The organism is Cohnella phaseoli (assembly GCF_003386235.1).
Taxonomy (GTDB): Bacteria; Bacillota; Bacilli; order Paenibacillales; family Paenibacillaceae; genus Cohnella; species Cohnella phaseoli.
Genome location: NZ_QRDZ01000019.1, coordinates 1 through 57,671 on the forward strand (window position 1 = coordinate 1; position 57,671 = coordinate 57,671).

44 protein-coding genes and 1 pseudogene (1 of these 45 running past the window's edge) are annotated in these 57,671 nt (G+C 55.3%); 11 read left to right on the top strand and 34 right to left on the bottom strand.

Going from position 1 to position 57,671, the window contains the following annotated elements; all coding sequences use genetic code 11:
- Positions 1-120 precede the first annotated feature (120 nt).
- Entirely contained in the window at positions 121-1,881 is a 1,761-nt protein-coding gene (locus DFP98_RS22045; protein WP_116062782.1) for a methyl-accepting chemotaxis protein, read from the bottom strand.
- A gap of 230 nt (positions 1,882-2,111) precedes the next feature.
- Here DFP98_RS22045 and DFP98_RS22050 point away from each other — a divergent pair, with 230 nt between their 5' ends.
- Positions 2,112-3,764, top strand: coding sequence for an SWIM zinc finger family protein (locus DFP98_RS22050; protein WP_116062783.1), 1,653 nt, complete (start codon positions 2,112-2,114; stop codon positions 3,762-3,764).
- Positions 3,764-6,745 (top strand): DEAD/DEAH box helicase, encoded by a 2,982-nt coding sequence (locus DFP98_RS22055; protein WP_116062913.1) that lies wholly within the window; start codon positions 3,764-3,766, stop codon positions 6,743-6,745. The genes DFP98_RS22050 and DFP98_RS22055 overlap by 1 nt, the downstream gene beginning before the upstream one ends.
- Positions 6,746-6,756: 11 nt before the next feature.
- Here the strand turns inward: DFP98_RS22055 and DFP98_RS22060 are convergent, their stop codons facing one another.
- Positions 6,757-7,035, bottom strand: a complete 279-nt coding sequence (locus DFP98_RS22060; RefSeq protein WP_116062784.1) for a hypothetical protein — start codon at positions 7,033-7,035, stop codon at positions 6,757-6,759.
- Between the two features lie 91 nt (positions 7,036-7,126).
- Complete coding sequence (locus DFP98_RS22065; protein ID WP_116062785.1) at positions 7,127-7,483, bottom strand: LytTR family DNA-binding domain-containing protein; 357 nt, start codon at positions 7,481-7,483, stop codon at positions 7,127-7,129.
- A gap of 285 nt (positions 7,484-7,768) precedes the next feature.
- Here DFP98_RS22065 and DFP98_RS22070 point away from each other — a divergent pair, with 285 nt between their 5' ends.
- On the top strand, positions 7,769-8,074 hold the full coding sequence (locus DFP98_RS22070; protein WP_246016647.1) for a helix-turn-helix domain-containing protein: 306 nt from the start codon (positions 7,769-7,771) through the stop codon (positions 8,072-8,074).
- A gap of 88 nt (positions 8,075-8,162) precedes the next feature.
- Here the strand turns inward: DFP98_RS22070 and DFP98_RS22075 are convergent, their stop codons facing one another.
- From DFP98_RS22075 to DFP98_RS22120, 10 genes are all read right to left on the bottom strand, one after another.
- A complete protein-coding gene (locus tag DFP98_RS22075; RefSeq protein WP_116062787.1) occupies positions 8,163-8,780 on the bottom strand; it encodes a hypothetical protein in 618 nt (205 codons plus the stop codon).
- Positions 8,781-8,795: 15 nt separating this feature from the next.
- Positions 8,796-9,527, bottom strand: coding sequence for a ZIP family metal transporter (locus DFP98_RS22080; RefSeq protein WP_116062788.1), 732 nt, complete (start codon positions 9,525-9,527; stop codon positions 8,796-8,798).
- 175 nt (positions 9,528-9,702) lie between these two features.
- Positions 9,703-12,474, bottom strand: a complete 2,772-nt coding sequence (locus tag DFP98_RS22085) for an alpha-mannosidase (protein WP_116062789.1) — start codon at positions 12,472-12,474, stop codon at positions 9,703-9,705.
- 19 nt (positions 12,475-12,493) lie between these two features.
- Positions 12,494-15,595, bottom strand: coding sequence for an alpha-amylase family protein (locus tag DFP98_RS22090; RefSeq protein ID WP_116062790.1), 3,102 nt, complete (start codon positions 15,593-15,595; stop codon positions 12,494-12,496).
- The gene (locus DFP98_RS22095; RefSeq protein WP_116062791.1) at positions 15,588-16,913 is read right to left on the bottom strand and encodes a glycoside hydrolase family 125 protein; all 1,326 of its coding nucleotides are present in this window, start codon (positions 16,911-16,913) and stop codon (positions 15,588-15,590) included. The genes DFP98_RS22090 and DFP98_RS22095 overlap by 8 nt, the downstream gene beginning before the upstream one ends.
- Before the next feature lie 48 nt (positions 16,914-16,961).
- Positions 16,962-17,876 (bottom strand): carbohydrate ABC transporter permease, encoded by a 915-nt coding sequence (locus DFP98_RS22100; RefSeq protein ID WP_116062792.1) that lies wholly within the window; start codon positions 17,874-17,876, stop codon positions 16,962-16,964.
- Between the two features lie 24 nt (positions 17,877-17,900).
- Positions 17,901-18,836, bottom strand: coding sequence for an ABC transporter permease (locus DFP98_RS22105; RefSeq protein ID WP_116062793.1), 936 nt, complete (start codon positions 18,834-18,836; stop codon positions 17,901-17,903).
- Between the two features lie 90 nt (positions 18,837-18,926).
- Positions 18,927-20,411 carry an ABC transporter substrate-binding protein gene (locus DFP98_RS22110; protein ID WP_116062794.1) on the bottom strand — a complete coding sequence of 495 codons (1,485 nt, stop codon included), beginning with the start codon at positions 20,409-20,411 and terminating at the stop codon, positions 18,927-18,929.
- Positions 20,412-20,606: 195 nt separating this feature from the next.
- Positions 20,607-22,118: a response regulator transcription factor gene (locus DFP98_RS22115; protein ID WP_116062795.1), complete on the bottom strand. Its 1,512-nt coding sequence runs from the start codon at positions 22,116-22,118 to the stop codon at positions 20,607-20,609.
- Positions 22,111-23,934: a sensor histidine kinase gene (locus DFP98_RS22120; RefSeq protein ID WP_116062796.1), complete on the bottom strand. Its 1,824-nt coding sequence runs from the start codon at positions 23,932-23,934 to the stop codon at positions 22,111-22,113. The genes DFP98_RS22115 and DFP98_RS22120 overlap by 8 nt, the downstream gene beginning before the upstream one ends.
- Positions 23,935-24,165: 231 nt before the next feature.
- On the opposite strand from DFP98_RS22120, the gene DFP98_RS22125 reads away from it, so the two are divergent.
- The 4 genes and pseudogenes from DFP98_RS22125 (at position 24,166) to DFP98_RS22135 (ending at position 29,372) form a co-directional block, all read left to right on the top strand.
- Positions 24,166-25,293 carry a transglutaminase domain-containing protein gene (locus DFP98_RS22125; RefSeq protein ID WP_116062797.1) on the top strand — a complete coding sequence of 376 codons (1,128 nt, stop codon included), beginning with the start codon at positions 24,166-24,168 and terminating at the stop codon, positions 25,291-25,293.
- A gap of 983 nt (positions 25,294-26,276) precedes the next feature.
- Positions 26,277-26,438: pseudogene (locus tag DFP98_RS40305) on the top strand (transposase); the annotation flags it as partial.
- Positions 26,439-26,456: 18 nt separating this feature from the next.
- Positions 26,457-27,188: a hypothetical protein gene (locus DFP98_RS22130; protein WP_246016639.1), complete on the top strand. Its 732-nt coding sequence runs from the start codon at positions 26,457-26,459 to the stop codon at positions 27,186-27,188.
- Between the two features lie 258 nt (positions 27,189-27,446).
- A complete protein-coding gene (locus tag DFP98_RS22135; RefSeq protein WP_116062799.1) occupies positions 27,447-29,372 on the top strand; it encodes a beta-N-acetylhexosaminidase in 1,926 nt (641 codons plus the stop codon).
- A gap of 108 nt (positions 29,373-29,480) precedes the next feature.
- Here DFP98_RS22135 and DFP98_RS22140 read toward each other — a convergent pair whose 3' ends face one another.
- Entirely contained in the window at positions 29,481-29,801 is a 321-nt protein-coding gene (locus DFP98_RS22140; RefSeq protein ID WP_116062800.1) for a hypothetical protein, read from the bottom strand.
- 25 nt (positions 29,802-29,826) lie between these two features.
- Positions 29,827-30,138, bottom strand: a complete 312-nt coding sequence (locus DFP98_RS22145) for a helix-turn-helix domain-containing protein (protein ID WP_220377150.1) — start codon at positions 30,136-30,138, stop codon at positions 29,827-29,829.
- A gap of 246 nt (positions 30,139-30,384) precedes the next feature.
- Between DFP98_RS22145 and DFP98_RS22150 the strand changes: the two genes are divergently transcribed.
- Positions 30,385-33,255, top strand: coding sequence for an ATP-binding protein (locus tag DFP98_RS22150; RefSeq protein ID WP_181917858.1), 2,871 nt, complete (start codon positions 30,385-30,387; stop codon positions 33,253-33,255).
- Here the strand turns inward: DFP98_RS22150 and DFP98_RS22155 are convergent.
- From DFP98_RS22155 to DFP98_RS22190, 8 genes are all read right to left on the bottom strand, one after another.
- Positions 33,233-33,787 (bottom strand): hypothetical protein, encoded by a 555-nt coding sequence (locus DFP98_RS22155; RefSeq protein WP_116062802.1) that lies wholly within the window; start codon positions 33,785-33,787, stop codon positions 33,233-33,235. The genes DFP98_RS22150 and DFP98_RS22155 overlap by 23 nt on opposite strands.
- Positions 33,784-34,428 (bottom strand): SCO family protein, encoded by a 645-nt coding sequence (locus DFP98_RS22160; RefSeq protein ID WP_116062803.1) that lies wholly within the window; start codon positions 34,426-34,428, stop codon positions 33,784-33,786. The genes DFP98_RS22155 and DFP98_RS22160 overlap by 4 nt, the downstream gene beginning before the upstream one ends.
- 9 nt (positions 34,429-34,437) lie before the next feature.
- Positions 34,438-36,027 (bottom strand): cbb3-type cytochrome c oxidase subunit I, encoded by a 1,590-nt coding sequence (locus DFP98_RS22165; RefSeq protein ID WP_116062915.1) that lies wholly within the window; start codon positions 36,025-36,027, stop codon positions 34,438-34,440.
- 68 nt (positions 36,028-36,095) lie between these two features.
- Entirely contained in the window at positions 36,096-36,563 is a 468-nt protein-coding gene (locus DFP98_RS22170; RefSeq protein WP_116062804.1) for a cytochrome c oxidase subunit II, read from the bottom strand.
- An 18-nt stretch (positions 36,564-36,581) separates the two neighbouring features.
- Positions 36,582-36,734 carry a cytochrome c oxidase subunit 2A gene (locus tag DFP98_RS22175; protein WP_246016640.1) on the bottom strand — a complete coding sequence of 51 codons (153 nt, stop codon included), beginning with the start codon at positions 36,732-36,734 and terminating at the stop codon, positions 36,582-36,584.
- A 179-nt stretch (positions 36,735-36,913) separates the two neighbouring features.
- Positions 36,914-38,212, bottom strand: a complete 1,299-nt coding sequence (serS, locus tag DFP98_RS22180; protein ID WP_116062805.1) for a serine--tRNA ligase — start codon at positions 38,210-38,212, stop codon at positions 36,914-36,916.
- A gap of 13 nt (positions 38,213-38,225) precedes the next feature.
- A complete protein-coding gene (serC, locus tag DFP98_RS22185; protein WP_116062806.1) occupies positions 38,226-39,311 on the bottom strand; it encodes a 3-phosphoserine/phosphohydroxythreonine transaminase in 1,086 nt (361 codons plus the stop codon).
- 336 nt (positions 39,312-39,647) lie between these two features.
- Entirely contained in the window at positions 39,648-41,510 is a 1,863-nt protein-coding gene (locus DFP98_RS22190) for an SLC13 family permease (RefSeq protein WP_116062807.1), read from the bottom strand.
- A 180-nt stretch (positions 41,511-41,690) separates the two neighbouring features.
- Here DFP98_RS22190 and DFP98_RS22195 point away from each other — a divergent pair, with 180 nt between their 5' ends.
- Together DFP98_RS22195 and DFP98_RS22200 are read left to right on the top strand one after the other, a co-directional pair.
- The gene (locus DFP98_RS22195) at positions 41,691-42,272 is read left to right on the top strand and encodes a TetR/AcrR family transcriptional regulator (protein WP_181917859.1); all 582 of its coding nucleotides are present in this window, start codon (positions 41,691-41,693) and stop codon (positions 42,270-42,272) included.
- A gap of 54 nt (positions 42,273-42,326) precedes the next feature.
- A complete protein-coding gene (locus tag DFP98_RS22200; protein WP_116062808.1) occupies positions 42,327-44,162 on the top strand; it encodes an alpha/beta fold hydrolase in 1,836 nt (611 codons plus the stop codon).
- A 7-nt stretch (positions 44,163-44,169) separates the two neighbouring features.
- Here the strand turns inward: DFP98_RS22200 and DFP98_RS22205 are convergent, their stop codons facing one another.
- The 6 genes from DFP98_RS22205 to DFP98_RS22230 form a co-directional block, all read right to left on the bottom strand.
- Positions 44,170-45,177 carry a S1C family serine protease gene (locus tag DFP98_RS22205; RefSeq protein ID WP_116062809.1) on the bottom strand — a complete coding sequence of 336 codons (1,008 nt, stop codon included), beginning with the start codon at positions 45,175-45,177 and terminating at the stop codon, positions 44,170-44,172.
- 121 nt (positions 45,178-45,298) lie between these two features.
- A complete protein-coding gene (locus tag DFP98_RS22210) occupies positions 45,299-46,510 on the bottom strand; it encodes an MFS transporter (RefSeq protein WP_116062810.1) in 1,212 nt (403 codons plus the stop codon).
- A gap of 25 nt (positions 46,511-46,535) precedes the next feature.
- Complete coding sequence (locus tag DFP98_RS22215; protein WP_116062811.1) at positions 46,536-47,540, bottom strand: ROK family protein; 1,005 nt, start codon at positions 47,538-47,540, stop codon at positions 46,536-46,538.
- A gap of 16 nt (positions 47,541-47,556) precedes the next feature.
- Complete coding sequence (locus DFP98_RS22220; RefSeq protein ID WP_181917860.1) at positions 47,557-49,311, bottom strand: methyl-accepting chemotaxis protein; 1,755 nt, start codon at positions 49,309-49,311, stop codon at positions 47,557-47,559.
- Positions 49,312-49,480: 169 nt separating this feature from the next.
- A complete protein-coding gene (locus DFP98_RS22225) occupies positions 49,481-50,512 on the bottom strand; it encodes an ABC transporter substrate-binding protein (RefSeq protein ID WP_181917861.1) in 1,032 nt (343 codons plus the stop codon).
- A gap of 95 nt (positions 50,513-50,607) precedes the next feature.
- Positions 50,608-52,200: an AraC family transcriptional regulator gene (locus DFP98_RS22230; protein WP_116062814.1), complete on the bottom strand. Its 1,593-nt coding sequence runs from the start codon at positions 52,198-52,200 to the stop codon at positions 50,608-50,610.
- A gap of 141 nt (positions 52,201-52,341) precedes the next feature.
- On the opposite strand from DFP98_RS22230, the gene DFP98_RS22235 reads away from it, so the two are divergent.
- On the top strand, positions 52,342-52,803 hold the full coding sequence (locus DFP98_RS22235) for an ion transporter (protein ID WP_116062815.1): 462 nt from the start codon (positions 52,342-52,344) through the stop codon (positions 52,801-52,803).
- Positions 52,804-53,097: 294 nt separating this feature from the next.
- On the opposite strand, the gene DFP98_RS22245 is transcribed toward DFP98_RS22235, so the two are convergent.
- From DFP98_RS22245 to DFP98_RS22265, 5 genes are all read right to left on the bottom strand, one after another.
- Positions 53,098-53,322 (bottom strand): cold-shock protein, encoded by a 225-nt coding sequence (locus tag DFP98_RS22245; RefSeq protein ID WP_371822786.1) that lies wholly within the window; start codon positions 53,320-53,322, stop codon positions 53,098-53,100.
- A gap of 237 nt (positions 53,323-53,559) precedes the next feature.
- Positions 53,560-54,303, bottom strand: a complete 744-nt coding sequence (locus DFP98_RS22250) for an NAD-dependent protein deacylase (protein WP_116062817.1) — start codon at positions 54,301-54,303, stop codon at positions 53,560-53,562.
- Between the two features lie 24 nt (positions 54,304-54,327).
- Positions 54,328-55,644 (bottom strand): AAA family ATPase, encoded by a 1,317-nt coding sequence (locus DFP98_RS22255; protein WP_116062818.1) that lies wholly within the window; start codon positions 55,642-55,644, stop codon positions 54,328-54,330.
- Positions 55,645-55,651: 7 nt separating this feature from the next.
- Positions 55,652-57,082 (bottom strand): RtcB family protein, encoded by a 1,431-nt coding sequence (locus tag DFP98_RS22260; protein WP_116062819.1) that lies wholly within the window; start codon positions 57,080-57,082, stop codon positions 55,652-55,654.
- 361 nt (positions 57,083-57,443) lie between these two features.
- Positions 57,444-57,671, bottom strand: partial view of an RtcB family protein gene (locus DFP98_RS22265; RefSeq protein WP_116062820.1) — the 3' portion only. The gene runs 999 nt beyond the window's last position; 228 of the gene's 1,227 nt are visible here — the last part of the coding sequence; its start codon lies off the right edge, out of view; the stop codon is at positions 57,444-57,446.

A 57,671-nucleotide genomic window follows, 5' to 3' on the forward strand; every position in this document is an offset into this window, starting at 1 on the left:
TTCCAACAGCAACCGTAAGGAGATACATCCCCACAAAAACATTCATCGAGATAAAACAAAGGCTGCTCATAAGTCCACTTATGAGACAGCCCCATCCCCACCAATACCATCGGCTCAGCTTCAGCTGATTTTGAAACGGCTGGCGAGCTCCTTCATGTTCGTGGACATTTGGCTCAGCCGTTCGGCGGACGAAGCGATCTCGTCCATCGCCGCCAGTTGTTCCTCGTTCGCCGCCGTGATGGAGCCGGCTGTTTCGGCCGACTTGGCCGAGCCTCCCTCCATCTGCTGCAGCGATGCCGCAACCTCCTGGACGCTGGCGGACATTTGCTCGGCTGCGGCGGAAGCTTCTTCAGCCTGCTCGGCAACTCCGCGCGTCGCTTCGTAGATGCGTGCGAACGCCTCGCCCGTCTGACGGATCGAGGAGATGCCGTACTGCACTTCTCGTTCGCCCTTCGCCATGGAGTCGCCCGCCCTCTCAATGTCGCCGACGATCGCTTCAACCAGCTCCGTCACTTGAACGGCGGATTCGTCGGAGCGCTCAGCCAGTTTGCGGATTTCGCCCGCAACGACGGAGAAGCCTTTGCCGTGCTCGCCCGCGCGGGCCGCTTCGATGGAAGCGTTCAGCGCCAGCAGATTCGTCTGCGCCGATATTTCCCGGATCGCCCGGGAGATGTCGGCGATCTGCTGGGAGCGGTCCCCGAGCTGTCCGACGACTTGACCGATCTCGCCGACCGTATCGTGAATCGTCCCCATTCGCTCGGAGGATTGATCGAGCAGCGCTCGGCCTTCCTCCGCTTGCTTTAACGTCGCCGCGGAGGCTTCGAACGTCATCCCCGCCGAATTCGCGATTCGATCGATGCCGACCGTCATCTCTTCCATCGCGTCGGCCGTTTCTCCGACTCCCTTCGCCTGCGCTTCATTGGCTGCCGCCAATTCGACCAACGATTCGGATGTCCGATGCGCGGCTTTTACCGTATCGCCGATAACGCCCGACAGTTGTCTCGAGGAAGCCGCAAGCGCGTTCGCGCTGAGCAACTGATTGCCCGCCAGCTCTCTTAAGCTGTGCGACAACTGATTAAAAGCGCCGGCCAACCGGCCGATTTCGTCGCGATTGCGGACTGAGAGCCCCTCTTCGGTCAGATCGCCTTGCGACATCCGCTCGGCCAGCTTCGTGATCCGGATGATCGGACGGGAAATATGCTCGCTGAACAGGACGAGCGCCACCATGCCGCCGACCAGGCAGCTGATCAGCGTGATCGCAATGGCCCATAAAATCGCGCGCTGTCCCTCGTTATAGTCTCTCATATAAGAGCCGGCCGCGATGATCCAGCCCCAATTGGAATTGGCCTCGGCATAGACGATTTTGCGAGCTTCCTTGTCCGAATGAGGCAGCGGCCAATCGTAGAAGGTAAAGCCGCCGCCGCCGAGAGCGGAGGTTACGACATCGCGAATATAATAAACGCCGTCGGAGGTCATCTTATCCCAGATGTTTTCCCCTTCCTGGCTCGGATGGGCCAGAAGGGTTCCTTTGTCGTCCAGAACGTAGAAGTATCCGTTTTCGCCTAAATCTATCTTTGTATTGATCGGTCTCGTGTTGTCCGCTCGCTTCTCGCCCAGCAGCATGATCCGCAAGCTCTCTTCGGCTTCCTCGCGCGTAACCGATCCGCTCTTGACGGACTCGTCCAATGCGTTCAACATTTCGTTCGCCATTCTTACGTTGTTTTTCAAGCTTTTCTCGATCAAATCGTTCGTTTCCTCGGAGGCCACCCGGTAAGCGACAACGCCGAGTACGAGAATCGGTACAATCAGCAGAAAGAAACAAACCGCAAACAGCTTTTTTCTAATCGTGAGCATGCGTGAGTATTTAGCATTTTTCGACATATACAAGCCCCCCGACCCAATCTATTAGTTATTTTTACCTACGACACCCTTCAGAACATCATAGCAGAAGATTAGCCAAGCGATTTCTAGTTTCTGATCCGATTTCGGACAAATGTGTGAACGATTCAAAAACCGAACACATGTACGAAAACGAAGGGCATTTACTCCATCGAACGTGTTATACTTAAAGGATAGCTTTCTGATTTCAATGATTCGGGAGACCTTCAAATATGATACCGACCTATGAACTGGACGACGACCAATGGGATCAGCTCGTCCGCGACGTCGCCAAACATTTCGGCGAGGTCACGATCAGCAGAGGCTTCCAATACTTCAAACGAGGCAAAGTCGTGAAGCTGATCCTTCCCGCAGAACGCACGGTGAAAGCCGTCGTCGAGGGAGGCGATCTGCACCATGTCTCGATTAACTTGGACTCCCTCTCGTCAAGCCGCTGCGACTGCCCCGTCGGCTACAACTGCAAGCATATGTTTGCCTCGCTTCTTCGGTATGCCGACATGCACAATCGCCCGGTCCATTCGCTGATTAACGCTAAATCGATTACGGGAGCTTCAGCGCCGCAAGCCCAATCCCGGGCAGCTTCCTACAACGAGGCCAGGCAGCTCGCGGCCAAGAAGGCCGCGGAAGATCTCGCCCTGCTGCAGAAACAAGCCAAACGGATCGCCGAGCTGAGCGTGAAGGAATGGCACGAATGGTTCGAGCTGGCGACCGCGTCGCTCATGCAGAGCTCCCGCAATACGCAATTTATCAACGATGCCTTAGCCGCGATCTACCGGCATAAAACTTCCCTCCCTGCCGATGTCGACGCTTTTTTCCTGCTGCACGCCCATTTCTATGTGCTCGGGAAGCTGACCAAGCAGCCGCAGGACGTATCCGGCTATATGTATTCCTATTTGGCTTTTCACACGCACCATGCCGCTTCCGATCTGCAGGGCAAGATTGCCCAGCGCATCGTCCAGATGGCCAAGACAGCCGTAAGCCCCGGCAACGAATCCAGAGCGAGGCAGACGCTCGATTACTTGCGGCGCGAAATGCTCGCAGAGACGCACGACAGCCGCTACTACCTTCATCATTATCTGCAGGTGTGGAGGGGCTGGTTTCTTCCCTCAACAAATACCGCCGCATCCGCAAACGAGGAAGAAATCGCCCGCATCGACGAGACGGCGAACCAGCTTGAGTTGCCTTCTCCATCCCTTGCCCTGAACGTTGCCCAAGCCGCGCTAAAGACGTATCAAAGAAAAGATGAAGAAGCTTGGGAGCTGCTGCGGGCGGTCGACGAGCAGTCGAACATCCCCGAGGATTTTCTATTGGGTCTGCTTGAGCATCTTACGGAATCCGAAGATTGGCCGAGACTCCCCGACTGGCTGGCGGAAATCGCTCCGCTGCTCAATCTCCGCAGAGCGAACAGTGTGCGCGTATATTCGGAATACTGGGACTTGGCTATGCGTCATCTTCCCGAAGCCGGACCGCAAATGTGGGACAGTCTCGTCTCTCTGCTGCCTCTCACCCGCGAGCTGTACGAGAAGAAGCTAATGGAAACCGGCCAATGGCAGCGATGGATGGATTTCCAGCTCAGCCTGGGCAGCGATCCGCTGGAATTCCGAGTTACCGATCTGGCGCCTATCGACAAGGGCGCGCCGGAAGCGCTGCTTCCTTTTTACCACCAGGCGGTCGAACGCTATGTTCTGCTCAAAAATAGAGACGGCTACAAAACGGCGGTGAAGCTGCTCAAAAGATTGGCTAAGCTGTATAAGAGGCTGAAACGGGAATCGCGCTGGGAGGCCTTTTTCGATGCGTTCGTGGACAGGCACAGCCGCCTGCGCGCGCTTCAGGAGGAGCTTCGGAAAGGAAAGCTGCTGATATGATGCACAACCGGACGGAACGAAAAATATATGTACGCGGCCTGCTCGGAGAATATGGCGACGTGCTGCTCCACGGCTATTACGCAGCCCCCAACGGCTCCGTGTCCGGCATCGCCTTGAAGCACTCCTTATTTGCTTGGCACGAGGCCTCATTCTACGGAACGGAGCTGCTTTTCCATACTTTGGAGGACATCGAAGCTGTCGTTTTGCCATCCGAGATGGTGATCCCGTACTTTGCCGCGCCTAAATTGCTCAACCATATCGAGTGGGAATGGGAAGATGACGCTAAGCGGTTGCTTGAGCTGGCTCCCCTGTTGGCCCGACAAATCGAGGAGAAAAAATACCACCCGAGCTTCGAGGCCCATTTGGCAGACAAGCTGGAGTGGGTATGGGACGAAGATTCTCTATCTTCGGAGGAGCGAGCTTCCCTCGAAGCGGCTGCAACGGACAATGAATTCCTAGTCAAACTTCGCGCGGCATTCTCAGCGGGAGTGTTTAGCACACATTACGGTCTGCCGACGTCGGCGGGCGACCTTCGCCGAGAATACCCGCTGCTCTTCCCGAACAAAAACAAGCTCGACCACGCCGGAATGAGCGAGAACGACTGGCTCGTCTTCATCGGCTGGAAAGCGGACAACGCCCCTTTCCGTCCCGCCATGCAGCTGCTGGAGCCGGGCGAGCAGGAGGACGACTGGCGCATACGGCTCGTTCTTCAGGACAAAGCGGAGGAATCGGCGATCTTCCCGGCGCGTTTGGCCGCGACCGGCGAGCTGCTCGGCACATGGCCCGAGGGATGGTCGTCCTATATCTCCCAGCGTTCCGGGCAATGGCTGGAGCGATTGCTCGCCTTGCTGCCGGACGATCGCTTTAACGGCTCTCCTCGCGATCTATTTGCGGAACCGATGGACGACGAAGCCGCCTGGCGCTTCCTGACGACGGACAGCCAGCGGCTGCTGGCGGCCGGTTGGCAGGTGCTGCTGCCCGCCTGGTGGGAGACGGCCAGCCGCAAGAAGCCGCGCCTGCGCGCCCAAGTCGGCGCCGGCGAAGGAGGCCGCGCCGGCGGGTCGCTGTTCGGACTCGACTCGCTAATCGACTTCAACTGGAGAATCGCCATCGGCGATGTCGATCTGTCGGAGGCGGAATTCGCCGAGCTGGTCGCCAAAGGCGCCAGACTCGTTCGTTTTCGCGGCCAATGGATTCAGCTCGACCCGGCGCTGCTGGCGCAAATTCGCAAGGCGATGTCCTCCGTGGACAGACGCCAAGGTCTCTCGTTCCAGCAAATTCTTCAATTGCATCTGCTTGGCGGCGACGATGGCTGGGACGCGCAGCGAGAGGAGAACGAAGAGGAGCAGGACATTGACTGGGAGCAGCGCATCCGTCTGGAGATTGAGCTGAACGAGCATTTGACGGAGCTGATCGGCCAGCTGACGCAGCAATCGGAGCAGCCGAGACTTCCCGTGCCCCTGGGATTGCGGGCCGAGCTTCGCTCCTATCAGCAGGAAGGATACGCCTGGCTCTCGTTCCTTCGCCAGTTCGGGCTTGGCGCCTGCCTTGCGGACGATATGGGCCTCGGCAAGACGGTACAGCTTATCGCCTACCTGCTGCATATTCAAGAAAGTGCGGCCGGACCCGAACGTCCAATGCCGTCGCTGATCGTCTGCCCGACCTCCGTGCTCGGCAACTGGCAGAAGGAAATCAGCCGCTTCGCCCCTTCGTTGAAGGTGATGCTGCATTACGGAAGCAAACGTCTAAGCGGAGAAGAGTTTACTGAAGCGGCCCGACAGGCGGACATCGTGCTTACGTCGTACGCGACCTGTTCTCTCGATCAAGAGACGCTGCAGGAAGTGATTTGGACCTCGATCAGTCTCGACGAAGCGCAAAATATTAAAAATGCCCAAACGAAGCAATCGCTCGTCGTGAGAAGCCTGCAGGCCAGACATCGCATCGCGCTAACCGGAACGCCGATCGAGAATCGGTTGTCCGAGCTGTGGTCGCTGTACGATTTCATCAATCCCGGCTACCTGGGCAGCTCGCGCGAGTTCCAGCAACGCTTCGCGGTGGCGGTGGAGAAGGACAGGGACGAGCAAAGCACGGCCAGCCTGCAGAAGCTGATCAAGCCGTTTATGCTGCGGCGCAAGAAGAAGGACCCGGCTATTCAGCTGGATCTGCCGGACAAAAACGAAATGAAAACCTATGTTCATCTGACCGCGGAGCAAGGCGCTCTGTACGAGCAGACGGTGAACGAGCTGATGGAGAAAATGAAGATGCTGGAGGGGATCGAGCGCAAGGGAGCGATTCTGGCCGCACTGACCCGGCTCAAGCAGCTGTGCGATCATCCGCTGCTGCTGACGAAGGAAGCCGTGCCCGAAGCCCCTTCTTCCGAAGAGAAGCCGCTTGATATCGATGCGCTCGTCGGACGCTCCTCCAAGCTGGAACGGTTGCTGGCTATGGTCAAGGAGCTTCGCGAAGAGGGCGACCGCTGCCTGATTTTCACGCAATATATCGGCATGGGCAACATGCTGAGGCGGGTTTTGGAGCAGGAATTGGCAGAGCCCGTCCTCTACCTGAACGGCAGCACGCCCAAAACGACGAGAGACCGCATGATCGAGCAGTTCCAGTCGGCAGTCGCGGAACCTTCTTCTTCGGAAGAGAACCGCCCCGGCGTTTTCGTACTCTCGTTAAAGGCCGGCGGAGTAGGACTGAATCTAACGGCAGCGAACCACGTCTTCCATTTCGACAGATGGTGGAATCCCGCGGTCGAGAACCAGGCGACGGACCGCGCCTATCGGATGGGCCAGACGCGGGACGTGCAGGTGCACAAATTTATCGCGCTTGGCACGCTGGAGGAGAAAATCGACGAGATGCTGGAAAGCAAACAACAGCTCAGCGATAATGTCGTCTCCTCTTCCGAGGGATGGATCACCGAGCTGTCGACGGAGGAATTGCAGGATTTGTTTACTTTGCGGCGCGACCTCGTCGGATGACGGCGGACGATCTAGAGGTGCCGCTGCAGCTCCGCTTTCCGAATGAGCCTGCGCGCCACGACGCTGCCACCGATCATTAAGGAGGAACAACAAAACAGGCCTACGGCCGCCACCGTTCGTTCGTCGGCGCCGAGGCCGGCCGCCACGGAACCGCCGGTTACGCCGCACGCGATTCCCAGCACGGCCGACAGCACGCCCAGCGCTTTGCCCACTGGGGACAAAGCGCCGATGGCGAGCGTCGTTAAGCAAGCCAGAGAGGCCAACCCCGCCGATAACAGCAATAAGACCATACGATCACCCCGTCTAGTATATGAATTCCTTACTAGAATGGTCATGAATCGCACTCGCTAAACCGCCTATCGGCTCTTTCTCTCTTAAGGATTACTCCTCGTCCCTTTTCACTTCGTTCAAGCTTTTCAAATATTGTTTAATTTGCTTCTGGGCCTTGCCCGACACGGGCGTAATCACCTCTCCGTTTCTCGTGCGCAGCTTGACGATATTCAAAATCCCATCAAAAGCTTCTACGCGCTCCGGGTGAATCAGCGTTCCGCGATCCGTCCGTACGAACCCGGATTCCTCCAGCAAGTCGGACAATTCTTTAATCGTAGATATCATTTTATACTCGTCGTCATAGGAATAAATGGTCAGTTTTCCCTCTCCGTTCGTCTGTAAATAGACAATCTCCTTCACGTCCAGCAAGCGATGTTCCCCACTTGAGCTCAGCAACGGCAGCAGCATCCGTCTCCCCCCTTCCTGGCAGCTTGTTGCGCATAAGATTCTTCGGTACGGAGATGATACTCATTAATCGTATTAAATATGAAAAAAAGAACTGAATGTCTTGATTATAGCTTTAAATGCGATTTATGAATACTAATTTTATAATAACTGTATCTTTCTACCGATTCATTACCTCTCTCCTCTTTTCTACACTGATAAGGAATGAATGAGAGGTGTGAACGATTGGCGAACGAGATTCTTAAGCTAGTCGGCCAACGCATACGGAGCCTGCGCAAGGAACGGGGAATGTCGCAGGAGCAGCTTGGAGAAAAGGGCGGCTTCCATTACTCCTATATTGGACAAATCGAACGGGGCGAGAAAAATGTTGCTCTGCTGAATCTGGCTAAAATCTCCGCAGCGCTGGAGGTTAGCTTGTCGCAGTTGTTCACTTATGTGGACGGGGAAGAGAAACGCACCGACTCGGAAAACGATCTTCAGGAAATCTTGTCGGCGCTGCGCTACCAGAAGCCCGATCAGGTTCGGTTGGTTCGCAATGTCGTACGGGAAATTCTCGGCGAAGGCGACCGCTATACGACGAACAAGCCGAATTAGGATTGGCTTTGTGCCTTCATCCTGACTGCAGGCAACAATAAAAGGCTTTCACCGCCTTGCTTCAAGCGGTGAAAGCCTTTTTTATAAGTTAATCCGATTTGGCATAGCGCAATATCGCGACAGCAGCCCGTTCTCGTCGGTCGGGATTATCGCTGCGAAGCGCCGCCTTAAGCACCGCCAGCGCCTCCGCGATCGTCTCGCGATCGACTTGCGGCAAGTCGCCGTCAGACGGCTTATTTTCGAGCTGCGGGGCCAGCCATCGATCCAGCTGCGCTAACTGCGACGGATAAGCGAACAGCTTGAGCAGTCCGGGGGCATCCAGCGTGCCCTGCACGAGATCGTTCAGCTCCGAGCGGGGAATCCGACGCAGCCACGTCACTCCGCGGCGATGACAGGTTCCGTCCTCGCCGGTGTCGGACGACTCGACATAGAAGTAATCCCCGACATCGCCGATCATCACCGTGTCTCCATTTTCCAGCAACACATAATCGCCGTCCTGCACGCCGTTTACGAATAGATCGATTTCCGCCGCCTCGCGTCCCCGCTCCGCAAACCCGCCGTCAGCCAATCTTGTCTCTATTTCGTGCCGGTCCGCACCTTCCAAATCGCCGATCCCCGGGTATCCGATGCTGACATAGTTGTCCTCAAGAAATTGTTTAACCTTTCCCTCAAGAGCCGGAATCGGCCGCAAACTATAGATTTTCATTCGCCGCGTCTCCCCTTATCCGAACCACTGGCTAATATACAGCATGATCAGCAGCCCCAAAATAAACGAGTAGGTCGAAACCCTTTCATACCCGTGCCCATGGCTTTCCGGAATGAGTTCCTTATAGGAGATAAACAGCATCGCTCCTGCGGCGAAAGCCAGCCCGTAACCGATCATCCCCTGAATGCCGCTTGCCGTAAAATAACCGATAACCGCCGAGACGGCCTCCATCAAGCCGGTGAAAAAAACGATGGCGAACGATCGCAGCTTGCTGACTTTCGAGTTGATGAGAAATACGGCGAGGATAAGCCCTTCCGGCATGTTCTGAGCTCCGATCGAGATCGCCACCATCGGCCCTAGGCCATCGTTTTGACTGGCATAGCTAAAGCCCGTGCTCAGGCCTTCGGGAATGTTATGTATGAACAGCGCGATAATGACCAGCAGCGATTTCGAGTCGAAGGAGCTGACGCGGCTGTCGTTCTCGACGTCGATATGAGGGATGTTTTTCTCGATCAAATCGAGCACGACGACTCCGACCAACAGCCCGATCGTCAGTCCCAAAATGCCCGATTCCTTGATCGCCTGCGGCATAAGTCCGAACGCCGAGGCCGACACCATGATGCCTGCGGTAAACGCGATCAGAATATCCTTCCACTTCTCGGACAATCTGCGAATGAAAAAGATGGGAGCGGCCCCAACTACAGTAGCCATCGCCGAAATAAAGCTCCCCAGCAAAGCGGATTCCAAAACCGGATACACCCTTCCTGCCGATTACGTATGTGTCTTTTGATTCTAATTTGAAACGACCGGTATTGCAATGACCGCTTGCAGTTCCGAACCGCCGACCTATTCACGCACCTAAAAAACAGAGGGCCATCCCCCGGTCATCTCCTGACCGAAAGGGATAGCCCCCATAGCAAGCTTATTCAGATTGCGTAACGCCTAACGTGTAGATCTCGCATTTGCCGAGGCGAGCTTTCAGCGGCTCGTCGCGGTCGGCCGGCGTAACGTCCTCGCCTGCCTGTTCAAGCACATCGCTCTTATAGATGCGAGAGAAATCTCCTGTCATGTAGACGCTCAGCTCGCCTTCCGCCGGCTGCATGTTGTACCAGCGCAGCATCAGATCGCCGCTCTCCTCCGCAAGCTTCATCGATGAGAACGCGATGCCTTCGCCCTCCCAGTAAAGCGGCGCATTGATCGCAGCCAGCTTGCCGTCATGAATGTCGGTTTGGACAGCCGTCCACGGCACCTGGAACTGGTAGGCCAGCGCGAACGCTCCCGCGGCCGCCCCGTCGCCGGAATGCGTAATAATCGTCAGCTCGACCGTATGCTCGCCGAGACATTGCGCTTCCGGCGTCGGGAAGACGCCCCAGTCGCCAAGCTCGGACACCGAGCGCAGCAGCGTCACCGCAATCGTGTTGCGCCCGTCGCGCAGCACCTCGTACTCGTTCAGCCCGCGATTGGCGACCGTCAGGCCACGCGAGCCGTCGCTGACGTCGGCGAACGCTTGCTGATGCTGCGTGTTGCTCGGGTTTTGCCACTCCGCGGACGGCTCGCTGGCGCGCACCGCCACTTCGAAGATCGCATCCGCGCGATGCTCGTTGGCCTGCAGATCGGTCGGGAACAGCGCGCGCACGCGATGATCCTTCGCCTGATTGTTGAACGTCGCCCGCACTCCGACGCCTTTGCCGTCACGCTCCAAGCTGACGACTGTGCGAATAATCATCGGTACGGTATGCTCCACCCGCTGCGCCTTGCGCTCCGGATAGTAGACCGCCTCCCGCTTTTCCTGCTCGAACAGCTCGTCCGCCGAAGCCGGAACCGCCCAATCGTGCACGATTTCGATCGAAGCGCGATACGGCGTATTTTCCAGCACCGTAATTTCCGCCGCCAGTCCTTTGGTCGTCAGCGGAGTCTCGCCATTCGGCTGCTTGTACATGTACTCGTTGCCGATGTCGCCCGTATCCTCGTAGACGAGCAGGTCGCGGTACACGCCGCCTGTCGCCTTGTCCGTCAACGCCAGCGAGCCGTCATCCGCGATCTCGACGCGCAGATGCTCGTTCTCCAGCACGCGGCTTCCGGACACCAACGCCGAAGCCGTCGCAGCTTCCGGCGCAACGCCGGCCTGAGCAGCCGCAGAGCCGTCCGCCCAAGCATAGGCTTTATGCCCAAGCGCAGGGACGCGATCGGCTTCGAGCACCAGCTTCACCCGACGCGCCCAGTAAGGCTGACGGAACTTGTCGTTCGGCAGATCGTAGCCGAATTGCAGACCAAGATCCTCCATCGTATGCGCGATCGTGCGGCCTTCCGCATCGACAACGATGCGACCCGAAATATCCACCGCGTTCATGCGGCGGATCATCTCGTCCATCGCCACGCCGTCGCGGAAATAAATCCGTTCCGCGTCCAGCTCGATCTCTACCGTGCCGCCGCGCTCCCAGCCCGTCGTGTTGAACACGACGAACGGCACCGCACCGGCTCCATAGGCGGCAAACTCCGACGTATCGATCGCCTCGGCCAGCGCCTTCGCGCTCGCTTCCACAATCGTCTCGGCAATGTGCCGGCTCTTATCGAACCTCGTCACCATCTCGCGGTGAACCTCGTCCACGCTGCATCCGCAAATGCTGTCGTGCGGATGGTTTTGCATCAGCGTTTTCCACGCATAGGTGAACAGATGGTGCGGATAAGCCGCGCCAATCGCTGTAGCAGCGTAAGCGGCCAAAGGCTCGGCGACTTTCTCCAGCATCGCCTGCCCGAGCTGGTTCATCTGCTTCAAGTACACGCGCGCGGAAGCGGTGTTGACCAGCGTCGACCAGCCGTCCGTGCGCTGGCTGCGCAGCTCGCCCTTCACCACCGACAGCTCGGAGCTAAGCGCTCCCTCGACCGAAGCCAAATAATCCGCGAAGTTGGAGTGAACAAAGTCGGTGTTCGGGTACAGCTCGCGGGCAACGCGAATCGCCTCCGGCAGGTCGGTCTGAATCGGCTGGTGGTCGCAGCCGTTCATATACAGCAGCTCGCCGGTAGACGCATATTTGCCTGCGTCGGCCAGCTTGCGTTCCCAGTAATCCCGAGCTTCCGTCGGATCGACCGGAACCTCGTTGCCGTTGCTGTACCAGTTGGCGAACAGAATGCCAAGCACGCGCGACCCGTCCGGACCTTCCCAGATCAGCTCGGAGAACGACGATTCATAATCGGAATCGGCGACCGTGTTATTGAAGCCCGTCGGCTTGACGCCGCGGCCAAAAATCGCGTTGCCGATGCCCGCCTGCCGCATCAGCTGCGGAGCCTGTCCCATGTTGCCGAACGTATCGGGGAAGTAGCCGACCTTGGAGATCGTGCCGTAACGTCCCGCATCCTGGTGCCCGATCTGCAGGTTGCGCACATTGGCTTCGCTGCTCGTCAGAAACGCGTCCTGCAATATATACCACGGCCCGATATGAATGCGGCCTTCATGAATCAGCTTCTCCAGCCGTTCCCGGCGGTCGGGGCGAACCTGCAAATAATCTTCCAGGATAATCGTCTGACCGTCGAGAAAAAAGCTGCGATACTCGGGATTGCTCTCGAGCGTATCCATCAGCGTGTCCATCAGCTCGATCAACCGGACGTGATGCTTCTCATAAGGCAAATACCATTCGCGGTCCCAATGGGTATGCGAGATAATATGCGCCGTTCTTCTGTTCGTGTTGTTTGTCATGCCGCAAGCTCCTTACCGTTTAGACATTTGCGGTTACGCGCACTTCCTCCGGCCGGTAGACGGATACGATCCGTCCTTCTCCGTCGGTTGCGAACAGCACCGCTCTTTCCCGTTCCACTTTGAAGGCGTACGAAACTCCCGTAAGCGTATCTCGAACTTGAACCGACGTATCGTAAGCGTACTCCGAGACGAAAACGAACAGCGAGCCGTCCCCGAATTTCAACCGCCGACCGTATACGCCCGGCAGATCGCCTTCGAGCCATTCCAAAGCGGCTTCATATCCGGACGCTTTCAGCGCGTAGGCATACAAAGCCGCAATCGGCTCCGAACGCTCGTTCAATTCTATCGGCAGCGGACACCAGATCAGCTGTCCTTTGCCGTAAGCCGCAGCCACGACTGCATCTGCCGCTACGATATCTCCTCCGACCGCGCTCTCTTTGCACACTTCGGCGATACGGCGATTGCCGTAGGATACCGGATACAGCTTGTCTCCGATCAATAGCCGCTCCTCGCGAACGACGTTGCCCAGCTTCCGCTGACCGAACGTATCTGCAAGCCGGTCGACTGGCCGCCAGTAAGCGTCGATGCCGAGCGGTCCCGTGTACAGCAGCGTCGCTCCGGTGCGAGCCACGTAGTCGAGCAGCTCCGCGAAAGCCTTGTCGTCCACGTTATGCGCCGAAGGCACGATGACGAGCTTGGCCGGAGCCGCTTCCAGCTCGTGCAGATGATACTCCGACACGCCGCGGAACGGTACATTCAATTCATAGCCAAGCACCCGGGTCAGCCGAGTCGTTGCTTCGAAGGCCAGCTTGCGGTTCGAGAAATCGTTGGAGTACGGGAATACGACAGCGACATCCTCCAGCTCCCGATCCCGGAACAAACGACCGGCTTCCGCCATAAAGCTGCCGAAGCGATAGGAGACGTCCGCTTCCGGCTTCTCCGTTCCGTCGGCACGCAGCGCGCCGATATGCGACTCATTGGCGTTGTCCATGTAGAAATTCGTATTCCAGATCCAGTGGATGGCGCCCGCCCCGCCCGTTGCGAAAGCATAGGCGTACTTGCGCTCCAGCATGGCGCGCAATTCTTCCTCGCTGCGCTTGGCCAAGCCTTCCGGCGTCTCCACGTACATGATGCCCGTTTCCTGAACGACATTCGGCTTATAGGCCGTTTTGGCAAAAATGCCGTCCCACAGCAGATGGTCGTTCAGCCACCAGCTATGCACCGTCGTATAGTCCGCCGCTTCCTGGTAGAAGAACGGCGAAGGCCGCTGCGCTCCAAGCGCCTCGTCCTGGCCGACCGTAACGAGCTGGTTCGGACATTCGTCCTTGATCGCATCGTACAGTTCCTTCGCCCAGCGATTGTGCATGTCCATCGAGAACAGCACGTAGTCCAGCCAGCGCGTGCCCCTTTTGCCCGAATGCATATCCTGCACGTCGAAGTTGATCTCTCCCGGCTCAGGGAGGGTCGCAGCCGCGAAATTCGGCAGCTCGGCCGGCGTCATGCCCCAGTGCTCGCGCAGCTCTTCGATGGAGCCGTGACGCTTGGCCAGCCATTCCGCATATGCCGCCTTCTCGAATTCGTCGTGACAGGACCGAGGCCCGCTTGAAAAAATACGCTCCGGATCAAACATCGAAGGCTCGTTGATCAAATCCCAATCGATGTTCGCCGTCTCTTTGTGGCGGCTGACGATCGCGCGGATAAAGCGCTTCTGCGCCTCCACGCTGCGCGGATCGAGAAACGGGTTTTTCCCTTCCCACGTCTCCGGCGTGAAAGAGAAAAACGTAAACGTCAGCTGCAAATCGTTTTTCTTAGCCGTCATAATGAAGGTATCGATGGCCCGCAGCACTTCCTCCGAAGCATGTCCGTCCACCTGCATAATATTGCGGTAAGCGGTCCAGATGCCGGTGCGAATCCAGTTGATGCCGGCTTTGCGCATTTGCGCCATATCCTTGTCCCATACCGCGGCATTCGGCAAAAACAAAAATTTACGAGCGACATCGGACGTCATATACGTCATGCCGACAACCGGCATCGGTTGCCCGTCTTTCTCGAAATAGTCCCTGCCGGCGCGAATCGGGCTGCCCGACTTCAGCAGTTCCGCATCCGCCCCCCAGAAGCCCTGGCGCAGCGTGCGCCGCTCGCCGTCGGAGGCTTCCGCCTCGCACACGACGGCGTAGAAGCCGCCCTCCAGATCGATCGGCAGCGGAATGCGCTGCGCGCGGAACCCGTCCCCAACCGTTGCCGTCAATCGCTCCTCATGCACGATCTTTCCGTCCGACTCTCGCACGACCCGCAGCCCAAACGTCCACTCGCGAGCCTGTCCGCCGCGTCCAAGCTTCTGAGCCTGAAGCGTCAGCATCGGCCGCTCGTGCAGCTCGTAGGAAGCGTAGTTCGGCTTCACCCACAGCTCGGTAACGCCCGCCGCGCAGAACGAAGCCCATTGCGCCAATGCCGCAAAGCCGCCGGATTCGGCGAAGGTATGCCCAAGCGGCTGGTTGACGAACAGCCAGCGTCCGCCGGCGAATTCGCCTCTCATGTTCTCCCACAGCACGACGGGGGCGGCCACTTCCCGCTCTTCGGACGAGATGCCCTTGACCAGCGGGTAAATCATGGCGTCCATCGGACCGGCCGAACCCATCTGGTGCGGCAGGTCGCTCGATTTGGTTACGTGCGGCACGAGGTTCCACGTATCCGCAACGTCCAGCAGCGCCTCGCTACCCCGGAACAACGGCAGATCGCCCGCCGCTTCCAGCTTCGCGACAGGCGCTGATTGAACCGGCAGCATCTCGTGAATGCGGAGCTGCCGATGGTATGCGGTTTGTTCGGCGCCGACCCGCCACTCGCCGTCCGCCAAGCGAACCGGGCGTCGGAACGGCGCGCCGCCGGCGCTGACCAGACCGCCGCCCCGTTTCAGGTAGGCGAGGATGGCTTCCCAAGCGTCGGCCGGAAAATAAGGAGCATGCAGCGTAACGAAGCTGCCACCATCCGAGCTGTCGAGCAGCTCCGGCAGGCCGGCTGCGTCCGCTACCGTGCCCAGCTCCCGCAAGCGCTCCAAAGCTTCGCTTCCGAGCGCGGCCGCGCCCGGGAACGAAGGATCGTAAAAAATTATCGTATTAGTCATCCAGCAATCCCGCCTTCATCGCCTTATAGACAAGCTGAGAAAACAGACTGTTCGACCACGCGAACCATTTTCTCGTAAATTGGTTCGGATCGTCGGCATGGAAGCCTTCGTGCATATAACCTGTATCTGCGTCCGTAGCTTCCAGCAAAGCGATCATTTCCAGCTTTTCTTCCGCCGTTTGAGCCGTCAGCCCCTGCATGGACAGCGCCATATGCCAGATATAATCCGGCGGCGTATGCGGACTGCCGATGCCTTTGGCGACTTTGCCTTCGTAGTAGAACGGATTTTCTTTGCTCAGCGCAAAACGCCGCGTATTCTGATAGATCGGATCGTCCTCCGACACATAGCCCAAATAAGAAATCGAGATCAGTCCAGGCGTGCCCGCGTCGTCCATCAGACAGTAGTTGCCGAAACCGTCCGTCTCATATGCGTAGATCGGACCGAACTGCGGATGCCGGTAAATGCCGTACAGTTGAATGCCGTGATTCACTTCGCGCTCCAGCTTCGCCATCTCCTGCTCGAACGACAGGTCGCGGAATACGAACTCGGCGATTTCCCTCATTTGACGCAGCGTAACGACGAGGAACATGTTGTCCGGAATGTTGTAATGGAAATCGCAAGCGTCGTCGCTCGGACGGAAGCCGGACCAGACCATGCCCGTATAATTGATCGGCATGCCCAATCCGTCGTTCATCAGCGAATCGGTCGGAATGCCGTTATTGCGCTCGAAGCGGTAAGGAGATTGCTCGAAATGGCGCTTCTCTCTTTTCCACAGATCGACGGCCGTCCGCATCGCCTTCTTGAACTCGGAATCGAAAATGTCCGCCAGTCCCGTCTCCTTCCAATAAGCATAAGCCAGCCGCATCGAGAAGCAGATCGAGTCGAGCTCGAACTTGCGCTCCCATACCCATGGCGACGCGTCCGTAACGTCGTCCGCGTTCCAGTGCCAATCGTTATCCATTTCATTAAACGCATTGGCGTAAGGGTCAATCTGAATCAGCTTCATGTGCTGCTTGATCAGGCCGGAAATAATCCGCTGCAGGTCGGCGTCATCCTTAGCCAGCGGCACGTAGTGCATCACTTGCTCAACGGAGTCGCGCAGCCACATGGCCGGGATGTCTCCGGTGATGACGAACGTCGTGCCGTCGTCCTGCAGCTTGGTCGTTGTCTCCAGCGTATTCGGGAAACAGTTCTTGAACAGCTTCAGCAGTTTAGGACGGTGAGCCAATTTTTGCTCCGCTTCAGCGAGTACCTCTTGCACCGCGCTGGGCAGCTCCAGCTTGGGCATAGCGATTTTGGGCAGTCGAAATTGTTCCATAGGTGTATGAATCCCTCCATAGCAGTAACATTTCTTCACACAGAGGCGTTATTCCTTCACAGCGCCTACAGTCAAGCCTTGAATAAAATAACGTTGGAAAAACGGATAAGCCAGAACGATCGGGCCGGTAGCCAGTACGACCATCGCCATCCGCGAGGTATCCTGAGGCATCGATTGCAGTACGCCTATGCCGATCGACGGATTGCTCGAATTTTGCAAAATAAACTGCATGCTGTTCTCGATCCGCATCAACATCGATTGCAGCGGAACGATGCTCGGGTCCTCAATGTAGAGCAAGGCGTTAAACCAGTCGTTCCAGTAGCCCAGCGTGCTGAATAGGGCGATCGTCGCAAGACCGGGCAAAGCCAGAGGAATGACGAGCCGGAGGAAAATGCCGAACTCCCCCGCGCCGTCGATCCGTCCCGATTCGATAATCGCGTCGGGAATCATCGTGGAGAAAAACGTCCGCATGATCATGATGTAGAAGGCGTTGACCGCCAGCGGCATAATCAGCGCCCAGATCGAGTTTTGCAAGCCGAGCAGCTTGGTCGTCACGATATAGGTCGGCACAAGCCCCCCGTTAAACAGCATCGTGAAAAACGCGAAAAACGAGAAGAACGTTCTGTACTTAAAGCTCTTGCGCGAGATCGCATAAGCGAACAGCGAGATGAAGATGAGGCTAAGCACCGTTCCAACGATGGTAACGAAGACCGTTACCCCGTAAGAACGCAGCAGTTGATCTCCCGCCTTGAAAATATATTTGTAAGCTTCGAGGCTCCATTTTTCCGGAAACAAGGAGTAGCCGTTCCGCGCCAGCGTCTTCTCGTCGGTGAACGACAGAATGACGATGAACAGAAACGGGAACACGCAGGCAAGCGAGAACAAGCCGGCGATCAAATTAAACGTAACGTTCAAGACTGGGCTAAGCCGGTGAAAATCGCGGGATTTCGCCAAAGAGGCCATAAGAGTTGCTCCTTTCTGCGCAAATTAGAAGAGCGCGTTGTCCTTGTTGAACTTGCGGACAATGTAGTTGGAGGTGATGACGAGCACGAAGCCGACCAGCGATTGATACAGTCCCGCCGCCGTGCTCATGCCGATCTCCCCGGTCGTCTTCAGACCGCGATAGACGTAAGTGTCGATAACGTTGGTGACGGAATAGAGCGTTCCGGAATCCCGCGTCACTTGGTAGAACAGACCGAAATCCGCGTAGAAAATGCGGCCGATCGCCAGCAGCGTCAAAATCGTCATCAGCGGCGTCAGCATCGGAATCGTAATGTTGCGGATTTGCTGCCACTTGTTCGCTCCGTCGATCATCGCCGCCTCGTACAGCGACTTGTCGATACCCATAATGGCGGCGAGATAGATGACGCTGTTGTAGCCGAGCGATTTCCACGTAAAGACGAGCACGAGAATTAACGGCCAGTATGCCGGCTCGGAATACCACTGTACCGGGTCGGCCCCGAAGGCGGTAGCAATCCGGTTGACCATACCGCGATCGAAGCTGAGGAAGCTATATACGAAATAACCGACGATAACCCAGGACAGGAAGTACGGAAGGAACATCCCGGTCTGGTACCATTTCGCCAGTCTTTTGTTTGCGATTTCGGACAGAACGATCGCCATCGCAACGGCCAGAACGAGGCCGATGAAGATGAAAACCGCATTATAGAGAATCGTGTTGCGCGTAATAATGTAAGCGTCGTCGGTGCGGAACAGAAACTTGAAATTGTCGAAGCCGACCCATTTGCTGTTGATAATGCTGGACAGGAAGTTGCCGCTGAAACGGTATTCCTTAAACGAAATGATTGTTCCGAGCATCGGTAAGTAAGAAAAGCAGATAAACCATACGGTGGCGGGCAGGACCATCAGCAGCAACGCTCTGTTGCGGTTGACGTCTTTTAAATGGCGCCTTAAGGCTTTCATGAACAATCCCCCTTGCGCTGTAGAATACAAACGCGAACCTGATCGTGAAAAGCGGGCGAATGCCGATCATTCGCCCGCAATATTCACTTTTTACTTGTTGTTTGCGGCTTTCCAGGCGTCGATCTGGCTTTGCGCTTCGGCCATGATCTTATCCAGGCCGGCAGCTTTCATCTTCTCGATCGCTTGCGGCACGTATTTCTCAGGATCGACCGTACCGGTCATCAGCGGCGACCAGAATGCTTCCTTCGCATTCTGAACGGCTGCGATTTCTGTCGACACCTTCGAAGGATCGAAGTTAAAGCCGAGCAGGACGGCCGGTTTGCCTGAATCGTTGTACTTCTTGAACTCTTCCCACTTGTTTTCCGGATCGCCCTCGACCAGGTACGTCAGCATGACGTTTCCGAAGGAGAAGGTCGGCATATCGTAGTTTTTCGATTCCGGCAGGTTTTCCATATACTTATCGTCGAGCTTCTTGTAGTGAACTCCCTCGATACCGGAGTCGACCATGTTGCGCAGCACCGGATCGGTATTAAGCAAGTTCAGGAAGTCCATTGCCTTCTCCTTATGCTTGGAGTTGGCGGAAATCGCCTGCATGGAACCCATAACCGATACGTTGTAGATCAGCGCATCGCTTTGCGGGGTGGAGACGATCGGGTAGCCCGCGCTCATCGACCACACGTTGTCCGCGAACGGCTGCGTTGTAGCTTTGTCGGCAAACCATTGCCCCGTTGCAATGACATCCGTCGAAGACTCGAGCGTCGCCGCTTCCGTCGGAACGTAGCCGGCTTTGTAGTATTTGTTCATCGTTGCGAGCGCCTGCTTCATTTCCGGCGTTTCGAAGATGTTGACAACTTTGTAGCTCGTATCGTCCAGCTTAACGGCCAGCGGGAATTTCTCGATCAAGTAGTCGTACGGCACGTATGGTCCGTAGTTTTTGTCCACTTGAAGCGGCATTACGTCCGGATTGTTGGCCTTAACCGTTTTCAGCAGCGGCTCCAGGCTTTCCAGCGAGCGTACGCCGTCCAGGCTCAGGTTGTTCTCTTCGAGAACCTTTTTATTGAAGCGCCATACTTCTTGAGCCGGAAGCTCTTTATTCGCCGGAACTCCGTAGTTTTTGCCGTCGACCTTGGAGCCTTCCAGGAACGCCGGATCCAGCACCTGCTTGATGCCTTGACCGTTGGTCTCCAGCAGCTCGTCGATCGGAGCGAATGCGCCTTTACGCGCGTTCTGTACATAATCGAACGCCCACGATGCCGTAAACATGATGTCCATATCCGAGCCGGAAGCAGTCAAAACCTGCATCTTCTGGTTGTAGTCGCCCCAGTCGATCATCGTCATTTTGACCGTTACGCCGATTTTCTCTTTCGTGTACTTGCTAACTTCCGCCATGACCTTATCCACGTCTTTTTGCGGCGTGCCGATCGTGTACCAGCTCAGTTCAACCGCTTCGCCCTTGTTTTCGCCGGATGCGGAGGAGTTGTTTGCTGCTTTATTGTCTCCGCAAGCGCTCAGGAAGAGCGACGTGGCCAGAATCGACGTTAACCCGATCGAAAGTTTTTTGCGAGTGTTGCTCATGTTATGGCCTCCCTTATCTGTCTGCACTAGTATGTTGCATCTTCATTTTGAATATTAAAGGATGAAAACATTTTCAAAAATATTAGAAACCAAAGATTCCATGGACAAACTAAACAAAACAACAAAAGACGCTAAACTTCGAGTCGTGATGTCGACTTGAAGCTTAGCGTCCATTCGATGCGACCGGCGACTGCCTTACAGCAGCCCCTTATACTCGCTGGGCACAATCCCGACGTGCTTTTTGAACTGTTTGTAAAAATAACCGATCTCCCAGTAGCCCACCTGTCGAGCGATTTCGTTCACCTTCAGAGGACTTTCCAGCAGCATCGCCTTAGCTTTGCCGATCCGATACTTATTCACGTAATCTGCGAACGTCTCGCCCGTCTGTTTGTGGAACAATTGTCCAAGATAGTTGGGATGAATATGGTACGTCTGTCCAAGCGATTTGAGCGTCATGGAATCCGCGTAATGCGTCTCAATGTGCCGCAGCACCTGCTTTATTACCGGGCTCATATCTTCACCCGCAAACGAATCGGCGGAAAATGTCGCCGCTGCCGTCACCGCTTCCTCCAGCGCCTCCATCGTATCCGCGCCGACGGCCCGATCCAGCGCGCTTCGGTACGCTTCGGCTGCATCGGGCCGATTCAGCTTGTCGGTCTCCAGCTTCATTCGGATGATCAGCTCGACGGCAGCCCCTTTGGCGCGCATCAATTCGACGCCGACGGCTCGGATGGCAGCGAAATCGGCGGCAATCCGGTGCAGCAGCTCGGTCTTGTCCTTGGAGACGAATTCCTTCGCGTAGGCTTCCCATTCCATCAGGCCTTCGGACAGGGCAATATCGGAAGCAGAAGGGAGTGCGTTGCAGTCGATGTAGTGGCGGTCCGGCGCGATCAGAAACATTTGCTGCGCGCGTCTGGCCTGCTCGTAGCTCTCTCCGGCTGCCTCGGTCGGCTTTCCCCCGCCTAGCGAAATGCGCAAGCGCCCCTCACCGGCCTCCGCGAGCCCAAGCAGCTTTTTCTCGGCCATCCTCCTGCCCTCGTCCGGACTGTCCATACCGAATATGGCGATCGTATCGTCTTCTTCCGCATCCTTGAACAGGACGACGGCTCCCTCGTCCGCGAGCAGCTTCTCCGCCTTGTCGCAGCCTTCGTCCCCACCCCCAGAACAACGGACAATCGCCACTGCCGAATAGGGCTTCTCCAGCCGAATGTCCAGCATTTCCAGTCTTTCCGCCAGTTCCGCCGCCCCGATCTTTCCCGTCAACCAGCGCTTCATAACGTTGTCCCGCAAAATTCCGAGCTCATCCTCGCCGAATGCCCGCTCGGGCCGCGCTGCGTTCAGCTTGTCCACCGTATCGCGCAGCGTCGCTCGCAGCTCTTCGAAATGGACGGGCTTGAGCAAATAATTTTCGATGCCGAGGCGCATGCCTTCCTTCAAATAATCGAATTCGTTATAGCCGCTCAGAATAATGACCTTAAGCCCGGGCAGCAGCTCGCGAGCTTCCCGGATCAGCGTCAAGCCGTCCATAACCGGCATCGAGATGTCGGTAATCAGAATGTCCGTCGGCACTTGTCGCAGCAGCTCCAGCGCCTGTTTTCCGTTCTCCGCGCTGCCGACGACCTCCAGTCCGAAGTCCGACCAGTCGAGCGCGTCGCTCAGCCCTTCGGTTATAAACGGTTCGTCGTCGACGAGCAGCACGTTATACATCGTCCGATTCCGCCCCTTTCTTCTCTAGCGGCCATACCGCCGTAACCGTCGTTCCTTCTCCGGGTTTGCTCTCTATATCGACTCCGTAGGATGGTCCGTAAGCCAGCTTCAACCGTTCGTTCACGCTGCGCAGGCCGAACGATTCTCCTTCGGCGGCTTCCGGAGTCTCCAGTCCGCCAACGATCGCCTTAAGCTTGTTCGGCTCTATGCCTTTGCCGTTGTCGCGCAATTGCGCGACAATCCGCCCGCCATCTCCGAATACCCGGATTTCCAGTACATTATCCTTTCGCTCCGGATCTAGCCCGTGCAGGACGTAGTTTTCCGCCAACGGCTGCAGCAGCAGCTTAAAGATAACGATTCCCGCCAGCTCCGGCTCGCATTCGATCGAATAGGTAAACTTATCTTTATATCGGATACGAAACAGCTCCAAGTAAAGCCTGCACATTTCCAGTTCCTCGCGCAGCGCGCAGTCCGGACTTGCGCTGACCGAGTTGCGGAACAGCGCCGCCAGGCTATAGATCATCTCCGCAACGTCCTCTGCCCCGCGAGACATCGCCCGCATACGGATGACCTCAAGCGTATTGTACAGAAAATGAGGCTTGATCCTTGCCTGCAGCGCGGACAGCTCGGTTTGCTTCATCCTGATTTCCGCCTTGTATTCCCGATCGATCCGGCGATTCAGCTCGTCCAGCATCTCATTAAAGCTATGAGAAATTTGCCCGAGCTCGTCTTCTCGCGGATCCTGCAAACGCGCGGTCAGATTGCCTCCCTCGACCTTCTTCATGAAGAGAACGATCTGGTTTGCTCTTCTGGCCACGCTAGCGATAACAAGAGAAGGAATAACGATCGCTACAGCGATGCAAATCATCGCGATGAGAATGATCGTCCTCTTAAGGCCGGCGTAAGCTTGGACGACTTCATCGACCGGCGAGATGCCTACGACGACGTAGCCCGCTTTGTTTTGCGATAACGCGGAAATGTAGGAAGGCTCGTCCAGCGTCTCGATCGTATTCAGCGACCGGAGCTGCTCCATATAGGGGAAGTCGGCGTCGTAATAACGATTGGACGTATCCATCATCACTCGCCCCTCTGGCGTAAGGACAAGAATCGTTCCTTTAAAAGGAATTCGGTTCTGTTCCAGCACCCGGTTAACCATACCGGCGTCAAAATAGACGTGCAGCTCACCGATGTTTTCCAAGGAATTCTTATCGTTAAGACGGGCGCGAATTCCATAGAGCTGAGAATTCCATTGTCCGATTGTCTTGCGGATCCAGACGTTGGGCGCGAACGCGGCCGTACCTTCCGCAGCCATAATCTCCGGGATGTAGGAGCGGGTGGCGTTCACGTCATACAACCGCCCCATTCCGTTGGCATCGTAGACGTACATCGTCTGCTTTTGCGAGCTGTAAAGAATGACGTTCTGAATGTCGGGATCCGTCTCCCTTCGTCTGGACAAATAGTTCAAAACGTCCGTCGAGCCTCCCCCCTCATAATTTTGTTCCAACATATGCTGAACATAATCGGGGTAGGTATGCTTGAGAAAATAGGAAGCGTTGCTCGCCAGCGCGTCATTGCGGTAAAGCTCCGACACCACGCCCTGCAGCCAATCGTATTTTTGCTCAATATAACGGTTAACTCGATCCATCGCTTGCTTCTGATTGTTAAGCTCGCCTTCGACGACCGAAGCGGACATGAGCCGATACAGCAAAACGGAAAAAGTAATAATCGTCGCGTTAACGATGACCGCGAACACGAGAATTACTTTGACAAATAAGTGGTTGCGAATGTAGTTGCGGTAGAGCTTCCCGAGTTTCATCCTGTTGTCCTCTCTCGCGCAGGATTCGATCTGCGACCATCATAGCAGATCGGCCGTAAGAAACCCAGCGCCTCCCATGGGAAGACCATTCTAAACCTGTCTGCTGCCGAATAAAGATGTACGGCCGAACGAGCGGTATGCTATATTACGATTATAACCCGTTCGGCTGAATATCGATGCCGTCGGGACGCAGCCTCGACGCTCGACGATACGAGAGAGGACACGACGACTATGAACGACAAACTGAAAGCTTTGCTCGCTTCCTCGCTCTTGTTGGGTATTCTGCTGATCACGGCAGGGTGCAAATCTCTCCAAATCATTTACGCCGCTGACGCCGCATCGTCTCAAGCGCGAATGCAGCAAGATATTCTAACCGCGCTCAGCCAACGACAAAGCTCCATTCAATTGAAATACGTCGGCAATAAGAACTCATCTCTCAAACAGGAAATCAAGGACATCTTAGAGGCCGCTATTCGTACCGACGATTACTTGCACTATACCGTTAAGACCTACAAGTATAAAGCATCGATACAAGGAAACTACGCAACCATCGACTTCAGCTTTACTTACTGGGAGTCGCAAGCGCAAACTGCGGAAGTTCGCAGACAGGTTGCATCCATTGTTAAACGAATTATAACCCCCGGCATGAACGACCATCAGAAAGTCAAAGCCGTTCACGACTGGGTCGTTGCGAATTTGGCCTACGACACTCGACTTGTTTCCCATTCCGCCTACGATGGGTTGGTAGACGGATCGACCGTGTGTCAAGGCTATGCTCTGTTGACCTATGAAATGATGAAGCAAGCGGGAATTCCCGTGAAGATCGCGGAAGGCACTTCTAGAGGGAGAGCCCATACGTGGAATCTTGTGCAAATCGGAGGAAAATGGTACCACCTCGACACGACCTGGAACGATCCTGTTCCGGACGCTCCCGGCAAGGTTCAATACGGCTATTATAATCTGACCGATGCCCAGATCCGGGTCGATCACAAATGGTCCGCCTCCTCTGGATATCCAGCCGCCTCGTTCGATTACGGCCAAGCGATTTCGGCGCTCGCCGTTAAGGGTACGGGTATGGCCGCTTTTTACCGACAGCTGCACGACCTGATGGGTTATGCTTATCTCGGGGACGCCTACACCGCTTCCAACGTCTCCGAACTGACAGATCGAATCCGGGAAGCCGCCGACAACGGCGATTCCGAGCTTATCGTTCGCTATACTAAGGGAGTCACGGTCGCTTCGGATCTTAAAAAAGCGTTTAATGCCCAATCCGGCACATCGCGCATCAGCTACACACTCGAGGATTATACTCGCACTCCGGCCAACGACAAGCTTCTTCGCATTACGCTTCATCGCTAAATCCCTTTAAAATGCCAAAGCCCCGACCATGAACCTACATGGTCGAGGCTAGAGTTGCGGTAAGCTATTCATTTGTACTCGTTCCAACCTCCGATACATGCGTTGCATGCACTTCAAATTAATCTTCCCTGAACATGCTTGGCATGTAACCATTCACGTTCTTCTTACTTATGTGTTGCTTAATTCGTTAATTCACTTTCTTCGGATACCCACATGCCGGGAGGTATGCTGGCACGCTTCGCCTTTCGCTACGTCATCGGATGATTCTCCCTTCTTCCCGTCGTGTATATTGTCAGTTCAGGCGAGTAATTATTGGGGGTGAGCCGGACCGTCTTATTTGTTGCTGCGAGACGCCGTTTGGTCACCTGAGCTTCGCCTGAAGCAGGACAATCATTGTTGTTGTAATCTTTGTTTCTTGGTTGCTTCTGTCTTTATTATAGTCTATCGCCCAATTAAATTAAATATTCAGATAATTCTGTTTTAGTTGAAATTGAAGTGATTTTCCAGCCTATCGTCTTGCATAATCGCTCTCCCTCAATCTTTCGCGTTTTTTCGACTTCTTGCTGTATTCGTTGTTTTCGCCGCTTATGGCCATTATCCCTTTGTCTCAGATTTTCTCTACACTCACCCCGTTTCACCGCCTCAGTTCACGTCAGTTACCTCAATTCACCTCAGATAACCTCCTTTTGCTCGAACAGTATTTCCTTTTTTCTCCTTATAGCCATTATCCCTCTCCCTCAGAAAATATACGAATTAGCCAACCCGCTTGTCCCCGCCAGCACTCGAAAATGACAAAAAAACAAACCATTATTGATTCAGAATTTATTACTTTTTCTCCCCCAATTCCACCATGAAAATCTTGTAAATAATTCAAAAATGATTTATAATAAGAACATAGGTTCCCGTCAATAAAACTGTACGTTCTCTCGCCTCAAATTAATCGTTAAAGAAAGCGGGTGGCTTCCATTTCTACCCCTAACGAGATGACGTTTGAGCAATTCTGTTCCCGATTCGCTACAGAGACCCAATGTGTTAAGGCTTTATTTCATTCCCGCTGGCCCCAAGGATTCATTTGCCCAAGCTGCAACCATCGCGAACATTACGAAATCCGCACCCGCCGGTTACCTTTATACGAATGCCGCTCCTGCCGCCGCCAAACCTCTTTGATCGTCGGTACGATCATGGAAGGCAGCCGTACACCTCTGACCCTATGGTTCCAAGCTTTATTTCTTCATGCCCGCCCGCAGGGAGTCAGCGCATCTCGTCTAGCTTCCGTTATCGGCACTACCTATAAGACCGCATGGCTGATCTGTCATAAAATACGCCACGCCATGATGAGCTTCGATTCGCAAGAGCTGCTTTCCGGAATCGTGAGAGTCAATTGCGGTGGATACGGCCGCCCGCACAATCCGACGGTTTTCCGGCATCCGCAGGAGCAGCCTCTAATTCTCGGAGGAACGATTTCCGCCGAAGCTGGGGTCGTCCACCTCAAAATCAAACAAGTCCCCGAACGCCATCTCATCAATGATCGGATTACTTCTTTGGGAAGTCACGATTTCATCCAAAAACATGTCGATTCCGCGAAAGCGGAAGTCACCACCGTCATTCAAAAATTTAGCGGTCAGAGGTACCGGCCGCTTCTTCAGATCGCCTTGGATGCGTCCAACTGGATCAACTGGAAATTTTGCGGCATAGGCCCCAAGCATCTTCAAGCATATCTGGATCAGTACAGCTTCGGGTACAACCAACAACGGCGAAACACCGATCCTTTTCAGGTATTGCTGCGGCATAGCGCCATAACTTCCACACTTACCTATCCCAACTTAATTCGTCGTGAAGATCATTCCGATCAACGCAAAATTACGTACAAGAGATTACTCCAAGAAGCCTGTTAATCGTCTTCCACACCCCAATGTTGCCTGTGCATGATACATAGGGAAGCTTCCCATTGCCGACCGTCTCTAAGCCACTTACCTGAGCGACTGGGATAATGGCCATAAGCGCGAAAATAGATAGGTTCAGCAACTCCGACTCCAATTTCTCCCCCAACTAGTCCCTACACAAAACTATTGCATTCCTACCCGCCATCGGATAGCATGAAATCTGAACAATATAACGTTATAATGTTTTAGTTTTTTAGGGAGGCACATGAAATGAAATTGCGCTTCGAAGGTCAAGTCGAGCAGTTGCTGCCAGGAATCAAGCTCTTGGCTTCCGATTTAGGAATCGAGTTGCATGAGGACGGAGCGTTAGTGCGCGTGGGGTCGTCTCCCGCCGAGAACGAATTGGAAATCGGTTTGGAAAATGGGCAAGGATATGTGCGCTACGGTAAAAAACATCAATTTTTCCGCGGACTCGGTTTATTTGTTCAGCACAGCCGCCTCCACGATTCGTTCAACCTTCGAGAAAAGCAGCAATTCGAGCTCGTCGGACCTATGTTCGATCTGTCTCGCAACGCCGTACTGACGGTCGATGGCTTCAAGCTTATGCTGAACAAGCTGGCGTTAATGGGAATGAACAGCGTCATGCTGTATATGGAGGATACATACGAGGTTTCTAGCGAGCCTTATTTCGGTTATATGAGAGGTCGCTATTCGCATGCCGAGCTGCGGGAAATCGACGATTATGCCGATTTGTTCGGTATCGAGGCGTTTCCTAGCATTCAGACGCTCGCCCATCTCGAGGAGTTCCTGAAGTGGCAGACAGTATGGCATTATCGGGATACGAAAGGTGCGCTGCTCGTCGGAGAGGAACGCACGAACAAGCTGGTCGAGAACATGATCGAAGCAGCTAGCTCGCCTTTCCGCAGCCGTAAAATCCATGTAGGGATGGACGAGGCGGAGGAGCTGGGCCGGGGAAAATATTTGGACAAAAACGGCTACGGAAGCCGATTCGACATCATGGCGGCTCATTTGGACACAGTGCTCTCCGTCACGCGCCGACTCGGCTTGAAGCCGATGATCTGGAGCGATATGTTTCTGAAGCTGGCCGTCGGCAACGCCGGAACCGAAAGCAATTACTATGATCAAAACACGACAATTCCGGAGGAGATGGCCAGGAGAATTCCCAAAGACGTCGATATGGTGTACTGGGACTACGTGCATACGGAGCCGGAGCATTACGAGCGCGTAATCGCCAATCATCGGCCGCTGGGATGCAATGTCGTTTTTGCCGGGGCTGTGTGGATTTTCAATACGTTCGGCGTCAACTATGGGTTGTCGCTCGGAGCAACCGATGTCGCGCTGCAGGCGTGTAAAAAAGAAGGCATTCGCGAAGTGTATGCGACAATGTGGGGAGACGATGGCAACGAGAGCAATCCGTTCGCGGCGCTGCTCGGCCTGCAGCTCTATGCGGAGCACGCCTACACGGAAGGCAGTCCGGCGTCGGATCGGCTGGCTGAAAGGGTTAAGCTGTGTACGGGAATCGAAGCGAATGCCTTTCTTCAATTCAAGTATTTGGACGAAACTCCGGGATCGGAACCCAACAATAGCAAGCAAAGCAATCCTTCCAAATTTCTGCTGTATCAGGACGTTTTGCTAGGTCAATTCGACAAGCAGATCGAGGGTTTGGAGATGAACGCTCATTATAAATGGCTGGAGTCGCAAATTCGCGCCCATCGCAATCCGAGTGCAGAGCTGGATTATTTGTTCGACGTGCCGGAGAAGCTGAGTGCCGTGCTCAAGCTGAAGAGCGAATGCGGTCTCTCTCTTAAGCGAGCCTACGACATGAAGGACATGGATGCGCTGAGGCATGCCGCAACGACCGAACTGCCTGCGATCGCTGACGCGGTTCGACAATTGCGGGGGGCTCACCGCACCCAATGGCTCCGCATGTTCAAGCCGTTCGGTTGGGAAGTGCTCGACATCCGATACGGAGGCGTCGTTAACCGGCTTGAGACCGCTTCTTTCAGGCTCCTCGATTACGTAGAGGGCCGCATTGACAGAATTGAAGAGCTGGAGCAGGAAAGGCTGCTATTTAACGCAACCAACCGTTTCAATAACAAAGGTGTCGGATGGTGCAGCTATTACTATCGAATGGCTTCCCCGAACGTGTTTTTTCACGTCATTAATCCTTTCTAGAATTAACAAATGTAGCTTGAGACTGCTGCCGGGCCTCCAACACAAAAAAACCCCCGCGAGGGGGGACATGGGGGTCGGCAAGCTTATTACTCTTGCCGCCAGTTACTGTTACTGAATGCTTCTAATATGCCCAACCTTGGGCCAGTAGGCGAGCGCGAACGCCAATTCGTCCGTCAGCATGTCAAGCATCTCCTGAAGCGGCCCCACGACCGGCACCAATTGCCATTTGCCGCGATGATTGGCGAGGGTCAGCACGTAGTCTTGACGCCCGTTGAGACGTGTCAACACGGCTCGTATCGCCTCTTCTTTGGGCTCGATGGAGTAGATGATCAGACTGCGTCCTTCCGAGCGAACGCTCAAATGCGTCATTCCCGTAGCTTGCAACATATTCCGGATAAAACCGAGCGAAATTTTCAGATCCAGATCCAAGGCTGGCGCCTCCTTACGAATGACGTTATCCCTCGTAATCGACGATCGGCTTGATGATCTGCGCGATCAGCTTGATCTTCTCAGGTGAACATCCTTCCAGCATGTCTATGATTTCATTGCGCATGTAATCTTCGTTAGATGTATTCGCGCCGCGCAAAATATAGTCAGCGGATGTTTCCAGAATCGCGCATATTTTATCCAAGTTGTTAAGGTTGACCGGTGTCCGGCCTCTTTCGATCTTGCTGATGTAAGCGTTTGACACATCCAACGACTCTGCTAGCGTCTCCTGCGTGATCCCCTTCTCTTCTCTGGCCTTCCGAATACGATTGCCAATCACCGAGTAATCGAATCCCAAGTTCATCACCCAATCCGACTATAACAAGCCCCCTCATCCGATTACATATCTATAAATTCAATATGAACCTATAAGTTCATCAAAAAGGATAATTTTATATAAAAATACGACTGAATTTCAAGTTACGTGTCGAAATTGTTTGTCGAGCAGCGAAGTGGCAAGCAGGAAAACCGAGGGAAGTCCGAGAAAGATGTATGACTGATTGTATTAATGCAAGGAGTTGATGCGGTGAGTTTCTTAATACGGGATCTGATTATGAATTCCGCGATCTTAATCGCTTTCTCCTTCTTGGCCGGACACCTCTACGCCAGCTCCGCGCGTCACGACTCATGGAAGTTTAAGCTGTCGATCGGAAGCGTCAACGGTATCATTGCGATCCTCCTGATTATGATCGGCATTCGGGTGAATTACAGCGATGTTATGAATATTCTGGATCTGCGCGTGCTCCCTATTCTTATGTCCGCCTATATCGGCGGTCCGGCGGCCGCCCTCATTACCGCTTCGATGATTACAGTGTTCCGATCTCTGCAAAACCCCTCTGTATTCTTGATCGTTCTCGTCACCATGCACATGCTTGCCTATCTATCCAGTTGGATTGTGCGCCATGTCCGCAGCTTCTTGGTACAATGGAGCGCCATGATCGCACTCATGCTGCTTAACTATTTCGGCGTATTTCACTTTGTCTATCACGTGCCTATATTCACTACGCTGGGCCCATTTCTGTTGATCTGCACGCTGAATGCTTTGCTAATTGCGGCGATCATGAACTTCTTTAACAAGCAAAGAACGATGGGTAGACAGCTGCGACAGGCGCAGCAGGATGTGCTGGACATCGTACGCATGCAAAGCGGTTTTTCGTTTAAACTGATTCGTCAAGACGACGTTTTTGTATGTACAATGCTCGGCGGGCAGCTCCTGGAACAGTTGGGAGTGAAGTCGGAGCAAGCGATTGGTGGCTCGATCACAAAGCTGTTGTCCGATGAGACGGCAAGAAAAACGCAGACGTATATGGAGCAATTGGAACGGGGAGAAAGCGTCAATTTCGAACTGCAATCCGCGCCGGAAACCTATGCTCCGGGGGTTCTCGCGGAAGGGATTACCTTGAAGGTTTTGCTCATTACGCTTCAACCGATCATCGACGACGGCGGGTCAGTGGCCGAGATTATCGGAACGGCAATCGATATAACCGACCGGAAGAAGGCCGATCAACGAGTGGCGGAAGAAGAGGAACGCTACCGTACGCTAGTCGAGAGCTCTTACGACTTTATTATCGGCCTTGATTCGGACGGCGCCATCACTTCCGTTAACCAAGCGTTGTGTCAACTGCTTCAGCTTGAGGCGGAACAAATCCGCGGAAGACGGTTAACCGATTTCCTGTTTCAGGATCGGCGGGATAGTTGGAGCGCCATTCTTAAGCAAACGCTGCGCGACGGCATCCCACAGCAATGGGAATGGGAGCATACGGACGGCGATTCGACCCGCACCTATTCTTTGACGGTATCCCCTTGTTTTCCGGCCGGACAGAACGCTTCAGGAATCACGGCGACCATTCATGATCTTACCGACTTGATCTCCAAGAAGGAGGCCGTCAAGGCAAGCGAAGCGAAAAGTCGATTTCTAGCGAATATGAGTCATGAGATTCGAACGCCGTTGACAGGCATCATCGGCGTCAGTCAATTGCTGCTCGATACGCCGCTGTCCGCTATTCAATGGGACTACGCGAATAAAATACACTCCTCCTCGCGAACGCTCAATACGTTGATTAACGAAATTCTCGATTTCTCTAAAATCGAAGCCGGACAGATTTCAATCGAACGAGTTCCCTTCTCTGTCGGAGATTGGCTCGCAGATGTTGCCGACGTCGTCGGAACGTTCATCGGAGAGAAGCCGGTTGACGTCGTCCTGGATGTCGCCCCGAATGTACCGGACCGCCTCATAGGCGATCCGCTTCGCTTACGGCAAGTGCTGCTTAATCTGTGCAATAATGCCATCAAGTTTACATCGCACGGCTATGTGCGCGTATACGTGGAAGCAGCGCCGCTCGGCAAGGAGCGCTGCTCCTTGCAGTGTACCGTTCAGGACACCGGCATCGGCATTCCGGCGGATAAGCTGGCAAGCCTGTTCCAGCCGTTCACACAAGCCGACGATTCAATCAGTCGCCGATACGGGGGTACAGGCCTTGGCCTAGTCATCAGCAAGCAGCTAGTCGAACGGATGGGCGGCACGATTCAAGCCCGGAGCCAGCCTGGGCAAGGCAGCTTGTTTAGCTTCGAGCTGATTTTTGAACTCGAGGCAAAGCAGATTGGGCCTCAGCCGATACCGCTTGAGCGGCGCAGGGCGCTCGTCGCCGGAAGCTCCGAGATCGTGCGGGCGTCCGTTGCCGGAATGTTGACGTCGCTGGGGCTTCGCGTCTTGGAATCCCGCGATCAGTTAGCGCAAGCCGATCTGCTGATCGTCGACCTTTCGCAAGAGCATGCCCGCTCCGGTCGCTGGAACTCGCTCATCAACAACGCTCACAGCGCAGGCATCCCGGTGTTCGTGCTGGCGACGACGTTTTCGCGTAATTTGCTTCTTCAACGCGACGGCGCTGAAGAGCGCACATTTACGCTGCTCAAGCCCGTCAGCCGAAAGCAACTCGCCGACGCTTTGGCATCTTGGCGAGAGCATGGCATCGGAAGGGAACAGGCTGCCGCCTCGACGGCCCCCGTTCCAATTCCCGAACCGCCGGCGGGAGCCAGGAAGATTCTGCTCGGCGAGGACAACGAGATTAATCAGCTCATCGTGATCGAGCTGCTGAAGGACAAAGGCTACGCCGTCGGGATTGCCAATAACGGCGTCGAAGCGCTTGAGTTGCTGGAACGGGAGCCGTGGGATCTGCTCCTGATCGACATTCACATGCCGGTCATGGACGGCTGCGAAACCGTTAGCCGAATTCGGCAAAACCCGCGGTTTCGAAATTTGCCGATCGTGGCGCTAACCGCCGACGCTTTTAAGGAAAACCACGAGCTCTATCTCCGTTCCGGGATGTCCGACATTCTAACCAAGCCGTTCGATCCGGATCAGTTATACAGCAAGATCAACCGCTGGCTGGACGCGTAAACCAGTGATAGATGATGAAAACGACCATAAAGAACGCCGTAGTCAGGAACCCCCAGCCGAGCGCGATTTGCTCAAGCAGCACATAATTGTTGCAGAGCTGCACGGGCGCAATGACGTACAGCAGTCCAAGAGCGGCGAAGAGCAGCGCGAAAACGACCACGACCGTACCTTTTGCCGCAAAGTCGATTTTGGGCCAACTGTTTCTTAGCGAGACGCCGCATAGAAGCGACAGGCTCAGAAACTTGAACGCCTCCATTCCCGATGAAGCCAAGGCTTCGTCCATTGCTCGGGGCAGCATCCAATAAGCTGCAACAATCGCAAACATAAGGATACCGGGAATCCCGTTGACGTTCCAGGTTTCCCAGAACCGGGAAAAACGTATTTCCCCATACTTCGCCATCAAGAAGCCGGATAGAACCAATAAAGGCATCTGCATGTGCATATGCGCGATCATGAGCGATTCCATCAGACCGGCCACTGGCGGAAGTGCGAGCAGGACGAACAACGCCAGCCCGTAAAGCGACTGCTTCATCGGTCGTCCCTCCCTGTCTCCTCGGCCAGCAAACGAGCGACTTTGTCCGCCGCCTCTTCCGGCCGGGTGTAATCCATCACGTCAACAAGCTTCCCGTCCGGATCGACGAGGTAAAAAGCGGAGTTATGGGCGAAACCGCCGCTCTCGTCGGGGATCACGATAACGCCGAACTCCTTTAGCAAGCTGTCCAATTCGTTCGGGTCGGAAATTCTCGCCATTCTCCATGTCTCGCCGTCGCTGTCGAAGAAGGTCCGATACTCCTCCAATCTTGCCGGATCGTCCCGCTGCGGATCAAAGCTTACGCTCAGAAAGACGATCTCCCGACCGCGCTGCTCGGCAGGAAGGGTATCGAACACCCGCGCCATGTTCCCCTCAAGCTGAACGCATACGGTAGAGCATGTGGAGTAGAAAAACGTCATAAACACGTACTTGCCCGCGAATTCGGAAATCGAATAGCTTCGTCCCTTGCTGTCCTCGAAGGTGGTATCCGCCGGAAAGGTCGGGCGCGCTTCGAGCAGCCGGTTTACTCTGGCCGACTCTGCGGTGTAGGCGGTAAATCCGTCAGTTCCCCAATAAAACAACGCGATTCCAAAAAGAACGACTACGAACGTCGCAAGGGAATTCGGACGAATTGTTCTCATAACGATCACCTACCAAGTGACGAAAGGAGGCGACCCCGGCGGCGCATTGATAATAAAATTGACCAGCGGCGCCACGTAGGCCATCGCGACGAGCAGCAGCATAAGAATAATGGTGCGTCCCCAGCGCTCGGTCCAATAAGGCGTGGCCGAAGCGTTCTCTTCCGGTTCGGCCAATGGAAACTCGGTTTCCCCCTTAGGCGCACGGAACATGAGATGGAACACGGCATACAATTGAAGGACGCCTCCGACAAGCAGGAACGCCGCGCCGACGACTACGACGATCGTATACGGATCCCAGCTTGCGGCCACCGCATGATCGCCGTAGGTCGTATACGAGGTTCTGCGAGGAGCGCCCAGCAGACCGGCAATGTGCATCGAGAACGTCATGATCGCCATGCCGATCGTCCAAAAAACCGTCTGGATTACGCCTACCTTGTTAATGCGGGGAGTCAATACGCGCTTGGAGACGTATGGAATCAACCAGTAACTGATACCGAAGAAGGTCAGAATAACGGAAGTTCCGACCGTCAGATGGAAGTGTCCGACGATCCACAGCGTATTGTGAACGACCTGGTTCAATTGGTTTGTCGTCTGCACGATGCCGCCTGCTCCGCCGGGAATGAACGCGACCATGGCGATAAACGGGGCCAGGAACCGGACGTCGCCCCATGGCATTTTTTTGAACCAGCCGAGCAGTCCTTTACCTCCCAGCTCCCTGCCCCGTCGCTCGAAGACGGAGAACATGGCGTATGCCGTCATCATGGAAGGGATCGCAATGACCAGACTCATGAACACGTGCATAAATTTTAGCGCCTGCGACATACCAGGATCGACAATCTGATGGTGGAATCCGCCGGGAATATTCGTGATGACCAGAGCGATAACGACGAACCTCGTCAGAACGTCGCTGAACCTTCTTCCGCCGATCACCTTGGGCACGATTACATACCATGCGGATACAGCCGTTAAATACCAGATGTTGACCAGCGTATGGCCGAACGACCAGAACAGCGTACGACTAACCATTACGTTGATCGTCTTCGTCCATCCGAAAGCCCACGGAATAATCGTCAGCACCTCGACCGTCACGCCAAGGCTGCCGAAGAACAACAGCACGAATACCCCGGTGGCGAAGAAGGAAAGAATCGGCAGGTGCTTGCCTCGGTTGTTTTTCCGCCAGGTTGCGACTTGAATGAAGGCTCCGAACGCGCACATCCACACGCCCAGCACGATAAACACCAGGCCGATATAGAAGTAGGGCGAGGCTTTCATCGGCGGATAAAACGTATACATCACCGTCGCTTTGTTCATCAAGAGGGGTACGACGACGAACACGAAGCCGACGATTTTCAGCGCAAAGCCGATCCAGGCCATTTTCCTGACTTTCGGCAGCAGTCCGTCCAACGTGTGCGACAGAGCCGCGTAGAAGTAACCGATCGTGAAGAAAGCGGTCAGCACGACAACCAGCACGATCCCGTGCGTCGTTAACGCTTGGTAGTAGGTGAAATAGCTTGGCATTTCAAACAATCCCGCACGCTCGATCGCCTGCAGCAATCCCATAATACCGCCCAACAGCAGCGCCGCGAAGGCGACGAACATATACGTTTTCGACAGGGCCGCGTCCCGCGGATGAGCTCCCAACAGTTTATTCAATCGACTCGCCTCCTCTATACGACTCTGATCGTCGTGCTCATGTATTGGTGGCCGGCCCCGCAATATTCATTGCAGACCACCAAATACTCGCCTGCTTCGCCGAACTTCTGCGTAATTTTCTGAATGTAGCCCGGCATGACCATCGCGTTGACGTTGGTGCCCGCTACCTCGAAGCCGTGCGTCACATCCTTGGAGGTCAAAATAAAATGCACGGTCGAGCCGGCGGGAATCTCGATATCGGCCGGGGTAAAGACGAACGATTCCAACGTCATGACCACTTCGTACTCGTTCTCTCCGATCTTGTTTACCCCCGGCTTGTCGAACGGCGCCGTCTGGTCGACCTTCTGCGGATCGATCGTCTCTATATGGCTTGGCGGCCCCATATCCATAGCGAACGTCTGATACCCGGTAATAAGCATAAATACGACAATCAAGGAAATTCCGCAGGTCAGCCATATTTCTTCATAGCGATGCATTTTCATATTCGCGCCTCCTCCCGGCTACAGTCTGGACATATACAGCCCGAACACGACGACAAACAAGAGAGCAATAAAAGTTCCGACCATGAATACGGAGAATAGGGTTCCTTTTTGCGAATGCCCCTCGTTGTGCCGATCTTCCTCGCGATTCGGTTTAACGGATTCCATCGCCATCGCAGAGCTCCCCTTTCGGTTGATAATGATTCTGCTGTAATCGTAGCGGATAGCCGAATAGAGTTCGTGATAGGAATCACATTAATGGAGAAAAAAAAGAACGCCTCGACAAGACGTCATAAAAACGTCAAATCGAGGCGCTCTATCTTCGTTTTCCCGAGCCTGCACTGCCGTTCCGATCATCGCTCCAATTGCCCTATTCGAAGCTCTGCCTTGCCGCCCAAGTACGGCCGCAATGCCTGAGGCACATAGACCGAGCCGTCCGCTCTCTGATGGTTTTCCAGCAGCGGAATCAATATTCGCGGCGTCGCGACCGCCGTATTGTTCAGCGTATGGCAGTAGCGAAGCTTGCCCTCCTCGTCCCTATAGCGGATGTTGGCCCTACGCGCCTGGAAGTCGAGCAGATTCGAAGCCGAATGCGTCTCTCCATAGGCTTGTCGGCTTGGCATCCATGTTTCGATGTCGTACTGCTTATGCGTCTTCTGCGACATGTCTCCGGCACAGACGGCGACGACCCGATAAGGCAGCTCCAAAAGCTGCAAAATGCGCTCGGCATTGCCCGTAATTTCCTGAAGCAGCCGCTCCGACAGCTCGGGATCGTTCTCGCAGACGACGACTTGCTCGACTTTGGCGAACTGATGCACGCGGTACAGACCGTGAACGTCTCGGCCCGACGAGCCGATCTCTCTTCTGAAGCACGAGGTAGCCGCAGCCAGACGGATGGGTTGACCGTCGTTCAGCTCGACAATCTCGCCTGCGAGATACGATACGAGGCTTACTTCCGATGTGCCGACCAAATATCTGTCTTCCTCCGCAATGGCGAACACCTGGTCTTCGCCCGTCGGGAAAAATCCGGTGTTCAGCAGCGCCTCGCCGCGCACCATCATCGGTACCTCCAACGGCGTAAACCCGTTGCTTTCCAGCACGTCCATCGCCAGCTGCTGCACCGCCCGATGCAGATGCCAGCCCGCGCCTTTAAGCACATACTGCCGCGCGCCTCCAATCTTCACCCCGCGCTGCAGATCGACGATGCCAAGCCTTTCGCCAAGCTCCACATGGCTCAGGGGCGCGAATTCAAATTCAGGCAACTCCCCGACCCGCTTGACCTCCACATTGTCCGCATCCGACTTTCCCTCCGGCGTGTCCGCCGAGACGGGATTGGGCACGAGCAACATCAGACTTCGACAGCTTGCCTCGACTTCGGTCAGCTCGACTTCCAGGACGCCCAATTCATCGTTAGTCGTCTGAACCTCCTGCTTGATTTGCTCCGCCTCTTCCTTCGCCCCTTGCTTCATGAGGCCGCCGATCAGTCCCGACAACCGGTTCCGATCCTGACGCAGCCGTTCGACCTCGCGAAGCAGCTTTCTCCTTCGCTCATCCTGCTCCAGCAGCTCCGCCACCGACAACGCGATCCCTTTTCGGTCGGCCGCTCGCTGCAGCAGCTCGCCATTTTCTCGTATATACGCCATATCCAACATCCGGTCGTCCCCCTTACCCGTGTTTCCTAATAAAATCGTTCATGAACTCGGCGAGCGCCTTGCAAGCCTCCTCAGGCACCGCGTTGTAAGCGGAAGCTCGCAGCCCCCCGACGCTGCGATGACCCGCCAGACCAATGAAGCCTTCCCGCTCCGATTCCAGCACGAATTGCTTTTCCAGGCCTTCGTCCCGCATCCGCCACGTCGCATTCATCATGGAGCGATACGGCTTCTCCACGATTCCCTGATAAAATCCGTCCCCGGCGTCGATCGCCTCGTAGAGGAAGCCGATTTTCCGTTCGTTCCGCTTCTCCAGCTCCGGGATTCCCCCTTGGCGCGCGGTCCATTCCAGCGTCAACTTCATCATGTATATGGCGTGAACCGGAGGCGTGTTATAGAGCGAGCTGTTGTCGGCGTAGGTGCGGTATTGAAAGATCGATGGAATTTGCTTGTTGCCGGCCTTTATCAGCTCTTCCCTTACGATAACCGCCGTCACTCCTGCAGGCCCGAGGTTTTTCTGCGCGGCCGCATAGACTAGCGCGAACTTCGTCCAATCCAGCCTGCGGCTCAAAATGTCGCTCGTCATATCGCCGATCAGCGGAATCTCTCCGGTATCGGGCAAATCGCGGAACTGCGAGCCTTCGATCGTATTGTTCGTGGTCATGTGAACGTAGGCGGTATCGGTCGCTACCTTCAACTGCCGCACATCCGGGAGTTTCCTCCAGCCTTCCGCCTTGCCGCTCGCCAGCGCTTCCGCTTGCCCGATCGTCAGCGCCTCGCGGTACGCCTTCTCCGCGAAGCTGCCGGAGACGAGGTAGCGCCCGACCTTCCCTTCCCCGAGAAAGTTCATCGGCACGAGCGCGAACTGAGCGCTGGCTCCCCCTCCCATAAACAAGACCCGGTACTCCGAAGACAGTCCGATCAGATCCAACAGCAACCGCTCCGTCTCTGCGACGATCCGTTCCACCGTTCGGCTTCGGTGCGACATTTCCAGCAACGACAGCCCTTGATCCCCATATTCGACGAACGCTTCCTTCGCTTGCTCCAGCACTTCCAGCGGCAGCGCCGCCGGTCCCGGATTGAAATTCCAGCCCCTCTTCATGTTTCCTCAACCTTTCTTAAGTTAGGTGAAAACGACAAAAACGCCCCTCGTCCGAATTGGGACGAGGAGCGTCTGCTCGCGGTGCCACCCAACTTGACCGGAACGCTCTCGTTCCGATCCTCTTGGTTCCGCGATAACGGGCGGGGCCGGTAAGCTTAGGATGCAGTCCGCTGCCGCGGGCCGATCTTGACGAAAACGCCTCCGAGTTGGATGCTCTTCACAGGCATGATCCGAATGTGTAATTGTTGATTATACTAACGCCTTCGGCTGCGGCTGTCAAGCAAGGATTGCAACCACCGTCGTTATAACTGCAATTGTCATGCGTATACGCATGGATCAGAATGGGAAAAACAGCGGAAGCACGGCAACCATCACAATGCCCATAATGATCTGGAGCGGCAGGCCGACCTTGATATAATGCGAGAAGCGATAACGTCCGGCCGACATGACCAGTGCGTTCGGCGGCGTAGAGAACGGCGAGGCAAAGCACATGCTCGCTCCGACAGAGACGGCGAACAGGAACGGATACGGGCTAACGCCGAGCTGAAGGGCGGCCGCCAGCGCGATGGGCGCAAGCAGGATTGCACAAGCGGTGTTGCTGATGAACATCGTCAGCATCGACGTCGTGAAATAGACGCCAGCCAGCAAAATCAGCGGCCCTTGTCCGCCCAGCAGATTGACCATTCCGTCCGAGAGCAGCGCGGCAGCTCCCGTCTTCTCGATCGCAATCGACATCGGAATCATGCCGCCGATCAGCACGACGCTCTCCCAGTTGATTGTCTTATAGGCATCCTCCATGCTGCGCACGCAGCGGAACGCGACCATCAGCACAGCCGCAATCATAACCGCCGCGACGGCCGGAATCAGCTCCGAGATGAGCAGCAGCACCATCAGTCCCATGATGCCCGCGGCGATCGGCGCTTTGTTGTCCATCGTCACCTTGCGCGCTTCTTCGTTCGGCTGACCGACGACCACGACGTCCGGTTCGGTCGCGAGCCGGGCAATATCGCGCCACGTTCCCTGTACGAGCATAGCGTCTCCGAAACGCATTTTCTCTTCCTTGAGATTGTGCAGAAGGTAGTGATCCTTCCGCTGAATGCCGAGTATATTGACGTGATACTTCTCGCGGAAGCCCGATTCCTTGATCAGCCGGTTAATCAGCCGCGAGGTCGGCGTAAGCATCACTTCGGCGATGCCGACGTCCTCCGTCGCGTACTGCTCGGAGCCGGCCGCCTTTTTGTTCTCCGGGATGCGGCGATCCATCATCTCCAGGCCGCTTTCGAGCGCGAACGCCTGAACGTTCTCGAAGGGACCGTGGATGTACAAGATATCTTCTTCCTCAATCACCGTATGCGAGCCGGCGATCTCTTGATTAATCGTTTTGAAAAACTGGTTTTTCGTCGAAATTTTACGACGAACCTCGATAATGTTCAGTCCGTGTTTGGCGGAAATGTCGAGCTCATGCAGCCGTTTGCCGCAGACCGACGAATCGGCTCCGACCTGAACGCGATACAGGTTCTGCCTCAGCTGATACTGCTGGACCAAGTCCAGCAGAGAGCGCCCTTGACGATCGTCGTCCGCATTCCGCTCGTTCTTCGGCAGAAATCTGCGAAGGAAAAGCAGCGACAGGACGCCGACGACGATACAGACAAGACCGACCGGCGTAAAGGTGAAGAACGACACGGCCGTATACCCCGCCGCTTGAAGCGTCTCCTGGATGACCAGATTGGGAGGCGTCCCGATCAAGGTAAGCATTCCCCCAAGGCTGCTGGCAAAGGCGAGCGGCATCAGCAATCTTCCGGGGTTCGTGCCCGCGCTCATCGCCAGGCTGACGACGATCGGCATCATCACGGCGATCGTACCGGTGTTGCTGACGAACGCGCCGATCGCCGATGTCACGATCATGATCATAACGAGCAACCGGGTTTCGTTCGTTCCGGCCAGCTGCAGCATTTTGCTGCTGACCATTTTCGCCAGACCGGTCTGAAAAATACCCCCGCCCACGACGAACAAGCCGACCATCATAATGACGACGGAATTGGAGAAGCCCGACAGCGCTTCGGCAGGCGTCAAAATATCGCACAGCATCAATGCAATAAGCGCCCCGACGGCTACCAGGTCGGAGCGCACTTTGCCCGATATGAAAAGCATGGAAGCAATAATCAGTACAGCTAAAGTAATTATCATCGATTCATTCACGTTGCGGCTCCAGTTCGATAGATTGGCCGGACGGTTCCATCAAACTCCCAGCCTTGCTCCCATTTAAGCACGGTCAATCGACCGGCGTCAACGCCTCAAGAATAATCGAGCGCGATCCCGACATTAGATAACGATATGCGACGTTTGACAATTCGATAATTAGTACTGTATAGTTCTAATATGATCAAACCTAAAAGAACGTCCAACCGGGATGTCGTCCTCCGAATCGCTGCGGCACTCTTTTTGGAAAGAGGCTACCAAGTCACCAGCATGGACGACATCGTCGCCGCGAGCAAGGTGTCAAAGACAAACATCTATTACCATTTCAAAAGCAAGGAGGAGCTTCTGTCCGCCATTTTAGAGCAGCTTATCGAGCATTACGACCGGCTTATCGGCGACGTGATCGCTCAAACGCAGCTTCCCGTTATGGAGAGGCTCGGCCGATTCGCCGCGCTGCTGGCGGAAAATCAGTCCGACAGTCTTGGCGGCTGCCCGTTTCTGACGCTCTACGTTCAAACCTCGCACGAACATGCATGGGTGAGAGAGCGGATCGGCGTTTTTTTCCGCAAGCAGATCGGGGCATTGGAAAATTTGCTACAGCAAGGAATAGACAAGGGCGAATTAAAACCCGATCTTCCCGCTGCCCGCACGGCCGCGATGATCGTCTCCACGATCGAGGGCGCGTTGTTCTTGCAGCATACCGGACAGGAAGGCGACATTTTGCAGAACATCATTCATACTTTGGCATTTTTGCTGAAGTAATTTTTTTACCCATGATTAGTACCGAATAGTACTATAATTAAGGAGAGATAGTTTATGAAAAACATTTTTATTACCGGGGGCAGCGGTTTTATCGGGAGATACGTCATTGCGGAGCTGCTGCAGGCGGGTCACAAGCTGTACGTCCTGGTCCGTTCCGAGGAGAAATTGTATCATGCGCTGAAGGAAATCGGCTGCGAGGACTTCTCTTCCATCGTCGCCGTAAGGGGCGATCTCACGCTTCCGTCTCTAGGGCTAAGCGACGATGAGCTGCGAAAATTGCAGGACGTCGACGTTATCGTTCATGCGGGCGGGCCGATGGATATTCTGATGAAGGCGAGGGAAGCGCGGCAAGTGTTTCTCGGCGCCGCTCGTGAATTGTCGCGTCTGGCCGGGCAGATGCATGCCGCCAAGGGCATCAAGCAGTTCATCCACGTCGTCGGCTTTAAATCCCCCTACGGAGAGAGCGGTGTCGGCGGTTCGGTTCCTATCGATCATAAGGCTCCCCCTTACGAGCAAATGAAATTCGAGGCGGACCTATTGCTGCGGCAAGCGATGCAAGAGCAAGGCATCCCTCTGTCCGTGGTCAATCCTAGCGCCGTCATCGGGGATTCCCGCAACGGGATCACCTCGCAGACCGGCGGCTTCGGCCTGCTGATCCGCGCCGTGAGCAGAAATCTCATGGGACTCGTCCCCGGCGGCGATCGCTACTGGCTCCCTCTCGTTCATGTCGATCATGTCGCAGTTTTCATTGCGGCTCTGGTCGAAGAGGTATCGCCTGCGAACGGCACTTATTTTTTACTGGATGACAGGAAAGACAGTCCTTCCATGATGGAGCTTATCCGCATCATTGCCCGAGAAATGCGAGTAGCCGCCCCCAAAGGGAGCGCGCCCTATCCGCTTGTCAAAAGTCTGCTGAAGCTCGGCGCGGACAAACTGCTCGGTCTGCCTGTGGAATCGATGGATTTTATCGTTAATACGGAGTTTCCGACGGCAACCAAGCAAGCGATCGAATCTAAGCATCATCTCCAGCTATCTCTGTCGGCAGACACATTGCCATTGGTCATTGCGGATCTGGACTTCCGGCTGAATCACAGCGACGGGCCAGCGCCCCTCTCTCCTCCATTTCGCAGGAACGCGCGTACGGGATTGGCCACGATCGAAAGCAAGGGGAGCGGCGCTCCGATCGTTGTTCTTCACGGAACGTTCAGCGCGTCCGACAGCTTGCTTCCGCTAGCCGAGCGGCTGGCCGAATCCGGCCGTCCCGTCCATCTGGTCGATCTGCCGGGATTCGGTCGCTCCCCTTACCATCGTCACTCCGGGCAAATGCAGGGCTTTGAACAGGCTGTGCTGAATTTGATCGCCAGTTTCGACGAGCCCGTCGCGCTTGTCGGCCACTCCTTCGGCGGACTGCTCGCTTCGCGAATGCTGGAGTTGGCCCCGGAGCGCATTGCCCATGCCGTTCTGCTTCAGCCTGTGCTGGAGCCGGTCAGCCGAAGTTACCGCCGCCCCGGCGTAACCCAGGCTTTCCTGAGGAGGATGTCCGAGCAAATCTTCATCGAGAAGCTGCTTCAATCTCGAAGCTTTCGTTCCGCCGAGGAAATTCCCGAAGGCTATATTTCTTTTGTCCGCAGCGAAATGAAATCTCCTCGAACAAGGAAAACTACGGCAGAGATCATGTCCCTGCTTTCCCGTTCCGAAAGCTGGCGGCTCGCTCCGAACAGCTGGAATCGAAGCAAAGTATCGATTGTATGGGGAACGCAGGATCAGCAAACAGACGTGCCGCCAGCCTTCTCGCAACTGGCTGTGACACGTCTGCCCTATGCCCATCAATTTCCGTTATCGCATCCCGGCGCCGCAGCCGCGCAGATTCTCGAACGGATCGGAATTTGAACGAGGCTTAAGAAACGACGGGGCCCGTGTTCATTAGCTTGCCTAGCGCCTCCTTAATGACCGAGGACGGAATCGCAAACCCGATTCCTTGCGCTTCGGCGTTAACCGCCGTGTTCATTCCGACGACTTCGCCCTGCTCGTTCAACAGCGGTCCGCCCGAATTGCCCGAGTTGATCGAGGCATCGGTCTGCAGCAGATTTACGTACTTATGCGGGCCCTGTTCGTCGGCGATCGTAATCTCGCGCCCTTTGGCGCTGAGCACGCCCAATGTCATCGTATGATCCAGCCCGTATGGATTGCCGATGGCAATGACCCAATCTCCGATGCTTGTCTGGTCGACGTCGCCCAGCTTCAACGCAGGAAACGCTTGTCCGTCCGGGCTTTCGACCTTCAGCACGGCTAAGTCGAGCTCGTAGCTCGCTCCAACGACTTTGGCCGTCAACGGCTCGTCATAGCCTTGGACCGTCACCTTAAGCTCGTCCGCATCCGCGATAACATGCTCGTTGGTCAGTATATAGCCATCCGTCGAGTAAAAGAAACCCGTGCCCGACCCGGCCAGCATCGGCTCGCTCGTCGAACGCTGCTGGCTGCCTCCCCTGCCTCCGAATAAACCTCTTGAGGAATAGGTTTGGACGGCATAGTTTTCGATTTTGACCACTGCCGGGCTGGCCGATTCGAATACGTTGGCGATATCGCCCTTGCTCTTCAGCGAAGCCGCCGTAATTCCGGAGGCAGTCTGGGTCGAAGAGCCGCCGGATGTGTCGCTTCCCGAGCTATCCCCTCCGAACAGGTTGCTCCGATCCGCGGCATAGCCGAACCCTCCGACCAGCATCGCTCCGACCAGGAAAGAGGCCAGATAAGCGCTGAACGAAACGCCGCTTCGGCGCTTGTTCGGGATACCGTTCCCGCGGGAAGACTGACTGCGGAAGGCCGACATTTCCTTCTCGTAAGAGGCTACCAGCGGAGTTTCATATACCGTCATCGGCTCGCGACGCTCATCGTTCATTTCGTTCATCTTCTATCATCCTCTCGTTTCCGTCTATGCTTCTATCATGGAGGACAGAGCTTAAACGGAACTTAAACGAGAGTAAAAGATAGATGAAGATTGCCTAATCTTAGCCCCGCGGACTCCCCCGTTAGATCGCTCGCGGACTTTTAATCAAGTAGCGGTTCAGCTTCTCCGTACAGATCAGCATGATGGCGGCAAAAACAACGATAAAGAAGGGCAGGATGCCGATCGTGGAATACGCTGCCAATGCTCCAAGAAGGGGCGGCACGAAGGTGCTCCCCGTATAGGCTGCCGCCATCTGGTAGCCCATGATGGATTGGGAATGCTTCTTCCCGAACCGCACGGGCGTCTCGTGCAGCATGCATGGAAAGATCGGCGCCAACCCTAACCCGATGATCATAAATCCGGCGAGAGAAAAACCGGATGGCAGGGGAAGCGCCAGCAGCACTGTACCGCCCAAAGCCGTAAGCTGTCCGTAGCGGATAAGCGCCCGATTGCTCACTTTGAAGGTGATAAACCCTGTAATCATACGTCCGACCGTAATGCCGACAAAAAACAAGGAAACCCACTCCGCCGCCGTGGATGCGGGCAGATTTTTCATTCCGACAAGAAAACTGCTTCCCCATAGCCCTACGCCGGCTTCCACGCTGCAATAAAACAGGAAGGTGATCATCGAAATCTTAACGCCTTTAATCCGCCACGGCTTAGTCGTCCCGGATTCGGACTCCGGCGCTTGCTCCTCCGGTTCATGGCCGTCTTCCGAATGGTTATGGTTCCCGCGGCTTCTGGCAGCAACTTTATCCCACAGCGGGAGGGAGACTAACAGAACCAGCACCAGCAAGCCTTGAATGGCGGCAACCGCGAGGTAGCCTTGCCTCCACAGAGCTTGCCCGGATATATACGAAGCCATAATTACGGGCCCTAGCGTCGCGCCCACTCCCCAGAAACAGTGCAGCCAGCTCATATGATGTGCCTTGTAATGTACGGCCACGTAATTGTTCAAGCCCGCATCCACGGTTCCTGCGCCCAAGCCAAGAGGAATCGCGAATACGATCAGCCAAATCAACGAAGGCGACCAGGCGAATCCGAGCAAGGCTCCCGCCGTCAGCACACAGCTCGCCAGCGTTATTTTGCCAACGCCGTACCTCCGAATAATGCCCCCGCTGACCAAGCTCGATACGATCGTGCAGCCCGCAATCGCCATGGAGATCACCCCTGCGGTGCCGATAGACGCGCCCAATTCCAACCTCATCACCGGCCAGGCCGCCCCTAACAGGGAATCCGGCAATCCGAGGCTGATAAAAGCTAAATAAATAATCAAAATAAAAAAAGTGGCCATCAGATGTAAAGCTCCTTCGTTGTCTTTATCCGACCGGTTGCGAGAGCAGCAAGTCCAAGCCGAGACTTTGCAGGCCGACCAAGTAATCCGCTCTCCACTCGCTTGCCGCCAACTTCGGAAGATGCTCCCTTGGAACATAAGCAGCGGCACGCTCCGCGATCGTTCCGAGCATCGCTTCGTCAATCTCATCCTTATTAAAAATAAAATAGTGGGGATTGAGGATTGCGGTCGTTAACGCTACCAGGCGACCGATCGACTCCGTGTGAACGGAAGCTTCCCCCTTAAGCGCTTCGGAGAAATTGCTACGATCATGCAGCGGAATGAAGGCCACCTCGCCCGAGAAAAAAGACTTGCCGCGCACAACTTCGCCATTCACGACGATTCCGGCTCCCGGCCCGTTTTGTCCCAAGTACAAATAAACGGCGGAGCCTCTGTCTTCCAGGTTCGTCCGCGCGATATAGCCGAGCACGGCGGCGTTCATATCGTTCTCCACTACGGTCGGAAGCCCCGTTCGCTCCTGAACGAAGCTCTTCAGATCGAAGTCCCGGTATTTCTCGTAATCCGGAATAAGGAAGATCCTCCCTTCGTTCACCGCGCCCGGAACGCCGAGCGATACGGAGCGAAGCTCGGAATGGGCAAGCTTAATCCGCTCAATCAGATTTGTTAGGCGGGAAGCGTCCTCGTCAAGAAAGCCGGCCGTGATGTCCTGCTCGATCGTCTCCCCCAAACAGTTAAAAAGAGTATAACGAGTCTCGTCCTTCTCCAAAAAAATGGCCAACCCGAGCATATAATCGGGATTGTATCGATACCGTTTCGCTCTTCTGCCTCCGCTCGAGTCGTCATATCCGACCGAGATCGCTTCTCCGCGAGCCTCCATGTCGTCCAGAAATTTGCTTGCGGTAGGAAAGCTGATCCGCAAGCTTTGGCTCAATTCCGCCTTCGTGGCGCTGCCTTGCTTTAGCAGTACCGTTCGAATGCCGCATATAATGGTCGTGTTCGCAAGCCGCGAAGCGAGTTGTTCATCGGTCACGAGATGTTACAGAACGCTACAGCTTAAACTTAGCTACGGCCGCTTCCAGGCTGGCGCTTCGCTCCCGCAGCATTCCGGTCGTATCGGCAATCAGCTTGGCCGCCTCCAACTGATGGACGGACATCCGTTCGATCGACTCGGTGCTCTCCGCCGTCCGCGCAGAAATCTGCGAAATCTGTTCTACCGAAGCGGCGACCTCCTCGGCGCTGGCCAGCACCTCTTCAATCACCGCCGACACTTCCTGAATCTGTCCGTTCACATGACCGAAGCTTTCCATTGTATGGCCAAACAGCGTTGCCGCCCGATCGGACAGCTCGGAGCCCAGCCTCATTCCTTCGTTGCCGATTTGCATTCGCTCGTCGATCTGCCCGGATTCCTGCTTAATCTGGTACAGCAGGGACGTAATCCGCCCTACGGAGACAGCTGAGGACTCGGCCAGTTTGCGTACTTCGCCGGCTACGACCGCGAAGCCCGCTCCATGCTCGCCCGCTCTGGCGGCTTCGATAGAGGCGTTAAGCGCCAGCAGCTTCGTCTGATCGGCGATGTCCGTAATCGATCTCAGCACGGGCTCGATCTCTGCCATATGGGTATTGAGCACCTGGACCGACTGCGTCGTCTGCACGGCCACTGCGGCCATCGCAAGCACCTGCTCTCTCAGCCTGCGAATGGAATCGGCACCCTCTTCGGCGGAATCCAGCGCTTCGCCCGATGCCTCGGTGACGCTCCCCGACGCTTCCGAAGCCTTCTGAATAGCCGCAGTAATATCCTCCATCGATTTGGCGCTCTGCGCCGCTCCGATACGTTGATTGTCGGCCCCGTCCGCCAACTGCGCCGCGGCTTGCTCCAGATCGACATTCATTGCGATCATCCTCTCCGCTTCGGAGCCGAACCGTTCGGTCGACTGCACGAGGTCGCGGGCGGTCAAAGCGATATCCTTCATCACTTCCCCAAGCGTTACGCCGAGCCGATCGATCATTTTCAACATCGCCGCATAGGTTTGTCCGATCTCGTCGCCTGAACCGACTTTTCTTGCTCCCAAATGAGCCTTTGCTTCTGCAAGATCCCCACGGGCCATCGCTTCCGCCCCGCGCACGACCGTACCCAAAGGACGCAGCGCCCGCGCCAGGAACATCACGATCAGCACAAAAAAGACAATCGCGGCCACGCCCATTAACGCAAAGCTAGCCGTACTTTGAGCCAGAACGTCTCGATAAATCGTCTGCGACACGGACACATCCGTATCGATGCCGAGAATGCCGATTTGCTTGCCGTTCTTATCCAAGAGCGGAGCAAAAGCAGATATGTAATCTCCGTATACCGGATTGCGAATAATATCCGACTTGGCCGTATTTCCGCGCAATACTTCTTCAATTGCTTCGGGAGGCATGTCGGTCACTTCGCCGATTGGAGAAGCCTCCTCCGAATCCCGCGGCTGACCGTCGATCAGGAGAATCGGCTGCTTCTGCTCGTCTATAGCTACCGTGTACACAAACACGGCCCCGATCTGCTCGCGAAACCGATCCATTTCCGCCCTCAAACGCCAGTATAAGTCGCTCTCTTGAACGTCCTGCAGAAACTCCGCATAGGCTTCCACATCGAACTGGCCGGCATACGCTTGCGCCGTATGAATGCTGAATTGACCGATCGCTTCCTCGCTTGCTTTCTTCGTATTCTGAATTTGCATGTAGACCAGCGCGCCGGACAGAACAATCAAAACGGCCAAAATAAACGCCGATAGCTTCGATACGAGACGACTTCTGAATTTGATCATGGTGCCCATACCTCTCTGACCTTAGTCGGGGAAATTAATGAAATCCTTAGTTCTTTCGACACGGTTCCCGGTTTCTCCTTCCGAGAGGCACGACAAAGTGCCGCACCACCTCCGGTTGAGGTCAGTGCGGCTTCATTATCGCTAAATTACTCCATCGGTCTCAGGCGGCCTAGCCGCGATCCCGCTCCAGCAATTCGATAAACGCATCAAGCTGTTTCAGGGTCGATAAGGGGTCCGTCGTAAAATAAGTGTCCCAATCCAGGTCGTGCACCCGGTTGTTCTGAACCGCCGGCAGCTTGGCCCATAATCCGCTCTTCTTGATTTCCTCCGCTCTCTCCTTGCCGCCGTCCGCCTCCAGTACCGATAGGAATACGTGATCCGCGGACGCGTAGTCACCGATGACCTCTTCCGAGATTTCGAGCATCGCCAGCTTCTGATCGATCACGTCCCGCTGGATCGTTTCCGGAGCTTTGAGTCCGAGCGCCTGATAAATCACATAGCCCCCCATGGCGCTGTTGCCATAGATAAATTGATTTGTCGGCCGGAGGTTAACGATGGCGACCGTCTCGTCCGGGCCGATCAGCTCCGCCGCTTTGAGCTTGGTCGCTTCCACTTTGGCATCGAAGTCGGCAAGCCACTGGGCTGCCTCCTCCTGCTTGCCCAGTATGTCGCCAAATTCGGCAATCTGCCCGCGCACGTCATATTTCAACCATGGGATGAAAATCGTCGGCGCTATTTTCGCCAATTGCTCGTAAGTCTGTTCGACGTGCGTGACGATCAGATCGGGCTGCAGGGAAATGATTTTCTCCAGGTTTAATCCCGTCCAAGGGTCGCCTACGTCTTCGATCCCCGCCCACTCCTCCTTCAGCAGCGGATAGACGGACCATTCGTCGTCGGCGCCGACCGGCTTCACTCCAAGTGCCAGCATGGCTCCTGTATATTGAATGGATATGACGCGCTGCGGATGAGTCGGAATTTCCGTGCTGCCCATGGCGTGTTCGTATATTCTCTTGCCGCTTTCCTGTTCCGCCGAGGGCGTCTCGGATCCGGATGCCGCTGCGGACGCGGGTACGGAAGTTTCGGCGGAAGAAGTAGCGGAGGGCGAAGCTTCGGTTCCATTGTCTTTGCCGCATGCGGCGAGAAGCAGAAGAGCGATTAGAGCCCCCGCGATAAGTAGTCGATAACGTAACGTTGCCTTCATATTCATCCTCCTGATACTGATTCTCATTATCATAAGAATCATATCAAAGAGGGCGTCCGGCCTCCATGTACGGGCGTAAGAACTTATTTGCACTCTCATAAGGCGAATAGCTTGGCTGCGTCTTCCAACTGCCATAGGATGGACAGCGGATCGTAGCCGTGCCATCTCGCCATATCCACTTCGCGAACGCGCTTGCCGGGAAGATTACAGAAAACCTTCCATTCCGAAGATTCCAGCATGCGTTCCGCACGCTCCTTGGCTTCCGGCGACCTGTCCACGGATAGTAAAATACAATCGGCGGAAAACGCGGGAATCACTTCTTTCGGTTCGACCGGGATGAAGTTGCCTTGGACCGATCGGGCTTGGACGCTAACGGGCATCCTCATTCCAAGCTCGTCGTAGATGACTTGGCTGCCCATCGCGCGGTTCCGATAGACAAAAGCCGCGTCTCCCCTAACATTGTAAATGAGGACGGTCAGTTCGGCTCCGGCCGCTTCCCGGATGGCATTCCGGGTTGCATCGGCCTTGGCGGCGAATGCCTTCAGCCAGCTCTCCGCTTCCGTCCGTCGGTTGACGGCCCTTGCCACTTCCCGGAAATGCCCGCGCCAGTCTGACAAATACCAGGGGATAACCAGCGTGGGACAGATGCCGCGATAGAAGCTCAACCGGTCCGGGGAAACGTTGTCGATGCACAGCAGCAGCTCCGGCTCCATCCGCAGCAGTTCCTCGTCGGAGAAGCCCTTGTCCCAGCTGCGGCAGACGCAGCCCTGTTCGTCCATCCACTCCTGATAGTCGCCGAACCCCCAAGGATATGTCACAGTCGCTGCAGGCACGATTCCGAGCGCAAGCAAATGACGGGTCAAATGCGGATTCAGGGACACGATTTTTTTGTCGGATTTGACATAGGCACTTGGAGACATGCCCGTGACGTTCTTGAATTTGCGGCTTAAATAGTATTCGTCCCGATACCCGACCGCCTTGGCGATCTCGGCTAATCGCTCGTTCGTAAATAGCAGCCTCTCCTTGACATGCCCAATGCGAACGCCTGCCAAGTAGTCGGTCAGACTGCTCCCGCTAACAGTCTTGAACTGTTGTGAAAAATACTCCGGACTGATGTTGGCCATCCTGGCCAACTCGTCTCTGTGCAATTCTTCGCGGTAATGCTCTTGGATGTAGCGGATCGCATGTCGAATGGCACCCTGCGAATCCTTCTGCTCCTCAGTGCGGCCTACGCAGGCTCGGAAGCATTCGTAGAGAATTTCCTGGAACAGCAAGCGCCGACGATACATCGCAAGCTCGTCCCGTTCTATAATGCCGTGCAGAACGCTCGCCTGTTCCAGATAACGTCCTTCGTCCCCTACATCCAACGCGCCCTCCGGCAGCCATTCCGAAAGGGCGGCTACCCATATCGGTTCCCGACGATCGTTCTCACTTTTCCTCCATCGTTCGAACCGGATATGATATAAATCCAGGCTATTGAAGTGCGGGGACACCGTCGTCTTGGCTCCTGGCGCCGCATAATAGCACCTCCCCATCGAAACGGGAATCTTCTGGTGACGAATCGTCATATCGCCCATTCCGCTAATGACGACAAACAGGCCGTGAGCGCGCTCGTCCGTCAATTCGGTCTGCGATTCGCACCGCCGCAAAGAGATGCTCGCCATCTCTTCGATTACGTTCGTTTCCATCTCCGGGCTCCTCCGCGCAGATATCGATAGCTCATTATACCCGACAGCCTGCTTACGCGCACCCACAGCTTCACCTCTAGCCTGTGCGGCGGGAATCGTGCTACACTAATTCCAGTTTCGAGCAGGAGGCGCGCATCCGCTATGTCCAAAGCCTATTTCAAAAAGTGGTACCTAGTCGTATCCCTTATCCTTTCGCTGTATCTCGTATTCGTTACCGTTATAAGCTTCACTTCCGTTTCCAAGGACATCAAAACGCCGCTCGAGACGATTGCCCACTACATTTTATGGTTTTTCATTATCGAGTTGGGCGTGCTGTTCTTCGTTACGAAGGATGTTCGCAGGTTTTTCAAGGAGCAATGGCTGAGCATTCTCGCCGTAGTATCGTCGATTTCCGTGACGCAGTTCGTCGATGCGGTCGTCGGTCTCGGTTCGTTAACGGGGTTAAGCGCGTTGAAGGGCCTAAAGGGGTTAAAAGCGTTAAAGGGGCTGAAGCTGTTCAAAGCCACGAAAGGCGTTAAAGTCGCCAAATCGTACAAAATCGGCAAAAAGGCTTCGAAGGCCGCGAAGGAAGTTGAGTTGTTGGAGCAGACCCGGCGGAGTTAAACCGGGCGGCGCGACGATGCAGGCTGCCAGCAACCACGCCAGGAAGCGAAAAAGCGAATGCGCCGCCAAGAGCCCGAAGGCGGATTCTATCGGACGGATGAAGCCCGTACGCGCAACAGCGGCGGCATGGGGCTCGGCCTCGCGATCGCCAAGGATTGACGCTCGCTCATGGAGGAACGCTGGAGGCCGAGAGCCGCCCGGGTCTGGGAACGACTTTCATGTTGACGTTGCCCCGTTGACATCTTCATCGTTAATCCGAGCGTACGCCTTATTTTCGTTTATTCATTTATTCGTTCAGCGACGCCCTTTACTCTGGTTGGGACTTGTGTTCGATAACGTGGCAAGCATTTTCTCGCCTCTGACCATCTCGGATTGGCATTCCGGACATACGGGGACAAGGGAAAACGTGAAATTATCTCTCATCCATCGCTTGCAGTTCTCCCCGGAGCAAAGCCAAACTGCGGTCATCTCTGCCGGCACCTCTTCGAACGGTTTTTTTCGAGAATAATACACGTGCATTCCCTCTTTCTGTTAAGTGGTGGGTACAAAGATTAAAATGCCCAAAATGACGGGCCAGAGGCGCACAACACTCATATTTAATCAAAAAATAAAAAACACATAACGTACAAGGCTATTGCATCAAAGAATAACCCTCTACGCTATGTGAGTTCGGCCAGACGTCTATACGTCCATTATAGCTCATTTAGTCCAAAATAGCGAATAACAACTTGGCCGACCGAGGCGAGTTCCTGTCTGTCAAGGAGATTCGCCGCCGGCCGTCATCGCCGCCAAGACCTTCGCCACGCTGTCGGAAATCAAATAATTGGCCATCCCGTCCATCGGTGTCGCGCTCTTGTTGATCAGAATGAACTTGCTCCCTTCGTAAAGCCTGACCAGCCCGGCGGCCGGTTGAACGGTCAGCGAAGTGCCCGCAACGATCAAGACATCCGCCTGCCGAATGTATTCGGCCGCCCGCTGAAGCAGATCCATATCCAGACTTTCCTGATATAGTACGACGTCCGGCTTAACGATACCGCCACAGCGCTTGCAGCGGGGGTACTCCCCCTCCGATTTCAGCACGTCCTGCAGCGAGTATGCCTCGCGGCAATTCATGCAGAAGTTCCGATGAACCGAGCCGTGCAGCTCGAGCACGTTGCGGCTGCCGGCCTTCTGATAGAGCCCGTCGATATTCTGGGTAATGACCGCGGCAAGCCGGCCTTGCTGCTCCAGCCCCGCCAGAGCGTAATGGGCGGCGTTAGGCAGAACGTCGGGATACACCATTTTACTTCTATAGAAGTCGTAAAAGTCTGCCGTGCGAGCCATGAAAAAATCATGGCTCAAAATTTCCTCCGGAGCGATCTGTCCCCCGCCTTGCGCTTGATATAACCCGTCCGCCGACCTAAAGTCGGGAATTCCGCTTTCCGTCGAAGTGCCCGCCCCGCCGAAAAACACGATATTCCGGCTCTCGGCCATAAGCTTTTTCAACTGTCCGAAATCCACTTCATCCCCTCCTCATCGATCAAGTTACGCAAATCCCATTTTACGCGACTTATCCTCCGTCATCCACTCTCGGCTGCGATCTTTGGCGTAGTCCGATTTCATCCCGGCGATCAGCCGCTCAAGATCGACTTCGTTCTCGTAATGCATCTGCAGCGCGGCCGAGGCGTATAGCTCGCTAAGCTGGGCAAGCGTGAATCCGTCCGTTCGCCGGGCTGCTCGTGCCATCTCCTCCTCGCTCGCAAGACGCAGCAAGCCAATATGGGCCAAATAAGCGCATCGAATCGCTTCGTCGGGAGACTTCACTTCGTACGCCCGGTCGAAGCGTCCGGCCCGGTTCATAAGCGCCGGATCGATTTTCTCCGGATAATTGGTCGTGCCGATGAGGTAGATGCCTTCCTTAGACGTGGCTCCATCCAGCGTGTTAAGAAAATAGGAGCGGCAGGATTCCGGCATCGAATCGATATCTTCAATAACGAGCACCATCGGCGCAAGCTGCGAGGCCGTATCGAACACTTCCTTGATCGAGCCGCTGCTCGTGTACTCGGTAATCTGCCAGTAGGCGACCGGAGCCCCCGTCGTGGACGAGATCGACTTCACCAGCGTCGTCTTCCCGTTTCCCGGCTTGCCGTACAGCAGAATTCCCCGCTTGTAGGGAAGACCGTAGGTTTGGAAAAACGCGCGATCCTTGGAGAAAAACTCGTCGATCGAACGGTAAACCTGCGTCTTCAGCTCATTTTCCATAAACACGTCCTCCCGACTGACCGCGTACCCGACCTCTTTCCGCTCCTGCTCCAGTCCGTCCCGGGTGTCGGTGAAGACGATGATTTTCGGATCGGCGAGTCTGCGCACCCGCATATCCTCCAGAAAGCGCATAAGCCCTTCGTCCGATTGGCAGAAAATTAAATCCTCAAAGCCGAGACCGTGCAGCGTCACTCTCGGGATTCGGGTCAGCGCGACGAGATGATCGCGGTACACGAACAGATTGTTGCGGACGGCGGGACGGATCGTATAACCCGAACGCTGCGGATCGGAATCCGCGGCGTACTCGAATACGTCCGTCTCCACCAGGTCATACAGGCTCGCCGCATGCTCGACTCCCGCGTAACCGCTGCGAAGATCCTCTTCCAGCCCGTTCCATACTTCGTTGCCGTCATCCTGGAAATAGAGGCGGAAGCCTCCATTATACCGCTCGCTCAGAAAATCAATGATGGCCTGAACCGTGGAAATATAGTTGAAGTAGTTTTCCACATTAGGAGACGTCCCGCCGGATTTCACCAGAAAATGAGGCTTTGCGGCAGCATTGGCTGTATTAAGGACAGTGTTGGCCGTCATAATCGTCATATTAGGATCACACTCCTTTTACCGCCGCCAGCGGACGGCACTTGGCGACGACGGAGGCCAGCCTCGCCTGGACAACGCTGTCGATGATTTGGTCTACGTCTTTGTAAGCCTGCGGCGATTCGTCCACCAGCGACTCGAGCGCGCGATGATTCAACACAACCTCGTCGTCCTGACCGATCCGCAGCGAAGATGCAAACTCGTCAACCGTAACAAGCTGCTTGGTTGCGTTGCGAGAACGAATCCTGCCCGCTCCGTGACAGATCGAATGGTAGTTGCGCGAGCCTTCCGGAGCTCCGACCATCAAATAGGAGGCCGTTCCCATCGAGCCGGGAATAAGCGCAGGATGTCCCGTCTCGCGATATGGCTCGGGATTGCCGGCATGTCCGGCCGGCAGCGCGCGCGTCGTGCCTTTGCGATGAACGAGCATCGCCTCTTCCCCGTGGCTCTCCTCGCAAGCATAGTTGTGCATCAGGTCGTAGAGCGTGCTCAATTCCGCACGGGAGCCGAACGTTTCCTTAAAGGCATCGCGCACCGCGAACGCCATCAGATGCCGATTCGCAACCGCGAAATTAAGCGCCGAATACATCAAATTCGCATACATCCTGCCCGCTTCGCTATCCAGCGGCGCATAGGCGAGCTTCGGATCGGCCGTGCCGAGTCCGAGCTTGCTCATCGTCTTGGCGACCTGCGAGCCGCAATACTGATTAACAGCGCCGCCCCAGGAGCGAGAACCGGAATGGATCATCACCGCGACTTGGCCGTCCCGAAGTCCCCACCGTTCCGCTATGGCGCGGTTGTCCTCGGGAATGCTCAAAGCTTGAATTTCGATAAAATGATTGCCGTTGCCCAGCGTACCAAGCTGGCGATGCGCCCTGTGCCACACCGGCATCGCGATGCGATCCAGCTCGCTCTCGTCAAACCGAAACCGGCTGCACTCGACATGGGTCATGGAAGTCGCTTTCCTCGGCGTGTAAGCATCCGGCACATATTTTCCAGGGAGGCCGTGAAGCCCTTTGCGCAGCACATCCTCCAGACGAATGTCGGAGAAGTATCCTCTTGCATGATTTTCCACCGGGATACGTTTCTCGATCGCCTTAACCAGCTTGCGACGAAGCTTGACGTCCTGGAGGTCTTCCGCCTGCAAATTCGTCAGGTGCACCCGCATCCCGCAGCCGATGTCGCTGCCGACGATAGAGGGAGAGACGAAACCGTCCGCCACGCCCCACACCGCCGTTGTGCCAATGCACGTGCCGACTCCGACATGGGCGTCGGGCGTGTAGCTCATATAGCGGATATTCGGAATTTGCAGATTGTTGTTCGCCATCTCAAGCACCTTGTTCCCCATGGCATAAAACAGATCGTCGTGCGCGAATACGTGGAGATCCCCGGCAGGGAGATCGATTCGCCGATAATAAAGATCGTTAACATTTTGTTCCATAAAGTATAATAACCTCTCTCTTAATTCCAATTTAGTCGAAAAATAAAACGCAAAAAAACCGCAAGCCACATCGCTCACGGTCTTCTGCGCATAGTGAATACGAAAGATTGCCGTCCCCTCTCCCGAACGTTACCTGATGGGGCGGTTATCTTTCACTTTCCTTGGCTGGGGCCCGTAGAGGCCGATGGACAATGAACGAAATATTCAGTTGCGGCATAACGGCGTTGCGGCTGTTGTAAATGACGGTCATGTCCTTCGGCCTCCTTTCTTAGTAAGATAGTGTCTATCATATACGGGGCAGGGAAGTTTTGTCAATATCCCATTTGCTCAGTTTTTCTATCGGATGCCTAATCCCGCCCGCTCAGTCCTTATAAGGATCGAACTCGTCCGCGCCGGCCATGCAGACGCCGATTGGCTTCAACACATGCAGAACCTCGATTGTACCGGCATGAGCGTCCAGCACCTCCTGCAGCTTTCGATAGACGAACGGGCTTTCGTCCGTACCGGCTCCGCGCAGCTCCACTTCGAAGGCCAGAACGGCTTGCTTCATTTGCTCAGGTGTGATCTGCCCGCCTGAACGGCTGCGAGT

Excerpts from the sequence above, each read along its gene's own strand:
- DFP98_RS22055 (WP_116062913.1), top strand. The coding sequence starts at position 3,764 with ATGCACAACCGGACGGAACGAAAAATATATGTACGCGGCCTGCTCGGA.
- DFP98_RS22155 (WP_116062802.1), bottom strand. The coding sequence starts at position 33,787 with ATGAAGCAGTCGCTTTACGGGCTGGCGTTGTTCGTCCTGCTCGCACTT.
- DFP98_RS22090 (WP_116062790.1), bottom strand. The coding sequence starts at position 15,595 with ATGACTAATACGATAATTTTTTACGATCCTTCGTTCCCGGGCGCGGCC.
- DFP98_RS22220 (WP_181917860.1), bottom strand. The coding sequence starts at position 49,311 with ATGATCAAATTCAGAAGTCGTCTCGTATCGAAGCTATCGGCGTTTATT.
- DFP98_RS22115 (WP_116062795.1), bottom strand. The coding sequence starts at position 22,118 with ATGTATAACGTGCTGCTCGTCGACGACGAACCGTTTATAACCGAAGGG.
- DFP98_RS22110 (WP_116062794.1), bottom strand. The coding sequence starts at position 20,411 with ATGAGCAACACTCGCAAAAAACTTTCGATCGGGTTAACGTCGATTCTG.
- DFP98_RS22075 (WP_116062787.1), bottom strand. The coding sequence starts at position 8,780 with ATGAAAATCTATAGTTTGCGGCCGATTCCGGCTCTTGAGGGAAAGGTT.
- DFP98_RS22225 (WP_181917861.1), bottom strand. The coding sequence starts at position 50,512 with ATGAAGGCAACGTTACGTTATCGACTACTTATCGCGGGGGCTCTAATC.
- DFP98_RS22105 (WP_116062793.1), bottom strand. The coding sequence starts at position 18,836 with ATGAAAGCCTTAAGGCGCCATTTAAAAGACGTCAACCGCAACAGAGCG.
- DFP98_RS22045 (WP_116062782.1), bottom strand. The coding sequence starts at position 1,881 with ATGTCGAAAAATGCTAAATACTCACGCATGCTCACGATTAGAAAAAAG.
- DFP98_RS22065 (WP_116062785.1), bottom strand. The coding sequence starts at position 7,483 with ATGCTGCTGCCGTTGCTGAGCTCAAGTGGGGAACATCGCTTGCTGGAC.
- DFP98_RS22235 (WP_116062815.1), top strand. The coding sequence starts at position 52,342 with ATGTCCAAAGCCTATTTCAAAAAGTGGTACCTAGTCGTATCCCTTATC.
- DFP98_RS22095 (WP_116062791.1), bottom strand. The coding sequence starts at position 16,913 with ATGGAACAATTTCGACTGCCCAAAATCGCTATGCCCAAGCTGGAGCTG.
- DFP98_RS22175 (WP_246016640.1), bottom strand. The coding sequence starts at position 36,734 with ATGGCGATGGAATCCGTTAAACCGAATCGCGAGGAAGATCGGCACAAC.
- DFP98_RS22070 (WP_246016647.1), top strand. The coding sequence starts at position 7,769 with ATGTCGCAGGAGCAGCTTGGAGAAAAGGGCGGCTTCCATTACTCCTAT.
- DFP98_RS22255 (WP_116062818.1), bottom strand. The coding sequence starts at position 55,644 with ATGACGATTATGACGGCCAACACTGTCCTTAATACAGCCAATGCTGCC.
- DFP98_RS22165 (WP_116062915.1), bottom strand. The coding sequence starts at position 36,027 with ATGTTCGTCGCCTTCGCGGCGCTGCTGTTGGGCGGTATTATGGGATTG.
- DFP98_RS22060 (WP_116062784.1), bottom strand. The coding sequence starts at position 7,035 with ATGGTCTTATTGCTGTTATCGGCGGGGTTGGCCTCTCTGGCTTGCTTA.
- DFP98_RS22210 (WP_116062810.1), bottom strand. The coding sequence starts at position 46,510 with ATGGCCACTTTTTTTATTTTGATTATTTATTTAGCTTTTATCAGCCTC.
- DFP98_RS22125 (WP_116062797.1), top strand. The coding sequence starts at position 24,166 with ATGAACGACAAACTGAAAGCTTTGCTCGCTTCCTCGCTCTTGTTGGGT.
- DFP98_RS22160 (WP_116062803.1), bottom strand. The coding sequence starts at position 34,428 with ATGAGAACAATTCGTCCGAATTCCCTTGCGACGTTCGTAGTCGTTCTT.
- DFP98_RS22085 (WP_116062789.1), bottom strand. The coding sequence starts at position 12,474 with ATGACAAACAACACGAACAGAAGAACGGCGCATATTATCTCGCATACC.
- DFP98_RS22135 (WP_116062799.1), top strand. The coding sequence starts at position 27,447 with ATGAAATTGCGCTTCGAAGGTCAAGTCGAGCAGTTGCTGCCAGGAATC.
- DFP98_RS22200 (WP_116062808.1), top strand. The coding sequence starts at position 42,327 with ATGAAAAACATTTTTATTACCGGGGGCAGCGGTTTTATCGGGAGATAC.
- DFP98_RS22050 (WP_116062783.1), top strand. The coding sequence starts at position 2,112 with ATGATACCGACCTATGAACTGGACGACGACCAATGGGATCAGCTCGTC.
- DFP98_RS22260 (WP_116062819.1), bottom strand. The coding sequence starts at position 57,082 with ATGGAACAAAATGTTAACGATCTTTATTATCGGCGAATCGATCTCCCT.
- DFP98_RS22245 (WP_371822786.1), bottom strand. The coding sequence starts at position 53,322 with ATGCACGTGTATTATTCTCGAAAAAAACCGTTCGAAGAGGTGCCGGCA.
- DFP98_RS22230 (WP_116062814.1), bottom strand. The coding sequence starts at position 52,200 with ATGGAAACGAACGTAATCGAAGAGATGGCGAGCATCTCTTTGCGGCGG.
- DFP98_RS22205 (WP_116062809.1), bottom strand. The coding sequence starts at position 45,177 with ATGAACGAAATGAACGATGAGCGTCGCGAGCCGATGACGGTATATGAA.
- DFP98_RS22120 (WP_116062796.1), bottom strand. The coding sequence starts at position 23,934 with ATGAAACTCGGGAAGCTCTACCGCAACTACATTCGCAACCACTTATTT.
- DFP98_RS22195 (WP_181917859.1), top strand. The coding sequence starts at position 41,691 with ATGATCAAACCTAAAAGAACGTCCAACCGGGATGTCGTCCTCCGAATC.
- serC (WP_116062806.1), bottom strand. The coding sequence starts at position 39,311 with ATGAAGAGGGGCTGGAATTTCAATCCGGGACCGGCGGCGCTGCCGCTG.
- DFP98_RS22170 (WP_116062804.1), bottom strand. The coding sequence starts at position 36,563 with ATGAAAATGCATCGCTATGAAGAAATATGGCTGACCTGCGGAATTTCC.
- DFP98_RS22100 (WP_116062792.1), bottom strand. The coding sequence starts at position 17,876 with ATGGCCTCTTTGGCGAAATCCCGCGATTTTCACCGGCTTAGCCCAGTC.
- serS (WP_116062805.1), bottom strand. The coding sequence starts at position 38,212 with ATGTTGGATATGGCGTATATACGAGAAAATGGCGAGCTGCTGCAGCGA.